We start from the raw sequence: 57671 nt of genomic DNA, 5'->3' as shown, positions 1-57671 counted from the left end.
CAGATCTGGTTGACCACCTACTATGAGTGATTTTTCATAAAGATCAAGAATCCCTCTTAGGTGAGGGTCCCACCATCCTCCAATTAGCAAGATAGGTTGTTGGAGCCAAGTTTTCAGCGGTTTATGAGTCTTCCAGATTGGGTTTGCTTTATTTGATTCTTCAAACCATTGATTTACCATTCCTCTTGAATCATATTTTTTAAGTAGATCAGGCCCCTCCTGTAAGTAACTTTTATCTTCAAGGCTATTTCTAATCTCTTTCCAGACTTTCTCGTCACCATTTCGCTTTGCTTTTTGAGCGGCTAATTGGAGTCCCCATGCAAGCCCTATATGCCACCAAAAAGCCCCCCCCATCAGAGCACCAGTGGTTGCATTCTTCCAGGCCAGTCATAGCAGGCGCAATGCAATCAGGAGGAGGAGACCCCTGATTGGCTAGTAACTGTGTAAGCCCTTGATATGAAAATCCATAGGTCCCAAGACGTCCATTGCACTCTGGAAGAGACCTTACCCAGGAGTGAGTTTGAGATGTGTCTGAAGGCTCCTGGCAGAAACCACCGAACTCACCTGAGGAATCTCCTTGCCCTCTAACGTCTTGAACGACTACTAAATAACCTTTGCTTGCCCACCATGTTGGATGTGCGTATGTGATTGTTGAAGCAATTTCTTTCCCATAAGGTTGGCGCATTAAAAGAGCTGGCCAGGGCCCTGAATTATTTGGATGCCAAAGTCTTGACCAAAGCACTTCACCATCGTTTAGAACTAGTTTTGACTCTTTATTAGTAATTGAAGCCACAGTTTTGAAATTTATCTCACATCTGGACAATGCATGCCAATTACATAAATAGAAAGTATCTCTGCGTCAGCTGGACTTAGTTTTCTTTCTCGACTTATCTCGGTGATTACTTCTTTTGAAGTTGCTTCAATTTCTTTTGAGTTGTAATCTCGAAATCTTCTGCATAATGCCTTGGCCTCTAAAGGGTTTCTCTTGACACTTTCTAGAAGAGTAGATTGAGCTCTTGCAATAAGCTGATAAGAGATGATGCTTGCAGGTATTAGCATTAGCAACGCAGTTTTGTTGCTCATTGCATTGACTCAGAATAACTATATTTATATTTGATTACTGAGCAAATGACAAACGACCGCTTAAAGAATCAGATTTATTCCAGCTTCTCTTTGGCCTTGTTAATTAATTTCTTTGCTTTTCTTAGATTTAGGACTGGCTCTCTATCAGTGTCAAGCATTCTTTCAAATCTACCTGTTTTTGTAATTATCTCTTGAGGGTTGAGGTTTGTTAAAGCTTCAATTGTTGAGATGCCAGAATGCATTAGCAGAGCAGCCTCATCTTGAGTAGCATTAAGCTCGCATATAAATAAAGCTATGCAGCGTAGTCGTCTTAAATTCCTATAGGTGCAGTATTTATCCTTAACTAGGCAAGAAATATACTCATCCGTTAAATTCATTATTGCTTCCCAATTATCAATGCCTATGGATGACAATACTTGTTCTTCTTTACGAAAGTTTTGAGCGATTTTCTTTTTATTAATTAATAGTTTCATCTTGGATTTCTATTGATATGTCGTTTTCAATTGGATTTTCCTTTGCTTCCACAAGAATTGTTGTACTTTTGTTGATATCTCTTATGGCTTCTCCAAGAATTATTGGATGACTAACACCGGATCTCACCGGTACTTGTTTCCTTATCTTTACATGTACCTTCGCTCCATTACGCCCACCTCCTTTTAAATTCCCTGCAATTTGTAGTAATGATGGCTCTGTGGCATCTTCGGGGAACCCATCAGGTGCTTGGGCTATAACAAGATCGTATCCATTGTCATAAACGACAGGCGCATAAATTGCTCCTTCAACAACGAATGGTGGGGTATAACTTTCTGCAAAGGCCCAACAACTGCCAGAAAGTAAAAGTGTGAAAATAGTTGCACCAACAAGTCTAAACTTTGCTCCCCATCTAGTTAGGAAGGCAATTAATGTTATTAAACCAAGCCCAAGAGCTGACCAAGCTAGCCAGATAGTTGCTTGATGTAGGAACTGAGAAATTGACATAACCTGGTTAACAATACATTCACTCCTTATAGTTCGTCTGCTCCTCCCCCTAAAAGGAATTTAAAACTTTATGGGAGTAAAAACAGGATCATCAACAATTAAGCAATTTTTTCTCGCTGGGGGATTGATTTTTCTTGGTGGTTCTTTTTCATATTATTTTATCGATAAAGCTTTAGATAAATTTGTAGATACTTATGCTTCCAAAATTGAAAAGCAATTATCTAGTCAGTTAGGTCATCCCTTAGAAATTGGATCATACAATGGGCTTAGGCCTTGGGGAATAGCTATTGGTCCTTCTAAGGTCCTAGTTGGATTAAAAGATAAATCTTCGGCGAGTGCTTCAGGAGTGACTATTCAATTAGCTCCTTTAGCAAGCTTAATAAATAGGCGACCGGTAGCTATTTTCACACCTAAACAAACAAAATTGAATTTAAAGGCTAATAACGAGAATTCATATTGGGTCTTTGGTAATTCAATTTCAAAACGAGTTCCTAATATTGATTTAGTGGTTCGACTACGTGAACCGGCAAAAATATCTCTTGATCAGTACTCACTGGAAATAGATGCAAAAACTCAGGCTACTTTTAACCCTCGAAAAAAGTATTTGAAAGGGCGCTTCTTCTTTGACCTTGGTGAGAATGGGGCTTTGCAGTTATCAGGAAATTCTAATTGGGAACGTTTTACATTCCAAGGTGATGCTCGAGCTAAACGTATTAGGCTCAAATCACTTCAAGATATCTTTCTAAATAAACTTAACTTATCTACTCAAGGAGTTGTTGATGGTAATTTCAGCCTATCTCTTGATAAAGAAAGCGTTAGTTGTAAAGGAAGGCTTAAAGTTGGAGATGTTAGGATTAAGCATCCTAATTACGAAAATAGTTTCCTTTCTGATCTTACATCTATAAATTGTAGTCATAGGGGGATTCAACTATCCTCTAAAGAATGGAAATATGGTCCAATGTCTGCGTCTGTTAAGGGTAAGCTGCCTATTAAGAAACCTCCAGACAACAGCTTTGCTATTTCCAGCATTATCAGTTTATCAAAAGATAATGACTCTCAAGTAAAATTGGATGCAAGTGTTCCTATAAGTTTTGACTCTAATGGTATAGGCATAGGAGAGTTGGCAGCTCAAATAAATACAGATTCGTTTAATTTAAATCTATTAGAGCCATTACTTGGTATCCCTATGGGAGGGAGCCTTACAGTTAATGGCTCATTTAAAAGCTTTTCAAATTCCCCGAATAGCAAACTCTCTATTGCAGTAAATAACCCTCGGTTTGGAGCAATTAGACTTCAAGAAAATTGGCAAGGGACTATTGCTGGATTACCTGGAGGTGGCACCAAGTTAAATATGACACCAACAGGAGCAGCACTAGCTGGCAGCCTTAAAGCTGAACTTAATTCAAATTGGCTCTTAAGAAAGTTAATGTTTGATCGATTGGATGGCCAAATCTCTGTCCAAAGAGATCGGGGAAAATATTTATGGAAAGCAGAGAAATTTAGATTAGACCGTTTAGAAATTATCAATCCTCTTAGGAAGGGATTTCAACGTGTCTTTGGCGAGTTGGTTGGTGAAGGGTCCTTTAAATTTGATCCATTGTTTGTAGATGGCAAGATTTCATATAGCTATTTACGTGCTCTCGGCATTAAATTAAAACAAGTAAACCTAAAAGGTAGTTATTTTGATAAACAGTATTCTTTAGATGGTGAACTCTTTCCAGATGCTGGCCAAGGTAAAATTTCTATAAATACCAAAGGACGTTTCGGCAAGAAAATATGGGCAAGAGCTGTAGCCGAAGAACTTAGTCCAATTTGGATTTCAGAGAATTTCCTGAAACTCTCTGACTTTAAAGCTAAGCAACCAATTGCAACTGGAAGTGCAGCTGACCTTAAGGGCCTATCTATTCAGTCTCCACCAGGAGCTCTTGATAATCAATTAAGGAACTGGGTCTTCGCTCTTTTGTCAGTCAAGGATACTCAAGACACCAAGATTGATGACAATATAATTAAGACTAGAAAATTAGATGGATATGTAAATGCTGTCGCCGTACTTGAAGGCCCTGAATTATCTCAACTCACTTTAGATTTGAATGCGTCAGGCAAAGTATGGATTAAGGGAAGTAATGTCAGTGTCCAAGAGATTAAACCATTTGCGGCATCTTTCAAGGGTCCCCTGAATGAGGATTTAGGAAACTTTTCGCTGATAAATATACCCTTCTCTCTCTTGTCATTATTTGTACAACCTCCAGCCTCTCTAGGCGGAATGTTTGGAATTAATGGTACCTATAGGCTTAAGAAAGGAGGCCCAGAGGTTACCGCTGACCTTGTCTTGACTGATGCCCGCCTAGCAGATCAAACTTTTGTTTTGGAACGAGGTAAGATTTTTATAGATAATTTCATTCTAAAAGTAGATATATTAATAAAAGCCGATTCGTCATCTGAGCCAATATCGCTTTTCGGCAATATACCCTTGAAGCCTTCTTTACCCTTTGACTTACGAGTAGAAACTCATGGAAAGATCTTAAGCTTTTTAGATGGTTTTTCGAATGGGGTTATTGTCTGGCAAAAAGGGAAAACTGATCTTAGATTGATCCTCACAGGGACACTAGAAGAACCAATAGCCAATGGCTTTCTAGTTTTTAGGGATGGTCAGTTTCTTTTGAGTAACAATCAAGTAAATAACTTTAATGGTGAAATTCTTTTTGATTTTAATCAACTTGATATCATGAGTCTCTCTGCAGATATAGGTACCAAAGGTAAAATTCGAAGTAGTGGATCTATTGGATTTTCTAATAATATAAAGCAGACATTAACCCCCCTTCGTCTAATCCTTAGCGACGTAGAATATAACTCTCTGGGAGCTAATTTCCAGCTCACATCTGAGATTGATATATTTGGATCATTAGTAAGTCCCATCATTGGTGGTGAAGTCAAAGTAGAACGAGGATCAATATCTCCTAAAGCTAATGCCAATCCTTCTGAAGGAAATTCAAGAAGTGGGACTGACGGAGGGTCATTTGGTTTATATAGAACGCGACAGCTCCCTGAACAACGATGGGATAGGAAGCAACCCCTTTCACTATTTATTCAAAACAATGAGGCGACTACAAATAAAATTCTAACTTCAGGTATTCCTGATGTTCTCACTAGAGTATCTTTTGACTCTTTACGTTTACGTTTAGGACCAAAGCTTAAGCTTGCATCTCCTTTATTTGTTTCTAGTGCTGTCGCCAGGGGAAGTTTCAATGTCGATGGAACTTTAACTTTAAACGGACCTTTGGATAATGATCTTTCTATTAGAGGAGTTGTTTTTATGAAAAATGGCCGTGCGACACTGTTTACAACGACTTTTCGTTTAGATAGAAATTATCCCAATGTTGCTATCTTCTCAAGTGGTATGGGTATTGTGCCTTTCCTTGATGTGAAGTTAAATACGCGTGTCCCAGATACTATTCAACAAGATTCTACAGATCCTTCAGCTGATTTAAACTTAAAAGGCCCTGGATCTAGAGGCATTGGAGGATCACGCTTTGTCAATATAGAATTAATAGCTACTGGACCGGCTGATCGTCTTGCAGATAACTATCAAGTGCGGAGCACCCCTCCAATGACAAAGAATCAATTGCTTCCACTCATGGGAGGAAATTCTTTAAGTACATTGATAGGTGGAGCTGCAAATACAGAATTAGTGAATTTATTAAATAGATCTTTTGTGTCTCCAGTCTTAGGAGATCTTACAGGGAACGTAAGTGAAAGACTCCAGTTCTCTGTTTATCCTGCATTTGTGAGTGACCCAGAAGTCTCAAATAAAGGAGCAAATAACAAATCAACCAATTCAGATGACTCGTCTCCAGAACAAGCCTGGGTTACTGAGTTTGGTATTGATTTAAGCGAAAGAATTAATCTGTCCATACAGGCAACTCCAAGTCGAGATGATATTCCTCCTCAAGGGACTCTTAAATATCAATTCAATCCTAATCTTGGTGTTTTAGGCTCTGTAGACAATAATGGTAACTGGCAGAGTGAGTTACAGATGTACCTAAGGTACTAATTTATGAAGAAACAAGGAGAACTTGTTTTTGGAGTTGATATCACTGAAACATATATCAGATCCGTACTCTTCGATTTAGATAGTGAAATCTTTATTAGAAAGAATACCGAGCCTCATTCGAGCCTAATGCCTGGAGCAGTTACTGTTGCATTGTCTCAATTGGTCGAATCGATGGACCCAGACAGTAAGTCTAATACCGTAGGAATCAGCTTGTCTCTCCCTGTAGATATTATTGGACGAATTGTAAAAGGATCACATGAATTACCTCAGTGGGTTGATGTCCCTTTCGTTGATTGGCTTGAGTTACGCCTTAATAAAAACATTCTCCTTGTTAACGCTAAAGGCTCTCTTCACCTAAATAGTGGATACAAATGTTTTAAACGCTTGATCTCTCATACAGAATTATCGCAAGAGTTAGCTGTAGCTTGCTTGGCTTTGGAACATTTCAGAATCTAATTGTATATTTGTTAGGGGATAAGTTAGTAGTAGTTGAGCAAACTAATGCAGGACTCCATGAACGTTCCAGAACCATCTACAGAGTTGGTTCAGCGCGCTATTTCCGTTAGGAGGGCAGCTACTTATTTGGGACAAAGCACAGATATACAAAGAAAAGAAGCTTTGGGTGCTATTGCTGATGCCTTGTCTTTGTGCCGGAAAGAAATAGTTTCTGCTAACCAGCAAGATCTCAAGAGATCTATAGAGAATGGTCTTTCAGAATCCCTTCTTTCTAGATTGAAACTTAATGAAAATAAACTTGATGCTGCTATTGAAGGAGTAAGGAAAGTTGCTTGTCTTCCTGATCCAATAGGCATACGACAATTACATCGGCAATTAGACGAGGGTCTCTACCTAGAACGCCTCACTGTCCCTTTAGGTGTGATTGGTGTGATTTTTGAAGCTAGACCAGATGCGCTTATACAAATTGCCTCTTTAGCACTTCGTTCTGGGAATGCTGCGATTTTAAAGGGTGGGAGTGAAGCAAAACTTACTAATGAGGCAATTGTCAAAGCGATTGATCATGGCCTTGGTAATTCAAGTATTAATTCTGACGCCATTTGCCTACTTACCACTAGACGGGAAAGCTTATCTTTACTTCGTTTAGATGGAATGGTTGATTTGATAATTCCTAGGGGGAGTAATGACTTGGTTAGATTCATTCAGGACAACACTCGTATTCCTGTCCTTGGCCATGCTGATGGTATTTGCCATTTATATATTGATAGTGCAGCAGATCTAGATAAAGCTCTCCGCATTGCAATTGATAGTAAATGCCAATATCCAGCAGCTTGTAATGCTATTGAGACTCTGCTTTTACATAAAGATATTGCACCCTCTTTTTTGGATAAAGCAATTCCATTTTTTAACGAATCGGGTGTTAAGCTTTTAGGTGATCAGGTTTGTAACTCGTTGGGTATAGAAAATAAGGCCGAGGAAAGTGACTGGTCAACTGAATACTTAGACTTAGTCCTATCGGTAAAAGTTGTTTCCAGCATTGACCAAGCACTTGATCATATAAGTCGTCATGGCTCACGTCATACTGATTCGATCGTTACGAATGACCCTAAAACTGCTAATAAGTTTCTTCACTCCGTTGATAGCTCTGGTGTCTTTTTAAATTGTTCTACAAGGTTTGCAGATGGATTCCGTTATGGCTTTGGTGCTGAAGTTGGGATAAGTACACAGACATTACCTCCTAGAGGTCCGGTGGGCTTAGAGGGTTTGGTTACCTATCGCTATTTTCTTAAGGGTGATGGACATGTTGTGTCTGAATTTGCTTCGGGTGCCAAGTCATTTTCACATAAAGACTTGGGGCTATGAAAGAACAACTACCTTTAGGAGTAATTGATGTCGAAGGTTTAAATCTTTGGTCACATGTAGGTGTTCTAGAAAGAGAACGCCTGATGGGACAATACTTTATTCTAGACTTTAGTGTCTGTGTCGATGTATCTTCAACTGTTGCTAAGGATGATCTGACATCTACTGTAGATTACAGCCTAGCCATTAAGGGATTGCAACAACTCTCTTTGGCTTGTAAATCTCAAACCATTGAATCTTTTAGTGAAAATATTCTAGACTTCCTGGAAGATTTATATGGCCTTGTTCCAATAAAAATAAAACTTAAAAAATGCCATCCTCCAATCTCTGGGTTTTCAGGTAGTGTCTCTATTTCAAGAACAAGAAACTTTAGCTCAAATTGACTTTGAAAGAACTAACCAGGCCAGTTGTTATGGTTCATGGTTTATGGGACAGTCCTGAGATCTTTAACCCACTAGTTAATAAATTGGATCAGCCCCCTTCTAAGATATTTCTACCATTTCTTCCACATAAACTCGGCAAAGTACCGATTCGTAATTTGGCATTTGAGCTTCACCAACAAATCTCTATACAATTTGCTTCAGATGTCTCAATAGACCTTCTTGGGTTTTCAATGGGTGGTCTTATAAGTCGAGTATGGATGCACGAGTTTGGTGGTTCTACACGAACAAAACGTTTCTTTAGTATTGGCAGTCCACAACAAGGTACTTTGACGGCCCAGTTAGTACCTTCTTCTGTCCTTGCTGGAATTGCTGATATGAAGCTAGGAAGTGAATTGATCAGATCTTTCGAAAAACATAAGCCTCTGTCAAGAACCGTAGAATGTATTAGCTTTTTTTGTTTCTCTGATTTAATGGTTTTCCCAGGGTGGCGAGCAGTTCTTCCCTATGGGAGGCACAAATCTGTTCCAGTTATTTCTCATAAATCTTTAATATCCCATAAAATATCATTGGATTTATTAGCAGACGAATTATTAACTGTGGATTAAAGGCCTGAATGTCTAATAAGTGCCTTTGTAGTCGCTGGTCTACCACGGAATAGCTTGTAAATTTCTGATGGATGCCTACTCCCCCCTTGACTTAGTACCGTCTCGCGGAATCGTTTGCCTATTCTTTTTATTTCATCTAGTTTATCTAAACCAACTTCCTCAAAGGCCGAAAAGGCATCTGCACTAAGAACTTCTGCCCATTTATATGAATAATACCCAGCAGCATATCCACCCGCAAAGATATGATTAAAGGCACATAAGAATTGATCTTCTGAAATTGGTGGCAAGACTGTTGTTGTTTTCGCTATTTCCCTTCTCATTTCATCTGGTGTTACGCCAATCTCTTTGTGCCATTGGCTATGCAATTTAATATCCGTAATTGAAAAGTGAATTTGTCTAAGTGTAGAAAGACCTGAATTGAATTTCTGATTAAGCTTCAACTTTTCAAACTCTTCTTCAGGAAGTGGAGCTCCTGTTTCCCAGTGTTTTGCAATTTCTTTAATCGTTGTTGGATCTAAACACCAATTCTCCATGAATTGACTAGGCAATTCAACCGCATCCCATTCGACGTTATTAATGCCTGCAGCCTGAGGATAGTCAACTGTTGTAAGCATATGTTGAAGTCCATGGCCAAATTCATGGAAAAGAGTCTTTACCTCTTCAAAACTCATAAGGCTTGGGGTGTCGCCTACAGGTGGTGTTTGATTACAAATTAAATAGGCTACTGGCAAGATAATATTTTTCTTATCGGATATATCTCTTGTTAAGCATTCATCCATCCACGCACCACCTCTCTTACTTTCAGGCCTTGAGTATGGATCTAAATAGAAGGATGCAATCTTTGCACCATTTGAATCTAAGACATCAAATAAACTTACATCTTCATGCCATCTTGGAAAATTTTCACTGGCGGGTTTAATTGAAATATCAAAAAGTCTTCCACAAAGTTTAAAAAGTCCATTGAGAACTTGTGGAAGGGGAAACCATGGCCTGATGAATTCTTGGTTTAGGTTGAATTGCTCTTGCTTTAGTTTCTCTGACCAATAGCTGATATCCCATGCAGCAAGGCTATTGCCCTCCTCAGCATTACTTCTTAAAGCAATGTCTTGAATTTGTTTGATTTCTTTCTTGGCTGCAACTATTGAGGCTGCTCGCAACTCTTCAAGAAGTGCCTGTATTTCTTCTACATTATTTGCCATTTTATTGTCGAGGCTTATCTCGGCCCAGTTTTTGTAGCCTAAAAGCCTTGCTTGATTGTTTCTTATTATGAGAATCTCTTCAATGATTCCTTTATTATTGCTTTCTCCACTGCTTGCTCTACTTACATAAGCCTTGTAAACCCTCTCACGAAGTGACCTGCTCTCTGCATAAGTAATAATAGATATATAGGTTGGCATGTCTAATCCAATTAGCCAAGGTCCTTCCTCAGCTGTAGGTTCATTCAGAGGGTCGTCGGGCATATCCTTTGAATCTTTTGCTGCCTTTGCTAAAGCCTCTAGGATTCGATGAGGTACTCCCTTTACTTCTGATTTATCAGTAATTAATAATGCCCATTTTTTGGTAGCGTCTAGAACATTGTTCCCAAATTTTGTAGATAACTCTGCTAACCGTTCACTGTTTATATTAAATTGTTCCCTTTGCTGTTTCTCCAGCCCAACACCTCTTTGCTTCATGCTGAGTATCTCTGTATGGATAATTCTCTGCTGAGTTTCATCTAATATGTCACCTTCATTAGATTCAAGTATTGAAATTGCTTTGAATAAGTTTTTGCTTTGGCCTATACGATTAGAGAACCGAACAATATCTGGTTGAAGTGAAGCGTATACATCTCGGTGTTCCTCAGAATTACACACAGCATTCAAATGAGCTACTACCCCCCAACTCCATCTAAGCTGTTCAGATATTTCTTGTAGTGGCCTCATCAGACTATCCCAACTCAAAATATCTTCTTGTTCAATTGATGTCTCAATTGTTCTTTCTAAGGATTCAAATCTTCTAGAGAGCTCTTTTAGTAGAGAAGGAATATATTTAAGTATTTGTTTTGGCGTTATCTCTTTGTAATTAGGTAATCCTTTGCCGACCAAGATTGCTGGAGTTTTCTTTGAATGGGACATATCAACTTATTTGAAGGGCTTGACTTATTGAAATTAGGGTTTGTGTCTCAAGGGTATTCGCAAGAGCATTTGTTGAGTTTTCAAATATGTCCGTCGCAATTCTTGGCCAGAATCCAATGATTAATGTTGGTAGCAATAAACTTAAACCTATTGAGAGTTCTCTTGCATTCATTTCTTTAACCATAGCCAATGCGGGGATCCTTGGGCCAAAGAATACTCGTCTACACATTGATAAAAGATAAATAGGAGTAAGTACAAGTCCAATAGCAGCTATCAATATTGTGATAGATCTAAAGATTGAAGTAAATCCTTCTTGGCTTGTTATACCAAGAAATACAGTTATCTCACTTACAAATCCACTCATACCTGGTAATGCTAGTGAGGCTAAAGAACTTATCAGAAAGAGAGCAAAAGTTATTGGCAGTACTTTTGCTAAGCCACCCATATTTGGGATTGACAGTGTATTAGTTCTTTCATAAAAAGAACCTGTCACAAAAAACATAGCAGCTGCTATAAGGCCATGACTTATCATTTGCAACATGGCACCACTTAGACCTAATGCATTAATTGCTCCAATGCCTAATAAAACAAACCCCATATGGCTAACTGAACTGCAAGCAATTCTTCGTTTTACATTGTCTTGAGCAAATGCATTTAATGCACCATAAATTACATTAACTATTCCAATTATTATAAGAGCAGGTGCAAGCTTTATATGAGTTTCAGGGAACATTTGCACATTAAATCTAATTAGTGCATATCCCCCCATTTTTAAGAGAATCCCTGCAAGTAGCATAGATACTGGTGCATTGGCTTCGCCATGAGCATCAGGTAGCCAAGTATGAAGAGGAAATATAGGTAGCTTTACTCCAAAGCCAACTAGAAAACCTAAATAACAAAAAATGGCAAATGTTCCAGAAGCTGATCTTGCCGTAAGCTCAGATAGGTTTAGTGTGAACTCTGAACCAGACAAAGCTAATGCAAGGCCACTTATAAGTATTAAAAGTGAGGCTAATGCTGTATAGAGAATAAATTTAGTAGCTGCATAAAGTCTCCTTTTACCTCCCCATATAGCGATTAAAAGATATACAGGAACAAGTTCTAATTCCCAAGCAAGAAAGAAAAGTAAGAAATCCTGAGATAAAAATACTAGAGCTTGGGCAGAAGCTTGTATTAGTATCAGTGAGAAATAAAGCTTGGGTTTATTTGTTATTTTCCAGCTTGCAATTGCAGCTAGAAGAGTTATTAAACCACTTAATATTACAAGTGGGGCTGATAGGCCATCTACTCCTAGTGACCATTCAAGCCCTATAGCAGGTAACCAGCTAATTCTTTCGATTAATTGTAGTTGACTAGTTTGCTTGTTAAATAAGAAACTAAAAACAATAACTATTAGTAAAAAATCTGCCGATAGAAAGCCTATCGCAATGTTTCTATGAATATTTGGTCTGGTATTTTCTTTATCATTAAACAATTGCATTATTAGAGCACCTAGTGCTGGTAATAACACTATTAAGGACAAGAAGTGATATGTGGAGTGGGACCCTGCTGTTATGAGCATGTTTGAGTCCATAGTTTGGGGTCGAACGTAAATGAACTTATCAGTCTTTGGGTATTTAGATAAGTAGAAGTACTCATAAGTCTTTGGAGGTCCATGAACTCCCTAGGGTTTGGAGGTTAAGCAGCGGGGCTCTACTGGCAACACCTTCTGCTTCCCAGGCTTTCACCATAGATTGACTAATAAGTTTTCCAGCCCCTTCTTTGTAGAGGGCTAATATGCTTGGTCCTGCGCCACTAATTGCACAGCCAAGAGCCCCTGCCTTTATTGCTGCCTCACGAACTGCAAGTCCTCCTTTGATTAATTTCCATCTATATGGTTCGTGTAAACGATCATGCATCCCTTCTGCAATCAGGTCTTCTTTACCAGTCCTTAGGCCATTTAGCAGAAGTGTTAGTAAGCCTAGATTCCTAACTGCATCTCCAATAGGAACTGTTTTCGGCATGACACGTCTTGCTTCGCTAGTACTCAATCTCAAAGAAGGTATTGCTACAACAGCTTTTATAGAACTATCCCATTCACATCTGACAATTCTCCATTGCCCTGAATTCCCTTTAGCAGTGAAGCAAAGACCACCTAGCAATGATGGAACAACATTGTCTGGGTGCCCTTCGATGTCAATAGCAAGTTCAAGAAGTTTCTCTTTGCTTAAAGGGCAATCAATTAAAGCATTAGCACCAACTAGTCCAGCCACTATTGCTGTGGCACTGCTGCCTAGTCCACGCGCTGGAGGAACTGCAAGTCTCACCCTAGCTTCCAGTGCGAATGGTTCTACCTCTGCTGTTTTCCAAACCCTGTGTGCTGCTCGATAAAAGAGGTTCTCTGGCCCACCACGTAGGTGGTTACCTTCTGTGCTTTCCATTATTAATTCAAATCTTTCGCCATCACCTTCAATCCTTTGAATGGTAAAAATGTTTTTTAGGTCTAATGCTGCACCTAAGCAATCAAACCCAGGACCAATATTGGCGGTGGTGGAGGGTACTTCCACATATACTTTTTTACCTATGACCGGCTGAACCATTTCTGTGTTTGTTATGTACCTAGTTTGACATTCGATTCGGCTATTAAATGAGCTTTGCATGCTGCGCAAAATAGGCCAACCTCTTTATCTGTTAATGCCATTATCGGAAGTTCATCAATAAATCTTGAAAACCTCCCTTTGTTTCTTATCGCAGATTTAAATGTATCCGAAGAGAATCCATCCAGATGCTTTGAAGCAGTTCCTCCACCAATCCATAAGCCTCCATAGCATAGTTCTTGTAAAGCTAGATCCCCAATTACTGATCCATAGGCGCTAAGCCAAATATTTAATACTTCATTCATTATGGGATCACTATTTTTGGCATATTTAGCTACTTCTTCTGGAAGATCATTATCTCCTTCAATTGGGTAATTCTCTGCTTTTATCCTTAAAGGGTGCGATTTTGAGTCTTGTTTCATAAGTCTCCATCGAGCTATATTTCCTAGTCCAGTTCCGCTAACTATTCTTTCTATAGAAACTCTATTTATTTTTAGGTCTTCTTTTAGCCAATTGGTTAGTTCCCATTCATTTTGAGTTCGCGGTGCAAATTCTTTATGACCTCCTTCACTTGGAAGTGATATGACACCTGTCGATGTTGTAATACCTCTTGCGATGCCAAGACCAGTTCCTGCTCCTATAACTGCAAAGTTTTTCTTCGAAAAACAATTTTGCTTTGTCCTGGGTAATTGGAGTTTTATATATTGAGTCTCTTTTAAGAATGGTATTCCATAAACTAAAACAGAGAAATCATTAATTAAGGACAATTGCTTAAGTAAAGCAATTTTGCATAAATTTTCATTATTTAATTTCCATGGCAGGTTGGTCATTCTGATTGACCCATCTATTTCCTGACCTGCAACAGCTATGCATCCATACTTTGGCTTCTCAATTCGTTCTGGAATATTAGCTATAAAATCTTTAAGTATTTGTTCGAAACTTTCCCAATGATTGGAATAATAATGTTTGTGAAATAATTTACAGACAGCTCCATCATTTTTATAAACACCTAGAAGTGTCTTTGTACCACCTATATCACCTGCTAAAAGATTCATTGCTTAAAATACATAATTACTTTAATACTTAGGTGGGTTGATAGCTTGCTTTAATCATAAGAAAAAATTAACAATATTAATCAAACCTCCCCTTAAGAGATATTGACTTGTTTAATATAACTAAAAACTCTTCTAGGCTGATAGAGCCCATATCATTACCCTCTCTAGTCCTTACAGCTATTTTACCTTCTTTTTCTTCCTTATCTCCTATTATTAGCAAGTATGGGATCCTATTTAATGTATGCTCGCGTATCTTAAAGCCTATTTTTTCATTTCTTAGATCTAATTTTACCCTATAACCTTTGTTTATTAATTTAGTAGTTAGACTTTCGCAACAAGAGGAATTCCTATCAGTAATGCCCATTACAATTATTTGAACTGGAGCCAACCAAACAGGAAAATTACCAGCGTAATTTTCTATTAATATGCCAATAAATCTTTCAAATGAACCTAGAATTGCTCTATGAAGCATTACAGGCTCTTTCTTCTCTCCCTTTTCATCAATATATTTTGCTTCTAGTCTTGATGGCATAGAGAAATCAACCTGAATGGTACCGCATTGCCATACTCTGTTTAGACAATCTTTCAATGAAAACTCTATTTTGGGGCCATAAAAAGCACCTTCTCCAGGCAGATATGACCAATCTAGACCTTTTGAATTAAGGGCTTCAGATAATGCCTTCTCTGATTTGTCCCAAATAAATTCACTTCCAACTCTTTTCTTTGGCCTTGTTGATAACTTTATTATTATCTCATTGAAGCCAAAAGACTTATATACTTCAAAAACTAAATCAATGAAGTTACTAACCTCAGATTGTACTTGAGCTTCAGTACAAAAAATATGCGCATCATCTTGCACAAAGTTTCTTACTCTCATTAGTCCATGGAGCGCACCTGAAGGTTCATTTCTGTGACATGATCCAAATTCAGCTAGTCTTATAGGAAGATCTCTATAACTTTTAAGTCCTTGATTAAAAATCTGTATATGGCATGGGCAGTTCATTGGTTTTATTGCATATTCTCGGTTCTCTGATGTTGTTGTAAACATATCATCTTTGAACTTATCCCAATGACCTGACTTTTCCCATAATGATCTGTCAACAGCTTGAGGAGTTTTAACTTCTTGGTAGTAATTATTATTTAGTACATCACGTATATATTTCTCTAAAACTTGATAAATAGACCATCCATTTGGGTGCCAGAACACCATGCCTGGTGCTTCTTCTTGGGTATGAAATAGGTCCATTTTTTTACCTATTTTTCTATGGTCTCTCTTTTCAGCTTCCTCAAGCCTATTTATATAGGCTTTGAGATCTTTTTTGTTTGCCCAAGCAGTTCCATATATCCTTTGTAGCATTTCATTATCTGAATCCCCTCGCCAATAAGCTCCTGAGACTCTCATAAGCTTGAATGAATTTAAATGTTTAGTATTAGGTACATGTGGGCCTCTGCACATATCAATATACTCTTGATGCTTGTATAGCTTTATTGTTTCACCTTCAGGTATATTATTAATTATTTCTACTTTGTATGGTTCGTTTCTATCTTTGAATGTGTTTAGTGCCTTATCTCTAGAAACAATTTCAACTACTACATCATAATTAAGCTTTATAAGGTCTTTAATCCTTTCTTCAATTCGGGCCAAATCCTCAGGGGTAAATGTTTTGCTGTAAGAGATATCATAATAAAAACCATCTTCAATAATAGGACCTATTGCCATTTTTGCGTCAGGGTATAATTGTTTAACAGCATGTCCTATAAGATGAGCAAAGGAATGACGTATAATTTCAACTCCCTCTTTATCTTTAGCGGTAATTATTTTTATCTCTGCATCATAATCTATTGGTATAGATATATCGACAAGATCTTGATTGACTTTGCCAGCGATTGCTGCGCTAGCAAGGCCAGGACCAATGTCACTAGCTATATCTGCAATAGTAATTGATCCTGAAAATTCTTTTTTTGTTCCATCTGGCAATGTTATTATTGGCATATTTTTAAATTGAAGTTAAGAATCCAAGAGCTTCTTTCACTCTTTTAATTGTTGCATTGGAAATTTCATCTGCTCTTTCCTTGCCTTGTTGAAGCATGTTATTTAACTCTTCGCGATCATTAATAAGTTCATAATAATTATTTTGTATTGGGCTGAGAGCATTAATTATGGCCTCTGTCAGAATTGGTTTGAATTTACCCCATCCCATATCTCCAAGCTCTTCTAGAGCTTTTTCTTTTCCTATCCCTCTTACCAAAGCATATATTCCTAGTAAATTATCTGCTTCTGGCCTATTTGTATTTCCTGCCTCTAAGCCTATCTGGGCATCAGTTTTTGCTCTCTTAATCTTCTTTGTAATAAGTTCTGCTGAATCTAACAGTGAAATTCTACTATTTTCATTTGGATCGCTCTTGCTCATTTTACTTTTACCATCACAAAGACTCATTATCTTTGCTCCCTCTTTCATTATTAAGGGCTGCGGAACTTTAAGTATTACTTGATCTCCTTTTGCAAAACGGGAATTTATTCTTTGCTGTGCAATATCTCTTGCCAACTCTAAATGTTGTTTCTGATCTTCTCCAACTGGAACTAGATCAGTGTCATAAAGCAGAATATCTGCAGCCATTAAAACTGGATAATCTAAAAGCCCAATTGATACATTGTCTCCTTGCTTTAAAGCTTTTTCTTTGAATTGAATCATTCTCTCCATCCAATTTAATGGTGTTACGCAATTCAATAGCCAACAAAGCTCAGAGTGTGCTTTTACATGGCTTTGGACAAATATTGAACAAATCTTTGGGTCCATTCCACAGGCGACATATAGTGCTGCGGTAGATAAAGTATTTTTGGCTAAGTCCTCGCGGTTATGAGGAACTGTTATTGCGTGTAAATCAACTACGCAGACAAGAGTTTCATGATCTTCCTGTAGGTCTACCCAGTTACGAATAGCTCCAAGCCAATTTCCAATATGAAGAGCCCCTGTTGGTTGAACCCCTGAAAGAACTCGTTTCTTTTTCACTGATAATTAACCCTTTGATTCAGAAGTTACACTTTCGTCGCTGATTACCTTGTCTTTAGTTGTTTCTTTCTTTGTTTCAAGTTCTGACTCTGTTTCGGGTGTTTCATTATCGGAATCTGTTTCTTTATTATTAAGAGCAATGCCTTCTTTGTCTTCAGTGAGGGGATTGTTATTTGTTGAGGCCTCTGGTGACGAGGGCTTTTCAGGTCTCGCGAAAGGGTTTGGCTTGTTATTGCTTCTATTTCCCCCTTGAAAATCTCTATTTTGTCCGGTCATCCCTGACTTACTGCTGTGACTGGTGTTTCTGTGACCTTGAGCATGTTGTTGGGTTATTAGGTCATTGAGTTTTCCTTCCTCAAGCATTTGACCAAGGGTTCTCAATGCAAAACCAAGAACAGCAACAGTTGAACGAAGGTTGAATGCTTCTTGAAGAGCTCTCGCTGCTTTCATCTCATTGTCACTTAGTCTGATCCTAAATCCTCCACCTTCACGAGGCCCAGAATTACGCCCTCCTCTAAAGCCTCCGTTTCTGGAATCAAAGTTTCTTTGGTTTTGTTGAGGATCTCCATAGGAATCGCTCATAAATTCAGTCCAATACCAAAATCAAGTTTGGCGCATCCGAGGCCTTCTTGAGAAGTTTTATTCGAACTCGTTTAGCAGATTCACACTTAGAGAAGATTCCAACCGAAATAATTTTGCTGAAAAATCAATTTATTGTTTATAAGGTTTGCCTTTGTAAAGGGAGGTTTTGACTTGCATTCTAGCAGTTTGGATTTGCCTTAATATTTTAAATGAGTTAATAAGAAGTCAGATTAGGTGAATCCGTGAACAAAAACACATCATTCCCTTTCCCCATCCCTTCTTTGCCAGTTAATAAGGTCGGGATAGTTCTTGGCTCGATGATTTTGGGAGAATGGGTCGTTAATGACCTTATTCATATCCCAGCTGGGGGGGTTGCTCTTATTACCGCCACAGCAGGAGCTTGGTTTTTGTCAAGATCCTCAAAGGGATCTTTTAAAGCACCAATGACAGTAAAAGGCTGGATAAGTCGATGCAATGAAGTGCTCGCTCAATTTCAAACACTTGAAGGAGAAGAAGAATATTCAATTAATAGTCAAAAGAGAGAAAATGATCTAGAGCAAATTACTCAGAGATCAAATCCTCAATCACTTGCACTGGTAAGCACATTAAGTAATGGCTTGCCAGAAATAAATACTTTTAAAGAAGCCATTGCAGGTCCTATTCCCGTAAAACTCTCATGGCTTCCTTCTTCCCTTCCAATACAAAACGATTTTTGGAAATACCCAACTAATCTTTTTGAAAAGGATTCAATTCTTTATTACCTACCTTTACCTTTAAGAGCGGTTGATCTTATTTGGCTTGAAAAAGTGCCTTTAGATCAACCTTCATGGATATTGGTTACTTGGGAAGATTCTTCTAGTTGGAATGAACACCATAAAGCCCTTCTATCCCAATTGCCTGATAGATGGAATAATCGCGTTTTACAGTGGAATGGCCAGAATGAGCAGATTAAAGATGTCTTAACTCCCGTTAGGCGTTACTTGGAGCAACCCGGCAAAAACTTAGATCTTACTCGGCAAAGATTGCTATCAAGACTTCATTCATCTTGGCAGTCGGACTTGGAGTTGTTGAGGAGAGAAAAATTTAGAGTTATTCAAAATCGCTCTCAATGGCTCGTGGCGGGAGCTGTATTTGCTTCCCCTGTTCCGACTACAGATCTTCTATCTGTTGCAGTAGTTAATGGCTTAATGATTCAAGAGATGGGTAAGCTTTGGGCTTGTAATATTGACCCTAATTTGTTAAAGGCAGTCGCTCGACAATTAGCCCTTGCAGCCCTTGCTCAAGGGGTTGTTGAGTGGAGTGGGCAAGCTCTTCTGGGTGTTGCCAAACTGCATGGAGGTACTTGGATCGCCGCTGGCTCTATGCAGGCTTTAAGTGCTGCATATTTAACTAGAGTTGTAGGTCGCTCTATGGCCGATTGGATGGCTTTGAATAACGGAGTTTCTCAACCTGACTTGGAATTATTGCATCATCAAGCTCCTGAGTTAGTTTCAAAAGCAGCAGCATCTGAAAAAGTTGATTGGAATTCCTTTATACAGCAGGCAAATGAATGGTTAAAAGACACTATTAATGACCCGAAACAACAACTTGGGCTTGGTTAATTCTTATCACTTATCTAAGTTGCTTCGATTATAAAGCCAATCTCACCTTTGGATCTGACTTTAGCTTATGTCTATACGTCTATCTAACCTGACTTACATTGCTACTTTTAGTAGGCGGCTCTCAATACCTGCTCTGATTGCTTTAGTCATAGGATTTCTTCTTTCTTGTAAGTCAAATACAAGTCAAATCCTTGAAGACAATAAATCTTCAAAACCTCTTGTATTAACAACATTTACTGTTTTAGCAGATATTTCAAGAAATATTGCTGGCGATAGATTGTTGGTTAGGTCTGTTACTAAGCAAGGTGTTGAGATACATGGATATAAACCCACTCCTAGTGACCTAGTTAAAGCCTCTAAGGCTGATTTGATTGTTGAGAATGGTCTTGGATTGGAACTTTGGGCGAAGGACTTTATAGCAGCAGCAGGCGATGTTCCTAAGGTCGTACTAACAGATGGGATGAAGCCAATACCCATCTCTGGAGATTTATATAATGGCAGGCCCAATCCACATGCTTGGATGTCTCCTAAAAGAGCTCAGCATTATGTAGATAAATTAGTACAAGCTTTTACTCTTATAGATCCTAATGGGAAAGAGATGTTCATTCTAAATGCTGAAAAATACAAATCAGAATTACAGAAATTAGATAATGAACTCATAGCCTCATTAGGCTCAATTCCCCCTGAAAAAAGATTACTGGTGAGTTGTGAAGGCGCATTTAGTTATTTGGCTGAAGATTATGGTATGGAAGAAGCATATTTATGGCCTGTCAATGCAGAAAGTCAGGTAACCCCTAAAAGAATGCTCAATCTTGTTCGCAAAATTAAAGAGAAGAAGATTCCCACCATTTTTTGTGAAAGTACCGTAAGCGATAAAGCTCAACGTGAAGTTGCTCGCATCAGTGGAACCACGTTTGGTGGTACGTTCTATGTTGACTCTCTTTCTCCCGCTAATGGCCCTGCATCCACCTTTCTTGACCTCCAGCGCCATAACGTTCAGTTGATTCGCCAAGGGCTGGCACAAAATTAAATTGCTCAATGACGGATTTATTTATTAACCAAAAAGAACGGGAATTCCTTCGAATAGAAGCTGAAGAGGTTTGTGTTGATTACAACGGTACGCTTGCTCTTTATGATGCAAGTCTCAAATTGAAGTCAGGGTGCATTTGTGGTCTCGTAGGAATGAATGGAGCTGGTAAGTCCACTCTCTTTAAGGCCCTAATGGGATTCATTCGTCCATCTAGAGGCAAAATTCGCATAAATGGACTTTCAGTTTTAAAAGCTCAAAAGGATCAGGCGGTGGCATATGTCCCTCAAAATGAGGGAATCGACTGTTCCTTCCCTGTGAGTGTATGGGATGTCGTGATGATGGGAAGATATGGCTCGATGAATTTTATGCGCATTCCTAGAGCATCTGATAGACAAGCTGTATGGCATGCAATTGAAAGAGTTGAACTGACTGATTTTTTGAATAAACCTATTGGAGCACTTTCTGGTGGGCAAAGGAAGAGAGCTTTCCTAGCTAGAGCAATAGCTCAGCGAGCTTCTGTTTTACTTCTTGATGAACCTTTTAGCGGAGTAGATATTAGGACTGAGAAGCTTATGGCTGAATTGTTTTTACAGTTTAAACAAGACGGCCGTACCATTTTGATTTCTACTCATGATTTAAGTCATGTTAGAGATTTTTGTGACCTTGTTGTTCTCATCAATAAGACTGTTTTAGCTTATGGGAATACTTCTGAAGTGTTCACATCAGAAAATCTTTCTATGACATTTGGCGGAATGCATCCCGACCCTATCTCTGGTGCCACGTCTGCAGGCGACTATGAACAATGAGTGAATTGTTTGTTTCTATTTCCCCTTCTTCTTTACTACTAGAACCACTGACCCATGAATTCATGAGGAAAGCTCTCATGGTTAGCGCTTTGGTTGGTGGTGTTTGCGGGCTACTTTCTTGCTATATGACTCTTAAAGGCTGGGCTTTAATGGGCGATGCTGTTTCTCATGCGGTAATGCCTGGAGTTGTTGTTGCTTATGCACTAGGCCTTCCGTTCTCTTTAGGTGCTTTCGTTTTTGGAGTAGGCTCTGTGGCTTTGATTGGCTTTGTTAAACAAAAGTCTAGAGTCAAGGAAGATACTGTTATTGGCCTTGTTTTTACAGGATTTTTTGCTTTAGGACTTGTTCTGGTCTCTAAGATAAAAAGTAATATTGACTTAATGCACATCCTGTTTGGTAGTCCCTTAGGTATATCTAACTCAGATGTGACTCAGACAATCATAATTTCATTTCTAGTTGTCGCTATATTATTAATATTTAGACGAGATTTAATGTTGTACTGTTTTGATGCAACTCATGCTAGATCTATTGGTATTAATACTGGTTTGCTACATTATTTATTGTTATCAGTTTTATCATTGGCTGCTGTTGCTGGACTCCAGACTGTTGGCATAATTTTAGTTGTTGCCATGCTAATTACTCCTGGTGCAACTGCATACTTGTTGACAGATAGGTTTGACCGCATGACACTTCTAGCTGTTATAAGTAGCTCAATATCTAGTATATTAGGAGTATATATAAGTTACTGGTCTGATATAGAAACGGGAGGGTCGATTGTACTTGTACAAACTTTGATATTCTTAATAGCTTTTTTATTTGCACCTAGGTATGGAATTATCAAATATAAGAATTTAAGCTCTAGATAGCAGTGTCAAAAACGTCAAATCATACTGTAAATAGACAGGAATTAAGTCGTCAGAAGTGGTATTGGTGGCCTCTATTCCCTCTTTACCCATATGGGATTCGAAAAACTGTATTTAAAGAATTAGTGCCTAATCAAATTTGGTCTTTTGAACAATTACAAGGACTCTATTATGTTGCCGTACCAGTTCGTTTGACGGTAATCAAAACATTAAACGGACTTATGTTAATTAACCCCTTGCCTCCTACAGATGAATTACTTGATATTTTGCATTCTCTAGAAGACAAGCATGGTCCTGTTGTTTCGATAGTTCTTCCAACAGCTTCAGGCTTAGAGCATAAAATTTCTATGCCAGCTATGGCAAGAGCTTTCCCAAAAGCACTTTTATGGGTTTGTCCTGGTCAATGGAGTTTTCCTTTGGCTATGCCTTTGGCTTTGCTTGGCTTCCCTGTGAACAGGACTAGAAGAATTTTTAATGATGGTTTACCTGAATCACAATCTTGCGAATGGATTTCTTTAGGACCTTTGGATATTGGTCTTGGAAGATTCCAAGAAATCTCCTGCTTTCATAAACCTACTGGATCGTTAATAGTTACTGATGCCTTGATTGGGATCCAGGATAAGCCCCCAGAATTATTTGATTACGACCCTACTCCAATTTTATTTCATGCTCGAGATTCTGGAGATCAGCCTCTAGTAGATACTCCTTTGCTTAGGAAAAAAGGATGGGCAAGGTTGGTTCTCTTCTCTTCATTTTTGAAGCCAGACAAACTTTCTATCCCACCGGTTGGAATAATCTTGAAGAATTCTTTTAGACCTGGTTTACGTAATTTAAAGGCTCATTTTGGCATCTATCCATTTGTCTGGGCTAAAGATTGGGAGACTTCAACTGCCAAATTAATAGGAAAAAACAGACCTCTTTTGCAAATTGCCCCTGTATTGGAAAGGCTTGTTTTCCCAAGAGCAAAAGATGAGTTTTTAAGATGGTTAGATACTCTTAGTAAACTTAAGGGAATGAGAAGGGTTATACCAGCTCATTTCTCAGCCCCAATAGATTTTAATTCTAGGATTTGTCGGGACTTTAGGAGAAAAATAAGTCTTTCTAATTGGGCTAAGTCAGATGGAAATTGGATTTTCCTTGATTCAGTTGATAAAAGTCTTCTAAAGAAAGGTGTTGTACCTCAGGATCCTTTAAGAGCTTTTAGAGATTAAGGTCATCTGTGTCTACTGCCATTTCTTGATCAGATATAAGCGATTCTTCAAGTTCTTTACGTTGCTCCATTTGTCTTAGGAAGTAGCCGGTCATCATGGCTGATGCTAAAAGATTAGCCAATTGATCCCTTGATGAGGTTACTTTTACTTCAAATTGCTCTCCAGGGAGCATGCCAAGAAGCCCCTGAACATTATGGCGGATTATGTCTTGAATATCTGTGCTTGCAGATTTGGCTACCCTTTGAAGAACATCTGGTGATTGGTCTTGAAGGTACTCAATAAGAGCATTACCTTCATGTCCATCATTGCTATCTGTAGTAAGAAACTCAGGATTGAACATTCCTTCAGCTCTCTATCTCAACATTGACCTTATCGCATTGTGGCATTAACTAACTACATTTGTTGAGGGAGAGAACCGAATAGATCCAATATTGTTAATAGGCCAATACCTTACAAGCGCAGTTCCAATTAGGTTTTCTTCTGGCAATTCACCCCAAAGATGTGAGTCAAGACTGTTGTTTCTGTTGTCTCCTAAAACCCAAAAGGAATGTGGTGGAACAATTATTTTTTTCATTTCATAACCTATAGGCTCAGATAACCATGTTTCTTTAACTGTCTCTCCATTCCTAATTAATTTTCCAGAATTAACCTCTATTTTATCTCCTGGAATTCCAACAATTCTTTTAATTAAGGCTGCATTGCTCTCGTAGCCTGCATCAATAAGTTGTTGAGGAGGATTGAAAACTACAATTGCGTTACGCATAGCTGATGGATTTTTAAACTTTTTGATCTTTGGACTTAGTTTTTCGACCAAAATACGATCTTGAATATTCAATGTGGGCAACATTGAACCAGACGGAATCCATCGTGGTTCAATTACTTGCCATCTCAGAAATATGGCGATCAAAATCCAGATAATTATCCCTGTCCAGCTATTTTTTTTCTGGTTAGGTTTTTTTTCCCTTGGAGAAGTCATTTAAAAATTTTTTTAGTTGTTTCATATTTGGAGTTTTTATCCGAGGATTGGATCAGCTACTCCATTTTCACTGTCTTTAGCACGCACCAACCTTTTCATAGCAATAAAGCTACTAAACGCTTTCCAAAGTTATGGGATGGAAAATCTAGTTCTTTGTTCTGGAAGTAGATCTGGACCATTGGCAATAGCTGCTGGAGGCTTGGCCGAGTCATTTGACCTGAAGCTTTATACAGCTGTTGATGAAAGATCTGCAAGTTTTATGGCTCTTGGCCTTAGTGCTGCAACTGGCAAGGGGGTAATTGTGATAACAACTTCAGGAAGTGCAGTTGGAAACCTTTTGCCTGCAGCTATCGAAGCAGATAGGTCCTGTCATCCGATTATTTTTATTACTGCAGATAGGCCTGAGCGATTAAAGAATTGCGGCGCCAATCAAAGTGTAAATCAAGAAGAGTTTCTTTTGGCTGTTTCTAGATCTGTTAAATCAGGCCCAACTCTTGGTATACATAAATTTACTTCTCAAACACTTAATGAACTTACTTCTAATGTTTGGGCCTTAGCTCATGATTTCCCTGGACCAGTTCACTTAAATCTTCCAATAGAAGAACCATTACTGGCTTCATTTGAAGACCAGAAGTCAGTATGGGATGGTTGGGTGCCTGATTCATTTAATTACACTCAATGTTCTATAACTGCCAGCAAATTAAAAGAACCACAAATTAATTCCAACTTTCCTCAGCTAGACCCTTATAAACCTGGAATCTTAATAATTGGTCCTTGGAGAGGAGCTCTTAAAGACTTAAATGATTTCCAAGAAACCGTTAAACTCTGGTCAGAATTAACTGGGTGGCCAGTATTTGCTGACCCACTTTCACTAGCAGCACTCAACTCTGATAGCTGTATTAAATATTGGGAGCATATTCTCTCTTCTGGGATCTCAATTCAAGAGAAAAATTTACAGATTCTTCGTTTAGGTCCTATGCCTTCAAGTCGAATACTTGAGAATTGGTTAAAGAATATTTCTTCATTGCAGGTTCTTATAACAGAAGGGGATACAAGACCTCTTGATCCTCTTAAGATTGCTTTTCAATATTCGAGAGGTTTTGTTAGCTGGTATAAGGAATTACTAAGGATTAATAAATTTAAAACGAAGATGCAGAGCAAACTTCTTACATCTTCGTTAAAAGCAATCAATAAGGATGATCAGATTATAGCGAATTGGTTAGGTGAAGAGTTCTTATTAGATGATGACATTACTGAACCATCATTGGCATATTGGTTGCCAAAATTATTACCTGAGGAAATTCCAATAATGCTTTCTGCTAGTAGTCCAATTAGAGATTGGATAACCTTCTCTGGTTGTGGTGGCTATGGTCCTAGATTTTTCTATGGTTTTAGAGGGGCTTCAGGAATTGATGGTACTTTATCTTTAGCTATGGGGCTTTCATTCGCTAAAGGTAGAATGATATTAATTACAGGAGATCTTGCATTGCTCCATGATATTAATGGTTGGTTATTCTCGCAAATCAAACCTTTGTCGTTAATTATAATATTGATTGATAACTGTGGTGGCGGCATATTTAAACAAATTCATAATAATCAAATTTATAAAGGTGATTTTAATGAGTTATTTATTATGCCTCAGCATGTAAATCATCTTGAACTTGCTTCAGCCTATAAAATTACATCAAGGCAGGTCAAGAATTTTAACGAATTAAAATTGGCTTTGGATTGGAGTTTAAATCTATCTGAGCCGGTCTTACTCAGAGTCACTACAAACTCATCAAGTGATAGCTCTTTAAGGAAAGATATATCCTATAGGCTGAAGGAATATGTAAATGAGTCTAAGAAAAACTCTACCTAATTATTTTCATCACAATGACTAAAAAAAATGGGTCTGATTATATGCCTAGACAAGTTTTGCCTGGCATTAGTTCAGTTGATTGGCAACCATGTGGCAACTTTACGGATATTTTTCTTGATAAAAGCAAAAATGGAATAGCTCGAATTGCAATTAATAGACCTTCTAAACGAAATGCTTTTCGACCACAAACTGTTTTGGAACTTTGTACTGCATTTGCCAATGTTCGTGATGATAAGAATATTGGAGTTGTTTTATTTACGGGAGTAGGACCCGCTGCAGATGGAGGTTATGCTTTTTGTTCCGGAGGGGACCAGGGTGTTCGAGGTGATGGAGGATATATGGATGAAGAAGGGGTGCCTCGATTAAATGTTCTAGATCTTCAAAGAATTATTAGAAGCATGCCCAAAGTAGTAATTGCTCTCGTTGCTGGCTATGCAATTGGGGGGGGGCAAGTGCTTCATCTTTTATGCGATTTAAGCTTGGCTTCTGATAACGCAATTTTTGGCCAGACCGGACCAAAAGTAGGAAGCTTTGACGGTGGTTTTGGTGCAGGTTATTTAACTAGAGTGGTAGGACAAAGAAAGGCACGTGAAATATGGTTTTTGTGTCGTAGATATAGCTCTGAAGAGGCATTAAGGATGGGACTCATTAATGCAATTGTTCCACTTCATGAGCTTGAAGCTGAAGGTGTTAAATGGGCAAAGGAAATACTAAAAAACAGTCCCACCGCAATTAGATGCTTGAAAGCAGCTTTCAATGCGGAGACAGATGGATTGGCAGGTATTCAAGAACTTGCTGGGCATGCAACTCACATGTTTTATAGGACAGAAGAATCTAAAGAAGGGCGCAATGCTTTCTTGGAGAAAAGGTCACCTGACTATTCAGAATTTGATTGGTTGCCTTAAAGGCTTATTATTTCGTGGTGGCTTATTCAAGTTATAAAGAATTTTAATGCGCGTTCTTTTCGCTGCTGCCGAATGCGCCCCGATGGTTAAGGTCGGCGGCATGGGAGATGTTGTCTCTTCTTTGCCACCAGCACTGGCAAAACTTGGCCATGATGTTCGATTGATTATCCCAGGCTATGGGAAGCTATGGAGCTTATTAGATATACCAAGCGAACCAATATTTCGAGCGCAAGCAATGGGCTCAGATTTTGCAGTTTATGAAACTAGACATCCTATTTCTTCACTCCCTTTATATCTTGTAGGTCATCCTGCTTTTGACCCAGAGAGAATTTATGGTGGAGATGACGAAGATTGGAGATTTACTTTCTTTGCAAGTGCCACTGCAGAATTTGCCTGGAATTCATGGAAACCTCAAGTTCTTCATTGTCATGATTGGCATACAGGCATGATCCCTGTGTGGATGCATCAAGACCCCGAGATAAGCACTGTATTTACGATACATAACCTTAAATATCAAGGTCCCTGGCGCTGGAAGTTGGAGAGAATGACTTGGTGCCCTTGGTATATGCAAGGAGACCACACAATGGCTGTCGCCATGCTTTATGCAGATAGAGTTAATGCAGTTTCTCCTACCTACGCAAAAGAAATTTGTACTTCAGAATATGGAGAGAAATTAGACGGTTTACTTAATTATATTTCTGGCAAATTAAGAGGCATTCTTAATGGAATTGATCTAGATGATTGGAACCCTGAAACTGATAAAGCTTTACCGGCTAATTTCAGCGCTTCGAATATTTTAGGTCGAAGGAAAAATAAAGCTGCCCTTCAATCCCAAATGGGACTTGATGTTAAACCGAATAGTTACTTGCTTGGTATGGTTGGCAGGCTTGTTGACCAGAAAGGTGTTGACTTACTTCTTCAGGTTGCCAGGAGATTACTTGCTTACACCGACTCACAGATAGTTGTTCTGGGGACTGGAGAATCCGCTTTGGAATCAGCCCTTTGGCAGCTTGCTACTGAATATCCAGGCCGATTCGCAGTTTTCTTAACATACGATGACTATCTGTCACGCCTGATTTATGCAGGGACAGATGCTTTCCTTATGCCCAGTAGGTTTGAGCCTTGTGGCATAAGTCAACTGTTGGCAATGCGGTATGGGTCGATTCCTGTAGTGAGAAATGTAGGTGGGTTAGTAGACACAGTTTCACCTCATGACCCTAGTAAACAGACTGGAACAGGGTTTTGCTTTGATCGGTTTGAGCCAATAGATTTTTATACTGCCTTAGTTAGATCTTGGGAGGCATATCGGCATCGTAGAAGTTGGCGTAGATTACAAATTAGAGCTATGACCCAAACTTACAGCTGGGACAGATCTGCTTATGAATATGAAAACATGTACAAAGATGTATGTGGTGTCAAGGAACCTTCCCCCGATGCAGAGGAGGTTGAGAAGTTTTCAGTAGGCCAAGATGCCGATCCTTCTCTAAAAAAAGCTGTAGTAAGTGATAGTGAGAAATAAATTTGTAAAACATCTCAGTTATCTAAGAACTTAGATAGCACTTATGGGAATTCAATTAAGTGAATTAATTAACCTTTGGGGTTATCCAGCAGAAGGGAAACTTTCTAACAATATTTTGGGACCTGTTTTTACTGATAGCCGTCAGGTACTGCCGGGTGGTTTTTTTGTCCCATTAAGAGGCCAGAACTTTGATGGTCATCAGTTCCTTAAAGAAGCATGCGATCGAGGAGCAAAAGCTGCGGTTGTTTCGAAGGATTCTACTGTTCAGATACCAGAGAATCTTATTTGTTGGAGAGTAGATGACACATTGCAGGCTTATCAACAATTAGCTTTATTACATAGACAAAGGCTTAGCATACCTGTTGTTGCTGTTACGGGTTCGGTTGGAAAGACTACTACACGAGAGTTAATAACTGCTTGCCTAACAACTCTTGGAGCTATTACCTCTACATCAGATAACAACAATAATGACATTGGAGTCCCACAAACTATTCTTCAGGCTGATTTCTCAGATGCCGCTCTCATACTAGAGATGGCAATGAGGGGATTAGGAGAAATACGCCGTCTTTCTTGTTGCTCAAATCCGGATATCGCTGTGATTACAAACATAGGAAATGCACATATTGGTCGCCTTGGTAGCCGTAAGAATATAGCTATTGCTAAGTGTGAAATAACTACATGCCTGAATCCTTCTGGAACAGTCATAATACCAGCAGGAGACCCATTGCTAGATAGTATACTTTCCGAAAAATGGCCAGGTAGGATAATACGAGTCGGCCTAATGCCCTTAGGCGAAGAACATACTTCTGCGTCTTATATAAAGAAAAATGCAGTTGACTTATTAGGAGTCTTAGATCTGAACAACAATTCACTCTCAGTTGACAAAGAAGCCCTCACCTTGCCTTTGGAAGGCATGCACAATGCGGTTAATTTTATGTTGGCAATAGCAGTTGCGTTAGAGCTAGGCATCTCTCTATCAAATATGAATAATCTCCATGTAAAGACTCCATGTGGTAGAAATAGTTGTTTTACATATGGCAATTTGACTGTTCTTGATGAGTCATATAACTCATCTCCTGAATCTGTTAAGGCATCTTTAGACCTCTTGGTAACCAAACCAGGTCGTCATTTTGCTGTTTTAGGAACCATGTTCGAATTAGGAGATGAAAGCATTAAATTTCATTCATTAATTATGCAACATGCTGTCGACCTCTCTTTAGATGGGGTTATTGTTGTTTCTGATGGAGAAGAGGCTGAAGCAATGGTAGCTGTTGGTAAACAGTTGCCAAATTTTTCGATTTTCTCTCAGCCTGAAGAGGCTCTACCTTATTTGCAATCAATATTAAAACCTGGTGACAACCTACTTTTAAAAGCGAGCAGAAAGATTGGACTGGAAAAGCTACTACCTTTTTTAGAAAATCTTATTGATTAGTTTCTTCTCGAGTCTTCCAATTCTCTTTGATATTTTGCTTTGACCTTTCAATAGCCAGTGAACCATCTGGAACATTTTTAGTCAGAGTTGACCCTGCACCTACGGTCACTCTGTTGCCTATATTAATTGGAGCAATTAATACGGAATTAGCACCTGTTTTAGTGTGATCTCCTATGACCGTTTCGTTTTTTCTAAATCCGTCAAAGTTTGCTGTTATAGTACCTGCTCCTATGTTCACATGGCATCCCACATGAGAGTCGCCTATATAACTTAGATGATTCACTTTTGTTCCTTGACCAAGCTCACTTTTTTTTATTTCTACAAAATTCCCTATTCGACAATTACTTGATACGTTAGTCTCTGGCCGTAAATGAGCAAATGGCCCTATCTTTACATGGCTAGCAACCTGGCAGTTATTTAATGTCGACTGCATTACGTTTACATTTTCGCCTAGCCTAGAATCTTCAATATATGTGCTTGGCCCTAGTCTACAATTGTTGCCTATAAAGCAATTGCCTCGCAAATGTGTTTGTGGCTCGATTACTATGTCTATTCCAAATTGGGATTCCTCGCTGATAGTGCAACTTTCTGGGTCTATAAAACTAACCCCTTTACTCATCCAGTGATTGCGTAAGCTTTGCTGTATTAAGTTTTCACAGTTAGCCAATTGTGCTCTGTCATTAACTCCGCTGACCTCATCTATATTATCTACTTCAAGGTGTATTGCTGTAGGTAATTGGGATATAGCATCAGTCAAATAAAGCTCACTCTGCTTATTCGTGCTAGATAATTTTGGCAATATATTCTTTAGTAAATCCCATTTAAATAGATATATACCAGCATTTGTCAGCTTGTTACTTTTCTCCTCCCTGCTACAATCAGCATCCTCAACAATCCGATCTACTTCATCTTGGTTATTTGAAAAGACGCGACCATATCCTTTGGGATTTGATAGACGAGCAGATAGAAATGTGACACTAGCTTTTGATGTTTTATGTTTAGCTATCAACTTTTGTAATGTTTCTGCCTTTAATAGTGGAACATCACCGTTAAGTACTAATAAATCACCAATGAAATTATCAAGTACTGGAAGGAGTTGCTGAATAGCGTGCCCTGTCCCTTTTTGAGGCACCTGGTTTATGTATTCAAGATGGGATAATTCTTTTAAATGGTCTTGTACTGCTTCTGCTTGGTGACCAACGATTACTAGAAATCGATCTGGTTTTAAGTCTTCGCAACTCTTTATCACACGCTTTATTAAACTTCTGCCTGCAAGTTGTTGGAGTACCTTTGGGTAGGAACTACGCATTCGAGTTCCTTTCCCAGCCGCTAGTATCGCAATTGCAAACATAATAAATTAGCCTTCGGGAGAAATCTAGTTCTCCTATCGCTATTTTGCATTCTTCCATTTCCTTTTCCAAGAACTTGTACTCTTACAAGTGCTTGATAGCTGATCTTTCATTCTTCGTCTTTTCATCTCTTGTGTAGTTGAATAACCACTGGGATCTCTATAAGGAATTCCTGCTCTTGTATTTAAATGCTCTTCTTCCATGTCGCTAAGGTGAGTGTATATCTTTAATTTTTCTCCTTCCGGTGCCATCTCCTTTCTCTTAATACCTATGGTCCCTGAGCTCCAGTCTTTAGGATTATTGATAGGTAAAAGAGACATGACTATTAGACCTGCATCTTTTAAGGATTTCCTTAATGATGCTGCAGAGCAGTAAGTAATTATCCTCCCATTATTGGCAAGCTTCTTGGTTAACATTTGAAGGAATTCCTGACTCCATAATTGTGGGCATTTTTTTGGAGAGAATGCATCAAGCATAATTATGTCAAAACATATCTCCTCAGGAATTTCCTTTAACTTTTGTCTTGCATCTCCCCAAATAACTTTCCCTTCACTCGAATTGTCCTTCCAATAGCCATTTACTTTTAATGAATTGAGTGCTTTCAATACACTTGCTGACCAAAGGGCTTTAAAATTAATATCGGAAAGAGCAATCTCTAATGGCCTTTTATCGATTTCTAACCCCCACCAGTTGAGTATTGCTTTACCCTTTTGTAGCTTTTCTATTATTAAGGCTGTGTTATACCCGAGGCCTAGGCAAACATCTAATACAGTGACAGTTTCTTTGGGGCTAAAACGATCTAATTCTGCAGGAATGAGAAACTTTTCTCGGCTTTCTTTAAGTGCACCATAATGACTATGAAATGATTCATTGTAGTGATTACTTTTAAGGCTAATGCTCCCATCTAACGTCTTGTAGAAACTAAGTTCATCATAGGGGGGGATGTTATCTATAAAATCAACCTCTTAGTCTCTCTAGATCATTCCAGAATTCTGGATATGAAACAGCTGCGGCATTGCTTCTTTCTATCGTCGAAGTTCCCTTGGCGACTATAGATGCAATGGCGAGACTCATTGCTACTCTATGATCTGTTTCGCTATCTAGATGGTTACCTTTTAAATGGTCGACCCCATGTATGGTTAGCCCATCAGGATGCTCTTCGATGTTTGCTCCCATTCTTAGGAGTTGCCTAGTCATAACTTTTAGCCGATCCGTTTCTTTGACACGAAGTTCGCTTGCTCCTGTGATTTTTGTCGTGCCATCGCAAAAACAAGCTGCCACGGATAGGATAGGAATCTCATCAACAAGACTGGGTACTAAGCTCGAATCGATTTTAAAAGGTTTTAGTTGGTCATTGTGAATTACTTTTATATCCCCTACAGGCTCGCCTGCAACGTCTCTGATATTAATTAATTCAATATTTGCTTCCATTTGTTCCATAACTTTTAATATCCCAGTTCGAGTTGGATTTAACCCTACATTTTCAATAGTCAACTCTGAATTTGGGATTATTGTTCCTGCTATCAACCAGAATGCTGCTGAACTTATATCACCAGGGACCACAATTGATTGACCTAATAGTTTGGATCCTGGCCATACACTTATATGCCGACCTCTTTCTCCACTTACTTCAAGATTGGCGCCAAAGGCCTTTAACATTCTCTCACTATGGTCTCTAGAACTCGTTGGCTCTATTACCTTTGTTGACCCTTCTGCTGTTAGTGCAGCAAGTAATATTGCAGACTTAACTTGGGCACTTGCCACTGGAGTGCCTATTACGGCTCCGTGAAGGTTACGACCAACAATAGATAATGGCGCTAGATCACCATCTGAACGACCATTAATTTCAGCTCCCATCAATTTCAGTGGTTGCCTAACTCTTTGCATTGGTCTTTTATTCAATGATTTGTCACCATTAAGCACAAAATGCCGACCTTTACGACCTACCAATAATCCAAGCAACAGACGCATTGTTGTTCCTGAATTTCCACAATTAAGCACTTCACTAGGCTCTTTTAGTCCATCTAATCCCACCCCTTGAATTGATACGACTTTGTCGCTTTCTATTGAGCTTATTTTTACCCCCATTGCCCTTAGGCAGTTTGCCGTACTTATAGGATCTTCAGCTGGCAGAAGACCTTTAATTATTGTTTCTCCTTCTGCTATTGACCCAAAAAGCAATGCTCGATGAGAAATAGATTTATCGCCAGGTACTTTAAGTTTTCCTATTAACTTGCCCCCAGGCTTGACTTCCCGCAATGATAATTTTTGTTGTTTTGGGATCAATTTGATCAATGGGCTTTATTAATGATGATTTTATTAGGAAGGAATACTTATCTAGGTTAATTTTGATTCCATTTATGAATTTGTGATTTCCTTTCTACTGATGAAGTAATCCATAACGTATCCGAACAATGTAGCGTCGGGATTGTTGCTAGTTATATCAGATAAACCTAGCTCTTTCCATCTTGAATCTACTCGCTTTTGGATTTCTTTGGAATGTTGCAGTTGCTCTCCCCATTGATGATTTATCTCTGCCCCAATTTTAGTTGTTGCATCAATAGCCATTCTTCCTCCAAGACCTATCTTTTCACTGGCGAAATCAAGAGAATCGAAAGGTGTGTTTTCAATTATTAAGAGATCTCTTTGTGGGTCCACCATGCTTGATATTGCCCAGACTACTTGTCGTGGATCTCTTACATTGATACTTGAATCAACTACAACAATAAACTTCGTATAAGTAAATTGTGGGAGAGCACTCCAAAATGCCATTGATGCTCTTTTCGCTTGCCCAGGATATGCTTTGTCAATAGAAATAATAGCTAATTTATAACTTAGTGCTTCCATCGGAAGAAAGAAATCGACGATCTCTGGTACTTGTCTACGTAGAATTGGTGTATAAATTCTATTTAGAGCAATTGCTAGCATGGCTTCCTCTTTGGGTGGCTTCCCGCTAAAGGTTGTATGAAATATTGGATTCTTTCTTTTGGTAATACAGTGAAAGCGAATGAGAGGCGAACTTTCTATGCCTCCGTAAAACCCCATGTGGTCTCCAAAAGGACCGTCTGACATTTCTTCGCCAGGTGTTATTGTTCCTTCTAATACTATTTCTGCACTACTTGGGATCTCAAGATCTAGTGTTTTGCAACGAGTAAGTCTTACTCCTTTACCAGAATAAAGTCCTGCGAATAACCATTCGCTTAATTGAATAGGTATCGGAGTGGCTGCCGCCATAATAATAAGTGGGTGTACTCCTATTGCGATTGCAACTTCTAGTTTTTGACCTAAAGCAGCAGCTTTTCTAAGATGACCAGCTCCTCCTCTAACGCTAAGCCAGTGGACAGTCATTGTGTTACAGGATTGCTTTTGTAGTCGGTAAATACCTACATTTGGTACTTTTGTTTCTGGATCTTTTGTAATTACTAGCCCGAAAGTAATTACGCTACCGGCGTCATTCGGCCATGGTCTAGTCAAAGGTAGTTGATCTAAGTCAACTGCCTCGTTGTTAAGAATTGTCTGATGACATGCAGGAGTCAAATCATAGTCTGGACGAGCTTTAATCAAGTTCCATAGCAATCCTCCTAGCTCGAAGGTTTCCTTGGCATCTCTTGGTGGTTTTGGTTGTTGTAAAAGGGCAAGTTTTTCTCCTATAGCTTCAAGCTCCTCCACTTTTTCTAGCCCCATACTCCAAGCAACTCTGTCGATTGTGCCAAGGACATTTGTGACTACAGGAATTGATGATCCAATGACATTTTCGAAAAGTAATGCAGGACCTCCCATGCTGAGAACACGATCACTTATTGCTGTAAGTTCAAGATCAGGGCTTACAGGTTCATGTATTCTTTTTAATTGACCTTTTTTTTCTAGGAAAGAGAGAAAATCTCTCATGTCTTGGGAACCTGGTCCTTTATTAAAAGGATTCATTTTGGTAAGGACTAGAGGTTGTTATTTAGTTACTCTGACGCAGCTAGCGACTATTTGTAATGATGAAGCTTTTTTATTTTCATGTTGCCAAAGATGTTCCGACTGGATACAACCCTAAGGCGGCTGTTGTAATCGATGTTCTTAGAGCAACAACCACAATTGCTAGCGCCTTAAATAATGGTGCTGAGGCTGTACAAACATTTTCAGATATAGATGAACTGAAGAGTAAATCGTCAGAATGGCCAGCTTCCTCAAGAATTCTATTAGGCGAAAGAGGAGGCGAAAAGATAAATGGATTTGATTTGGGCAATTCTCCAGTTGATGTGACATCTGATGTGGTCCGTGGTAAACGACTTTTTATGATTACTACTAACGGAACACGCGCTTTGTCGCGTTTACAAGATGCAGAAAGTTTATACGCGATGTCATTAATTAATCGCAGTGCTGTCGGAGATAGGTTGTTAGTTGATCATCCAGATGAAGTTTTTATCCTAGGTAGTGGTTGGGAAGGTTCTTATTCATTAGAAGATTCATTGGCAGCAGGATCACTTGTTTCATACTTATTGGAAAAAAAACCAGGATCTATTCAAGTTGTTAATGATGAATTGAACTCAGCAATGGCTCTGTGGCACTTTTGGAAGGATGACCTAGTAGGTTGTTTACGTAAAGCAACTCATGGTAAAAGGCTTGAGGGGCTTGGAAATCATGATGATGATTTTGTTTGTTGTTCAGCGCTCGATAAACTGAGTGTTGTCCCTATTCAGAAAGAACTTGGTGTTCTACGTTCATTCTGAGGATCCAACTATTTGGTTTTAACATTTTGACGGACTTTTTGTCGGCTGCATTGCAATTAACTAGCACCTCAAATGTTGAGGCAAATTTATCTGCTGCAGAGGAGCAAATAGAGATTGCGGCTCGAAGAGGAGCAGATTTAGTTGGTTTGCCAGAGAATTTTGCCTTTATTGGAAATGATGAAGACCGTCTTGAAATGGCATCAGAGTTAGCTGAAAAGAGCAGTCGTTTTTTGGTAACCATGGCGAGGAGATATCAAATTGTTCTTTTAGGAGGTGGATACCCTGTCCCTGCAGAAGATGGCAAGAGGACTCTGAACAGATCTGAGCTTGTTGGTCGGGATGGTCAACTACTTGGTAGATATGACAAGATTCATCTATTTGATGTTGATCTTCCAGATGGGAATAAATACAGGGAATCAGAAACTATTGTTTCTGGTAACCTACTTCCATCAGTTATAGATGTTCCTGGTTTATGCCGAGTAGGTTTATCTATTTGCTATGACGTTAGATTCCCAGAATTGTACAGACACCTTGTTGATAATGGTGCTGAACTATTAATGATTCCAGCAGCATTTACAGCATTTACTGGAAAAGATCATTGGCAAGTATTACTTCAGGCAAGGGCTATAGAGAATACAGCTTATGTCGTAGCACCAGCCCAAACTGGTGAACATTATCGGCGCAGACAAAGTCATGGTCACGCTATGATTATTGATCCTTGGGGAACAGTCCTTGCAGATGCTGGAGTACAGGAAGGAGCTGCTATTGCGCCTGTAGATAATTCAAGAGTTAAAAGTATTCGTGAACAAATGCCTAGTATCAAGCACAGGAAGCAAGAATTATTTAGTTGATGAATCTTCAGTATTCAAAGCCACTTAATTTTCTTGTTTTTACTGGAGTCTTTGTTAGCTCTATTTTCCTTTCGCTTCCATCCAATGCTGCAAGTGCATTGGCAGCATGGCTTATAAGAGATGAAGGTGTTTTGTTATTCCGTACGTCCAAAAACGCCAAGTTAAAAGCTTTTTTTCAATCCTCAAGTAACGGAAGAGGAGAAAGGGTTTGGGTAGATTTTCCAGGAGAATTATTACGACCTAGAACACTCCTAGGAAGTGGACCAATTAAGGAGATAAGACTTGGTAAACCAATGGATGGAATTACGAGGTTCGTTGTTGAATTTAACCCTTATGTTGATCTGAATCCTTATCAATTAAGACTAAAAGGCATCGCTCCTGACAAATGGGAGATGCGATTACCAGGTTTACCTACTAGAGGTCTTAAAAATATTGGCGAGGGAAGCATTCATAGGACTGCTGTTAATGAACCTAGAAAGTATCCTGCAAATTCCTCTTATAAAAATATACATTTTTCCAATCTTCCCACTGTTCCTAAGAATCGTTTTTTAGTGGTCATTGATCCGGGCCATGGCGGACCTGATTCTGGAGCAATAGGGATTGGTGGCCTTAGGGAGTCAGAAGTTGTTTTAGAAGTTTCTCATCATGTTGCAAGTTTTCTTACCAAGAGAGGAGTCAAGGTCGTTTTAACTAGGAAAAGAGATATTGATCTGGATCTTCCACCACGTGTAAACATGGCAAATAGATTAAGAGCAGATGCATTTGTAAGTATTCATGCCAATGCTTCTAGAGGTTTTAAAAAGCATATAAATGGCCTTGAAACATACTATTTTTCTGGATCTAGAGGCTTTAGTCTTGCTAAAAACATTCAGAATGAGATTCTTAAAGCTGCTCCACGGTCACCTGACCGAGGAGTTAGAAAGGGTAGGTTTTTTGTAATTAGACGTACAAATATGCCTGCTGCTTTGGTTGAGATTGGTTTTGTTACTGGAAGAGCAGATTCACAAAGCCTTTCGCAAGCAGATCATCGCAAAAAGGTTGCTTTTGCTATATCCAAAGGCATACTCAATTATCTGAAGGAGGATTAGTGAAACCGCTATTGGGAATTTTTGATAGCGGTGTTGGTGGCCTTACCGTTTTGAAAAATGTCTTGTACCGTCATGGAGATTTATCTGCTGTTTATCTAGCAGATACAGCAAGAATTCCTTATGGAGTTAAGAGTCCGCTAGAAATCCAAACGATTGCTCTTGGGCTTGTGGAATGGTTGAATATGCAAAATATTTCGGTTCTAGCTGTAGCTTGTAATACCACCGATTCTTTGGCTATTAAAATTGTTAAGCAATACTCTTCAGTTCCAGTTGTTGGTCTTATAGATTCTGTTGGAGATCTCGTTTTTGAGTCACGAATTGGCGTATTAGCTACTCCTTCTACTACGGAGTCAAGGGCTTATACCAAAGTTATCATGGCTTCAAATCCTAATGCTTTTGTCATAGAACAAGCTTGCCCAGCATTTGTCCCTCTTATTGAGACTGGTCAAATTAACAGTAATGAATTTCAGATAGTTGCGAAGAACTATCTGAAACCTCTAATTGACTCCAATGTCGAAGCAATAATACTTGGATGTAGTCACTATCCTTTGCTGAAAAGTAGATTGCAGGAATTATTGCCCAAGCACGTGAGATTAATAGATCCCTCTATTGGGTTATCCCAGAAACTAGATGATTTGATTGGATATCAATCTTTTGTTGAGAAATCGATCCCAACCTTTTGTAATGTCCGTTTCTGTGCAACATCTGACTCTGAAGGTTTTGCATCGAGAATATCCCGCTGGTTGGGTATCCACCCTCAAGTTGAATTGGTTTCTGTACGAAAAAACGCGTGCGTCTTCTAATATCTTTATAGCGAGGATTTATATGGCCACTGTAACTGAACTCCTTCAACCTGTTGAAATAGACCTAGAGCATCTGCTCACAGATCTACGTAGCCTGATAGGTGCTGGCCATCCGATTCTTCAGGCTGCAGCGGAACATTTATTTAGTGCGGGTGGTAAACGTATAAGACCCGGGATTGTCCTATTACTCTCTCGCGCTTTGTCAGTCGATGGAGAACTTTCTTCTAGGCACCGCAGATTGGCCGAAATAACAGAAATGATACATACAGCCTCTTTAGTTCATGATGATGTTGTTGATGAAGCTTCAACACGACGTGGAGTACCTACTGTCCACAGCCGGTTTAATCATCGTGTTGCTGTTCTGGCTGGAGATTTCCTATTTGCGCAAGCCAGTTGGCATTTGGCAAATCTAAATAATCTGGATGTTGTCAAATTGCTTAGTAGAGTAATTATGGATCTAGCTGATGGAGAAATCAAACAAGGACTTTATAGATTTGATGCTGGCCAATCCTTCTCTACTTATCTTGAGAAAAGTTATTGTAAAACAGCTTCTTTAATAGCCAATAGCTCTCAGGCTGTTGGTGTATTAAATGATCTACCTAAAGAAAAATTGAATTCTTTATATCATTTTGGGAAACAATTAGGACTAGCCTTTCAGGTTGTTGATGATATTTTAGACTTTACTGGCAATGATAAACAACTAGGGAAACCAGCCGCCAGTGATATGGCAAGTGGGTATATAACTGCGCCCGTTTTTTATGCTATAGAAGAAAACCCATCGCTTGAAGCACTTATTGTTAGGGAATTTTCTTCTCAAGGCGACCTTGAAAATGCATTAGAAATTGTTAGAAATTCTAAAGCAATTGCAAGATCTAGACATTTAGCAGAGAGCTTAGCCAAAGAATCTCATGAGGCACTTAATTGGCTACCTGATTCACCTTCTCAACAAGCTCTATTAGAATTGCCAAATTTTGTTTTAAGTCGACTGTATTAATTTAGACTTTGTTTTTGTTCTGTAATTAGAAGTACTATATTTATTTTGTAGCGAGATTTTAACTTGAGAATATTTAAAAGTTAGACTTAAAACTATTACATAGGATATTTGGAATTCTTTTAATAACCGTATCACTAGCTTTTCTAATAACCCTTGAGTGGCTTGAATGCAAGTAATCAGTCTTTTTTGTTATGTCTTCCGATCCGTCCGAATCAATTGAGTCGGTCCTTAATGAAGAGAGAGTATTTGACCCATCACCTGACGTTGCAGATGAGGCAAGAATAAGCAGTTTGTCTCAGTACAAGATGATGGTAGATCAAGCTAGAGAAGACCCTGAAAAATTTTGGGGGGAAGCTGCTCGTAAGGAGTTGCATTGGTTCGAACCATTTAATCAAGTCCTTGATTGGTCTAATCCACCTTTTGCAAAATGGTTTTCTGGTGGCAAAACAAATATTTCTTTTAATTGCTTAGATCGTCAGATTCAGAATGGTAATGGAGATAAAGAAGCGATTATTTGGGAGGGAGAGCCTGGAGAAATAAGACGCTTTACTTATAAACAACTACATCAAGAGGTTTGTCGAGCCGCAAATGCATTAAAAGATCTTGGTTTAGGGAAAGGAGACTTGGTTGCTCTTTATATGCCAATGGTTCCTGAAGCGGCTATCGCTATGTTGGCTTGTGCTCGTATTGGAGCACCTCACTCAGTTGTTTTTGGTGGATTTTCTTCTGAAGCATTACGTGATCGCTTGATTGATGGTGAAGCTAAAGCTGTCATTACAGCAGATGGGGGATACAGAAAAGACAAGGTTATCGAGCTTAAATCTGCTGTTGATTTGGCCTTAGCTAATAACGCATGCCCAAGTGTTAAATCTGTTTTAGTCGTTCAACGTACGAATGAATCAATAGACATGCAAACGGGAAGAGATCATTGGTGGCATGATCTTGTACCTTCCCAAAGCGATTTTTGCTCTGCGGAACATATGGATAGTGAAGATAGGCTTTTTGTTTTATATACATCAGGATCAACGGGAAAACCTAAAGGAGTTGTTCATACCACAGCTGGCTATAACTTATGGGCTCACCTTACTTTTCAATGGATCTTTGATATACGAGATGATGATATTTATTGGTGTACAGCAGACGTTGGTTGGATAACAGGCCATAGCTATATCGTTTATGGACCACTTTCCAATGGGGCTACAAGTGTTATGTATGAGGGTGTTCCACGTCCTTCAAATCCTGGAGCATTTTGGGAAGTAATAGAAAAACATAAGGTTTCGATCTTTTATACAGCTCCAACTGCTATTAGAGCATTTATGAAGAATGGGCGTTCTCTTCCTGATAAGTACAATATGAATAGTTTGAGGTTGTTAGGAACTGTAGGCGAACCTATTAACCCTGAAGCTTGGATGTGGTATCGCGAAGTTATTGGAGGTAACCGTTGCCCGGTTATAGATACTTGGTGGCAAACGGAAACTGGAGGTGTAATGATAAGTCCTTTGCCTGGAGCCACCCCTACAAAGCCAGGCTCAGCAACTTTTCCATTACCTGGTATCGAAGCAGATGTTGTTAATGCAAATGGTGAGACTGTTCCAACCGGAGAGGGAGGATATTTAGTAATAAGAAAGCCTTGGCCTGGAATGATGAGAACAGTTCACGGAAATGAAAAACGATTTAGAGAAAGTTATTGGGAATATTTAAGACCTACCGGCGGCAATCTCATCTACTTTGCAGGCGATGGAGCGAGAAGGGATTCGGATGGATATTTTTGGGTAATGGGAAGAGTTGATGATGTAATAAATGTTTCTGGGCATAGGCTTGGAACTATGGAAATAGAATCTGCTTTGGTTAGTCACCCAGCTGTTTCTGAAGCTGCTGTTGTTGGAAGGCCGGATGATCTTAAGGGGGAGTCCGTTGTGGCTTTTGTTACTCTTGAGGGTACTTCTTCTGCAAGTGACCATCTCATTAATGACTTGCGGAATCATGTAGGCAATGAAATTGGAGCTATAGCTAAACCTGATGAAATTCGTTTTAGTGACGCCTTACCAAAGACTAGAAGCGGTAAAATTATGAGACGAATACTTAGATCTTTAGCAGCAGGCAATGACATTAGTGGTGATACTAGTACTCTTGAAGACCGAAGTGTTCTAGATAAATTAAGGAACTAAATCTTTATCAAATATATCTAGAATAACTCTGAATTATGTTTTTTCTGCCACCCAGACTCTTGTCATAAAGTGTGACTTACCTTCGATATTAGTAAAGCCAGATGATGTAAGCCTTTCCTCTATATCGTCTTTTACATAATCTAAATAATATGGCTCATGGAAAAATGTTCTGAAATTTTCCATTACGGGTATAAATTGAGGAGAATCACTCATTTGAATAGAGTCTGCTATAACAAACTTTCCTCCTGGTTTTAATATTCTAAAACATTCATTTATAACATTCTGCCTAGCAACTCTAGGGAGTTCATGGAATAGAAATACACATGATATTGCATTAAACTTATTATCTTCAAATGACATATTTTCTGCATTTCCTTTAACTAATTGAACCATCTCACCGTTCCTATTATTTAAATACTTGCTGGCTTTTTTGAGGTAAGCTCCAGATAGATCTAGTCCGTAAAAATCAACATTTGGTAAGGCAACTCTTAATTGCTGAATAGTCCTTCCTGTCCCTGTTGCTACATCAAGCACTTTTAAATTCCTGTCTCCCTGATTCATAAATCTGGCCAGACTTCTTTTTATTGGCGATACGACTCTCCTCCTCATTGAATCGGCTGTTCCATTGAAGAGAATCTCAACTTGAATATCATAGATCTCAGCTGAATGATCACTTAAATAGCCATCGGTTTGGTGATGAAAATTCTGTAAGTAATAATCTGGATAAATTTCTTCTTTTATATTTTTAGGTAAGTCTCTGATTTTTCTTTCTCTTCTCCTTTCCCAAATAGAAGGCATGTCTAGCCATACCAGTGGGTATTTGGTAAACCATTCAATCCATGGGGCTTCAAATAGTAGCGATTTTGGATATATTCCAGCTTCAGCTTCTTGCCAGTCAATTTGTTCTAACTCCATCATTGAGGTACGAAGGTCCTCTAGGAGCTCTTTGCCAATATCTGAACCTCTTGGGAGTGCTTCTGGAGCGAATAACTCCATAAGCTTTGTGCTTAGGCCTTTATGGGCTAAGCCAGCAATGCTTTTGCCTTGTTGGAGGGTCTGGTATGCAAGCTTTGTAAGGTTTTGCTCTGCCATGAATTGGTTATAATGCACTTATCCACTCAGATGTTTCTTTTCTGAGGGAATGGACTTTGTGTTTTAGCAGAAGTTGACAATTCTTGTAAATTGCATAACTCAACTTTTACAAAATTTCCTTGGGATAACCTCTAGCAGGTTTTGTATTTCCTTCCAATCGTAGTAAGGCTCTTTCTTTTTAAAAACGAGATAATTTTCTTTGATCAAATAACTAGCCTTAACTGCTTCTTTGCAGGTATTAGGCCAGTCTTCAGTTTCTATATAGTTTTCAATTTTTTCTAGAGATAGATTAAATTCTATAAACCTATCCATTACTTCTCTTTCTATAATATTTTCTTTTCTAATTCTAATTAGATTAGTTGATATAAAAAATAATGGTATTATTATTAATGTAAATTTTAAAAGTAAACTAAACTTATTAACCCTTTTATTGAATTTGTTCATAGACTCTATCTTTGTAGCTTCTCTTAAATAATAAATAAAGGGTTTATAGATTAATATCTATAAACCCTCCGTTTAATTTAAAGCCTTTACACATCTTTTAAATTATTCTTCAATTATTATGCATCATAATACATAAAGAACTCATGTGGATGAGGCCTTTGTCTTAATTGCTGGACTTCTTCGTACTTTAATTCGATGAAATTATCTATAAAGTCTGAATCAAATACGCCTCCTTCTGTTAGGTAACTATTATCTGCCTTGAGGGCATCAAGAGCGTCGTTTAACGAAGATGGAACTGTTGATATTTTTGAAAGTTGCTCTGAAGGTAGTTCAAAAAGGTCAACGTCTACTCCATCGCCTGGATCTATTTGATTTTTTATACCATCTATACCAGCCATCATCATTGCACTAAATGCTAAATAAGGATTAGCAAGAGCATCTCCAGACCTGAATTCAAGCCTTTTTGCTTTTGGACTTGGACCAGTTAGGGGAATACGAACAGCTGCCGATCTATTCCCTTGGGAGTAAACCAAATTCACTGGTGCTTCGAATCCTGGGACTAACCTCTTGTAACTATTAGTAGTTGGGTTTGTAAAGGCTAAAAATGAAGGAGCATGTTTAAGTATCCCCCCTATATACCATTTTGCAGTTTGAGATAAATTTGCATATGTCCCCTCACCATAAAATAGAGGCTGACCATTTTTCCATAAACTTTGATGCACATGCATTCCAGTACCATTGTCATTCCAAACTGGCTTAGGCATAAAAGTCGCAGTCTTTCCATACTTCTTTGCTACGTTTCTTACAACATATTTATAGGTCATTACGTTGTCAGCAGCATTTATTAGCGAAGCAAATTTCATGCCCAACTCATGTTGTCCAGGCCCAGCAACTTCATGGTGATGTTTTTCAATTGGAATTCCAAGTTGACCCATCAATAGAAGCATCTCAGACCTTATATCTTGAGCCGTATCATTAGGAGATACTGGGAAGTACCCTTCTTTATATTGGATTTTGTAAGCTAAGTTGCCTCCTTCTTCTTCTCTAGCTGTATTCCAAGGAGCTTCAATCGTATCTACGCTATAGAAAGAATTACCTTCGCTGGAGTTATAACGAACATCATCAAAGAGGAAAAATTCAATTTCTGGTCCGAAGAACGCCGCATCAGCCAAGCCAGTTGATGACAAATATGAAAGTGCTTTTTGTGCCAATGCTCTAGGGCATCTGGCATAAGGTTCTCCACTTCTGGGCTCTTGTATAGAACATATGAGACTAAGTGTTTTGTGACGATAAAAAGGGTCTATCCAAGCAGTGCTTGCATCAGGCACCATTGCCATATCCGATTCATTGATTGCTTTCCAGCCCCTGATTGAGGAACCATCAAAAGCAAGTCCACTTTTAAATGCTTCTTCATCCACCATGTCAGCTGTTACTGTCAAATGCTGCCATTTGCCATGTATGTCAGTGAATTTGAGGTCAATTAGTTCAATGCCTTCGTCTTTGATCTGACTGAGAACTTCTCTGGGTTTTTTGCTCATGGAACGTTTTTAGGCTTATAAATATGAAATTAATTAGCGTTTGGATCTGTTTTTGTATCAACAAGTACTTTTTAAGACACTCTCCCTATAAAAGTTCTTCTAGCCTCAAGTTTTTTTTGTTTTACGGCCTTTTTAGCCCTCTAATAATTTATCTCCATTGCAATACCTAAAAGAAATTTCACGACCTTACCTTTAGGTGTTTAGGCTCATATATTAAATAAGCTGTTTTGGTCTTGACGACTGCAAAAGCCATTCCTTCAGTAGATAATTCTCTTGCCTCTTCTGTAGCACAAATCAATGTGCCTGAAAGGCTTCTGCTTGGACCAGGCCCATCAAATTCAAATCCTTCCGTTCTCAAGGCCATTTCCCTTCAGCCTGTAGGACATTTAGATCCTTTTTACATCAACCTAATGGCTGAGGTTCAGTCATTACTGAGGTATTGCTGGCAAACAAAGAATCGTTTAACACTTCCAATGAGTGGTACCGGGAGTGCAGCTATGGAAGCAACAATAGCTAATGTCGTTGAGGAGGGCGACACCGTCTTAATTGGCATTAAGGGATATTTTGGTAATAGATTGGCTGATATGGCAGGTAGGTATAGAGCAAATGTCAAAACAATAGAGAAGGATTGGGGGGAGGCATTTACTCTTGATGAAATAGAAGCTGCATTGATCGAGCACAGGCCTTCTGTTTTTGCCTTGGTTCATGCAGAAACTTCTACAGGTGTTTGCCAGCCTATGGAAGGTATTGGAGACCTTTGTAGAAAGTATGACTGCCTACTCCTTTTAGATACTGTTACTTCCTTAGGCGGCGTTCCACTATTCCTTGACGAGTGGAAAGTTGATTTAGCTTATAGCTGTAGTCAGAAAGGTTTAAGTTGCCCTCCAGGACTAGGACCTTTTACTATTAATGAAAGGGCCGAGGCTAAGTTGAATAGGCGATCAGACAAGGTCCCAAACTGGTATTTAGATATTTCTCTTTTGAATAAATATTGGGGTAGTGACAGGGTCTATCACCACACAGCTCCTGTGAATATGAATTTTGGTATGCGTGAAGCTCTAAGATTAATTCATGAAGAAGGTTTAGAAAATTCATGGGCTAGGCATAGAACTAATGCAGAATCTCTTTGGAATGGATTAGAGGACTTAGGTTTAGAATTACATGTCGACAAAGATATTCGTCTAGCAACTCTCACAACAGTTCGTATTCCATCAGGAGTAGATGGCAAAGCCTTTACGAGTCACCTTTTAAATAATTTTGGCATTGAAATTGGAGGTGGCTTAGGTAGCTTGGCTGGCAATGTATGGCGAATAGGTTTAATGGGATACAACTCTAAGGTTGAAAATGTAGAAAAAATTCTTGAAATTTTTGATTCTGAATTACCAAAATTTAAGTCTTAACCATACCGTTTTCTACGTCTTTGACTAAACCACTTACGTATTAGTTCTTGTGCTTCGTATTTCATTACCCCACCATGAACAATCATTTTGTGATGAGCACTTTTGTGAATTGATAGATCTATGCTCCCTCCCAAACCTCCTCTTTTAGTATCTGGCGCTCCAAAGATAACCTTTCCCATCCTTGCCTGTATAAGTGCCCCAGCGCACATTTGACATGGCTCAAGGGTGACAATAATTGTGCAATCATTAAATCTCCAATCCTTTTTCAGCCATTTTGCTTGGCGAAGAGCAACTAATTCAGCGTGCCCCAATGGGTCACGCTCAGTGTTTCGTGTGTTTCTTCCATGACCTATACAATGTCCTTTGTTGTCGAGGATCATTGCTATTACCGGCACTTCGTCTTCCTTACCTAGTTCATTTGCCCTGTTTAAAAGCCTTCTCATCCATTCTCTTGTTTTTATTTCGTTTAGTTCAATAGGTTTAGCTATTCGCATAATTAGTAAACATACATTGCTTATAACCACTTGGGATGGAGAATGGACATTTGAACTTGTTTAACTCTTGATCGGTAAAAGGGATATAAGTCAAGATCCAACCTTGGAGCTTTTTCCATCTCCAGATCAATTTGATGATAATTTTCAGGCATTCCTTGAGGAGGCTTGTTTAAAACTTTGCGATTGGTTTTCCAAGGCAGAAGAAACTGGTCCTTTGCCTTCAATCAATGATTTGCCCGAAGTAGGTCCTAAATTCGCTGGTTTATCCAGGAAGGATTTGTTGAAAGACCTGGATTTAATCATGAATGGCTCTTTTCAGCCTTCCCACCCAGGCTCATTAGCTCATCTTGACCCGCCTCCTTTAAGTGCATCAATTGTAGGAGACTTAATTTGCGCCGGTCTAAATAATAACCTTTTAGCAGAAGAGCTATCCCCCAGTCTTTCTAGATTAGAAAATAATTTGTGTAGATGGATTGCCCAAAAAATTGGTATGAAGACTGGTTCAGGAGGAGTGGCAGCAAGTGGTGGAAGTTTAAGCAATCTTATGGCGCTTGTGTTGGCTCGCCATCATTCTGGCCTCTCAACAGATCCAAATGCAGTAATTCTTGTTAGCGAAGAAGCGCATGTATCTATTTACAGGGCAATTAAAATCATGGGCCTGCCTGCTGAAGCGATTTATAAAGTTTCTGCTGATAATTCTGGGCGACTTTCCATTAATTCTTTGAACGAGCAGATTGCAAAATTAAAGTTTCTTGGCCATAAATGCTTTTGTGTTGTAGCTACTGCCGGAACCACCATACGTGGTGCCGTTGATCCTATTGATGATATTTCAGACTTTTGCTTTTCTGAAGGATTGTGGCTTCACGTTGATGCCTCAATTGGAGGAGTCTTCTCTCTAGCTGAGGAAACAAAGTCTGTTGTTCCAGGTTTGTCACGTGCAGACTCAATAACTATGAATCCTCAGAAACTTCTTGGGATTACGAAAACATCCTCTTTGTTACTTGTAGCCAATACTAATCACCTTTCTTCCTGCTTCTCAATAGGGTTTCCTTACATTGAACCATCTTGGGGATCGACTATGAATGGAGGAGAAATGGGAATGCAAGGAACAAGACCTGCTGAGATCCTGAAGTTATGGCTTGGTTTGCGTCAACTAGGACACTCTGGTATTCAAGCACTCCTAGTGAATTCCATTGAAAGAAAAACGTATTTCAAAAACAGAATCAACTCGGATATCTTTGAGATTATTACTGGCCCATTGCACTTAATTGCATTAACACCTAGTGCAATCACAAAAGAACAAGCAGCTGAATGGGCTTTGAGTACCAGGCAATTATTGATGGATAATAAATTTATGCTCTCACGACCACTATTAAATGATCGATATTATCTAAAAGCTGTTATGGGCAACCCTCATACACAAAATAGTCACTTAGACCAGTTGTCTAATCTTTTAAATCAGTCGATATAGTATTTCCTATGGATGATCAAGATCAGCGAGGTAAAATTGTTGCAATGATCACTGGCATTGTCTCAATATCATTAGGTATACTTTATTTGATACTTATAACAATACTCGACCTTAGAGGTCCTCTACTTCCTCCTCCTCCCGAAGCTTTAGGTGTGGAGGGAGCTCTCTTCTGCGCTCCTCTTTCAATGGTTCGACTACTCTATCTAGTGCTGTCTGTATAAAACTTTTTAGGCTAGATTCCCTCCTATATAAATTATAATGGCGTTGGACAACTTCTTGTATGCCACCATCTCCCCAGTCTTGATCTTGACTGAAGTAGGTAATAAAGCTCTCGCCAGCTACTTTTGTGAGCCAAGCAGCAGTAATACCCTGAACGACCTTCCCAATAACTATTGTTGGAAGGGTTAGGCTTAGCGAATTACTTATTATGGACATCCCACCTTTTACTATTCCTAGCCCTGCAAGAGTTCTGCCAACTGAAAGTGCTAGTTCTTGAGACCTTTTTCGGGTTAGCTTAAGCCCATAGTTTCGCGCTATTTCCATAACCATTTGACCATTAACAGCAGCGGCCCCAATCATGTCAACACCCGGTAGAGGTGTTATTGCAACAACTCCACTGCTTATCCATGCATAGCGTTCTACACAATTTTTCGCTGCTATCTTGCGTTGATTTGTTAGAAGTTTTCTCCCAGAATCCCCAAGATTTTTACATTGCAAAAGTATATTACTGGCGATAAGCTCCTCTCCTTCTTCATGGAGAATCCTTGCCACTTGCCTAATTAATCCATCAATCTCGGGGAGTGGTTGTAGAGGGTAACCACCTGGAACTGGTATCGACTGTGGAGATGCTGAAGTGGCTATTACATCTTCAGGATTGATCAAGTCTTTTGTATGTCTTCTTAGAGTTAATAAAAGTCTACGAATTTCTTCTTCACCACGAAGGTCGCATTTGTTCAGTACGAGCAATAACCTTTTTCCCCCTTTAGCAAGTGTGGCTATAAGCTTCATTTCGATGGATCTTAGGTCAGTATCCACAACAACGATTATTAGATCAGCACGGCTTGCTTTTAAAAAAGATTCTTTTTCTCTTTTATTACCTTCTTCGCCAGTTTCAAGAATGCCTGGTGTATCTATTATCTGAATACCTCTTTCAAGCCCCTTTAGTCGCAATCTATATGTATGACTTGTTTTTGTTGTCCCCATAGTTGCTGATACCTCCCCAACAATTTCTTTAAGGAGTGCTCTTATGAGAGTAGTTTTTCCACTAGAGCCAGTTCCAAATAGAACCACTGTGATGTCTCCTCTTACTAATTCTTGCTCTACAGAGGCTCTACGTTGTTTTAATGCTTCTGCCGAAACATTGTTATGAATGCGATCAATTAGTCGATCAATACTTTCAAGGCTTCGTCTTGCAGCTTGCCTACTGCTTTTCGGAGAGAAACGGCGATAATTATTTTTATAATGAATTAAAATTCTTTTAAGAAAGAAACGCCTTAACCAATTCCAACGTTTTTGATAGATGAAATAGCATAATATTAATAATGTAAGAAGTATTGCTGGAATATTAATTAAGCGAACAAGAGCAGCTATTAGTCCTGAGAAAATCAAGATTAAACATATTGCTGCTATCAAAATTAGAGGCTGTTTACTGTGGTTATGCATATCCCATGAAATTATTTTGGTTAGCGTTAGTAATATTAGTCTGGTTAACCTTCATAGTAGTTAGGGATGAAACTTAGGCTTGGAATGATTGCTAAGGATTATACAGATTACTCCTATATTAATTGAGATGTCTGCAAAGTTGAAAACTGGAAATTGGATGAATAATAATTCAAGAAAGTCATTTACATAACCTAGTATCCATCTGTCTAAGCCATTGCCTAATGTTCCTCCTAAAAGGAATGCTAAACCTATCCCTTGAAATCTTTTAATAGTCGGTTTAATAATTACATAACTAATTATTAATAGAGAGACTATAAGGCTTACAAATGCTAGGAATGTTGATTGGTTGTTAAATAGACTGAATGCTGCTCCATAGTTTCTTATGAGATTTAGTTGTAAAAACCCCGGAATTAAAACTATAGGATCACTCTTTTGCATAAAATCTAGCACTATATACTTAGATATCTGATCTATAAAAATAATTATTAGGCTTACTATAATAATAGTATATTTTCTTCTATTTAATGACCTTTTCATTTGGTTAATAATACAAGCCTGAGAAACTTAGAGATAATTGCAACACCTGGGCAAAGGAGAAGTTGTGATGGCAGCGTTGCAATAGTATAGATATAAATTAGTTCTATAAAATCTGTAGTCCATCTAGAACTTAATGCACCTAGTAAGATGTTGCTGATGCCTATTAAGTGGATGATTAGTAATCCAATAATGGCATAGAGCGTTAAATAAACAACCGAGCTTTTACCCTTTGTCTCACTGAGGACACCAATTACCCATACTGCTGGTACGAAGCCTAGTAGATATCCCATGTCAGGTGTAAGCAAATACCCAGTACTACCACCACCATGAAATATAGGAAAATAAAAAAGACCGATAGTTAAATATGCAACTGCTGAGACTAGTCCTGCTTTTGGCCCGGTTACCAATGCGCATATTAGTAGGGCCGGTACTTGCCAAGTGCTAGGAAGCTCATGAACCTTTGGAGGAAGCTCTATCCTTGGAAGTAATATTGCAGAAGGAGTCAACGTAGCAATTATTATTGTCATTAGACTTGCTAATGTAGCAATCAATGTATTCAGCTCTTTCACGTTTAGCTCCTATGTAATTATATCCTGCACTAGTTAACGCCTCTTCGCTAGTAATATCATTCTACTTAATTAGACTTTTTTGAAGGCTACTATTTGGATTATTTCTGGTTAATATTGTTTGAGCCCCTTGTCGAGTCGAGTAGTATTTTTTTATGAATATCTCCATTGGCGATAAGGTCTTTTTAAGAGTTCCTTTGCCATACCTTAAAACAACTGACCCTATGCCGATGCTTAGACCGGCCGACTTGGTAGGAGTAGATGAACTTGGAGAAGTTGTTGGCGTAAGACCGCTTGATTATTTTGAAGTAAGGTTTAGGCGAGGTACTTTTTTAATTGCTAGTGATAACCTTTCTCGCCGATCAGTAAGTGAATAACTTTTCTCTAACACCAATGACTTGCCAATATGTCAAGTGTTTTCTTTGGTCCGCATAAGCTTAACAATGGATTACTGAGATATCTTATTGCAGTGGTTTGTATCTCTTCTGCAGAAATTGTATCAACTCTTTTGAAGCATTCATTGTCATAGTTATCGCTCATACCAAAACTTAACAGCTGGGCTTTCCTTTCGGCTCTTTGACTAACTGTCTGCAAGTTATGGGCAACATTACCTTTAAACTTTGCTCTGGCTAAGAATAACTCTTCTTCTGATATCTTTTGTTCCAATTGTATTTCCCAGCATTTTTTGAGGAGACGTAAAGAATGCAATGCCTTCTCTTGAGTAGTTGCCACATGAATTGCAAAAGGTGCTTCATATTCTCTAATTGGATGGTAAACCCCAGTTTCGTATGCCAATGCATATTGCTCTCTAAACTTTTTAAATAGTAGACTGGACATACCAGAACCCAAATGACAACTCAGTAGTCTTAAGACCAAGTCATCTTGATGAGAGTGGCTAATAGTCTTTTGCCCTAAAATTAATATTACCTGGCTTGTCTCTTGGTGTCGAAGTATCAGCCTTTGCTTATGATTGTCAACCTTAAATTCTTTACTTCCTTCTGAAGTAATATTCACGTCACTATCTTTCAGGCTAGAGGAAGTAAACGAGAACAAGCTTTTAATATCTGATTCAATTTTCTTAGGGAAGCTACCAGAGATTACTAATACCTGTTCTCTTATAGACAATTTAGTTGATAAGTTTTTTAGATCATCCTCCCCAATAGCAGCAATACCAGCAAGGGTTCCTAATGGATCATGTTCATAAGGGGACTTGCGATAAATAATTCTCCTCCAACAATCAAAGGCTACATGAAAGGCGCTTTCTTTTTGTCTTTGTAGTAGTTGTATAGATAGCTCACGTTCTAAACTCATTTGATCTGATGCTATATGTGGCGCTGTAACCATCCACACAAATAATGGTAATAGCTTTGATTGATCTCTTTCTGTACATTTAAGACTGAGCAATATACCATCTTCAAAGGTGTCGCAACGTAAGGCAGCTCCGCACCCCTCTATTAGATCAGCAATCTCTATTCGGTTGTAGGGGCCACAACCCCTACTAAGAAGTGAACCTAAAAGATAATGAAGACCCTGCTTGTTTTTAGGGTCTGCTCTACTACCTTCTTTAATCCATAATTTTGCCGACATTATACCCGCTGTATCCCTGGGATCTAGAACTATTCTTAGCTTTTGCATTATCAACTACTAAGAGGTTTTGCAATTAAAGTGAAGCATTGGCTTGGCTGCAAACAACTAAATATTTCTTCTTGGATCATAGAACTTGACCAGCCATCTATATCCTTTAAAGGTTCAAGCAGTGGCTGATGACGGTTCCAAAGTGTTTGTGTACCTGTAATTGCTGCAACCTGTGCTGGATGTTCAAGGCTGAAGCAAAATCCATTTCTAACTAATTCTTTGGCACGTTTTGTTTCTCGTTCGCTAGGAGGACTATTAATACTTTCTATGAGAATTTGATTAATCGAATCTTCTACTTTGTTGAGATTTTTTTCTATGCAACACGCTTCTAGCAATACAAGGCCTCCCTGTTCAAGTGCAGTTAGGTCCATTTCAATTGATTCGACTATTTGTTGTTCCTCTCGCAAATTATTAACAAGTCTACTACGTCTACCTTCTCCTAGAAGAGTAGTCGCTATGTCATACCCCATTATTATGAACTGTTCAGAAGCAGGAGGTACTGGCCATGCCATAACTAATCTCGCTGACTCAAGTCTTTTAACCTCTACTATCTTTCGACCAATATTAAAGTTGAGTTTTTTTGAGTTTGGTTTTGAATTGTTGGGATTTGATTTATCAACTTGTTTGCCAAGTTCACCTTCGCTCAATATTTTTAATAAATTTCTCGGGGACTTCCCAGCGATTGATAGGACACAATTCTCTGGTTTATATAGCCTTTGATGGAACAACTTCATTCGATTCGGAGTCGATGCGTTAAGGCTTGATGCATTGCCTAGAATTGATTTCCCATATGGATGGTTGCTCCAACAACCTTCCAGAACCATCTGAAACACTTTCTCGTCAGGTTGATCACTTTGTTGAGCTATTTCTTCGAGTACAACTTCACGCTCCAATGAATATGCATTTTTCATAATGCTTGGACATAGGACAAGTTCGATTAATAACTTAATTGCTTGCTCGACACCTTCTGAAGGTACTAATACATAAAAATGTACGTCATCAAAACCTGTCGCAGCATTACTGCTGCCGCCAAGGGCTTCAATCTTTAAATCAAATTCACCTTCTCGTAACTTGCTGCTTCCTTTGAAAATCATATGTTCAAGAAAATGAGCCATTCCTTTCTCGTCACTGTCTTCAAAGGAACTTCCGGCCTTGCACCAAAGGTCAATGCAGGTAAGTGCAGATTCTGGCATTGATGTTGAAATACATTCCGCACCACTTCTAAGTGCCAATCGATTTATCTTCAGGTCTTGCAATCGAGCTCTCCAGTGTTTCTCTTCTAAGTTCCATTCTGAACCTTTTTCGCATATTGTTGTTTACTTGTTTATATACCTTTTTTGCTCTGGACCCTCTTTTGGAGTCAGTGAGAGATCGAATCAGGCATCGTAGGAAGTGCCTGGTCGGTTTAAGAACTTTGGATTTAGATCCAAAATTACAGAATATCTATGGAACACTTGCTGGAGATGACCTTTTTATAGTTAATGAATTTCATCAATCTAGAGGTTTTAGGAAGATTCATTTAGAGATTGCGATGTTAGGGTCATCTTTGGAAATCCTTCATTGTGTTTTCTTCCCAGACCCTACCTTTGACTTGCCAATTTTTGGCGTAGATATCGTTGCTGGCATGGAAGGAGTGACAGCTGCCATTGTTGATTTATCTCCTGTTGGTAAGGCCCTTCCGACTGCAATAGATCTTAAATTAAGAGAATTAAGAATTCCTTCTTTCACGAATCCAAGAAAATTGCCTGAATGGGGGAATATATTCTCTTCATATGTTCAGTTTATAAAGCCAAATGCTAGGTCTGAAGACTCCTTGTTCTTAGATTTAGTTGATGGCTTTTTAAACGTTCTTATTACGTGTTCTATATCTTCTACCCCAGATTCGCTTGATTCACCTCTTACGATTGAAAGATATGAGAGGCAGCAATTCTATTGTCTTCAACAAAAACGCAACGACAAAACTCGGCAAGTTCTAGCGAAGACGTTCAGTCCTCATTGGGCAGACGAATATATAGACATGGTTCTGTTCAATTGTCCCGACGACTACCTAAATTAGTAAAATCGAAATGGGTACTTTTCTCTAGCATAGGAATCATATCCCTAACGGGCTTACTGTTTATTAGTAAAAAGGCTGACTCACCTATAAATGACATTCCATTGGCTGAAGCAGAAAGACCCATAGAAGGAGTAGCTGCTTTAGGCCAACTCGTACCATTTGGTGATTCACGAGTACTCGCTGCGCCTGTAAGTGGTTTTGGTGGTACTCCCAGGATTTCTAAATTGCTTATCAATGAGGGAGATCAGATTGACAAAGGCCAAGTACTAGCAATTTTTGATAATCGACCACGATTGGAAGCTGATCTTGAAGTTAGTAAAGCGCGTTTACAAACTCTACTGAGTAACATCTCCTTTCAGAAAAGAGAAGTTGATAGATATAAGGAAACTTCTCGTGAAGGAGCTTCTGCATTTTCTATTTTTGAAGAAAAGCTAGACCAACTTAATATTTTAGAAGGCAAACGGAATGAGATTATTGCAGAAATAAAAGGCCTAGAAATTGACCTTGGCTATACACAACTGAAAAGTCCTATAGATGGGGTTGTCCTGAGAATTAATGCCCGACCAGGAGAACGGCCAGGGAATGAAGGGGTACTTGAAGTTGCATCTAATCACCTGATGGAAGCTCTTATTGAGGTTTATGAGTCGGATATTAATAGGGTGAGGCTTGGTCAGAATGTATCAATAATTAGTGAGAATGGAGGTTTTGATGGAACACTTTTGGGGAAAGTTACCCATATCAGTCCTCAGGTACGTCAACGTATGGTTTTGTCAACGGATCCAACTGGTGATGCTGATGCAAGAGTTATAGAAGTAAGAATTAGTCTTCAACCTACATCTTCTGACCAAGTAACTCGTTTTACTGGAATGAAGGTTATTGCAAGATTTATCCCATAGTGAAATTTAGATTCTTACAAAAACGTCGTATACCCTTGGCATGGTTACTTCTTACTCGGCAACCAATTCGATTATTAGTTGCCTTAGCAGGAATATGTTTTGCTGGCATTCTTATGTTTATGCAACTAGGGTTTCGTGATGGATTGTTTGATGCAAGTGTCACTGTTCACAGATTGTTTGATGCAGATTTAGTCCTAATGAGTCCTAGGTCAATGAGTTCGATAAGTATGAGTGGTTTCCCCCGCAGACGACTTATACAATCAATGGCTCATAAAGACGTTATTGGTACAACTCCCGTTAATTGGAACTTTCTTCTTTGGCGTAATCCAGAAACTTTATCTACAAGATCTATTTTAGCTTTAGGTTTCGAACCAAATGATCCGCTTCTTTTAGATTCTGGCTTCTCTTCGAAAGCACCATTGCTAAATAGCAAAGGAAGAGTTTTGTTTGATGTCCTTTCTAGGAATGAATTTGGACCTATATCTAAGTGGTTTTTAGAAGGAAAAAAAATTGAAACAGAAGTTGCTGGTAAGAGAGTTCGTGTAGCTGGTTTGGTTAGCCTTGGGCCTTCATTTGGTGCCGATGGCAATTTAATTACCAGCAGAGAGACTTTCTTACATTTGTTACCGAGTACCCCTTCTGGAAGTATAGAAATAGGTTTAATTCGTCTTAGGCCTGGAGCCGCCCAAGAAATGGTAGTCAGATCCTTAACAGCTAGCTTGCCTAAGGATGTTCGTGTTCTCACTAAAAATGATTTTATCGAATTTGAGAAGAATTATTGGCGAACAAGTACTTCAATTGGATTTATTTTTACCCTAGGCGCAGCTATGGGATTTGTTGTTGGATGTGTAATTGTTTATCAAATTCTCTATAGCGATGTAAGTGATCATTTGCCTGAATATGCAACGTTAATGGCAATGGGTTATCGATTAAAAACTCTTTTGGGGGTTGTCGCTCGGGAAGGAATGTTACTTGCTGTTATGGGTTATGTACCAGCTTATATTTCTGGGCAATGTTTGTATGCATTGGTAAGAACCTCTACAAAACTTCCAGTAGCTATGGACTCTCAAAGAGCATTAACTGTATTTATCTTGATCCTGCTCATGTGTATGTCCTCCGCAATGTTGGCAATGCGTCGCTTAGTAGATGCAGACCCTGCAGAGATCTTTTAAATTCTTTGGTCTTCTAGCATTGGCTCAACTAAAACATAAATCAGCGATTCCTTTAACTGTACAAATAAAAGATTTGTCCCATTGGTTCGGTAATGGATCGATGAAAAAGCAAGTTTTGCACTCAATCTCTCTCGAAATATCACCTGGTGAAGTTGTTCTACTCACAGGTCCCTCAGGCTGTGGAAAGACAACCCTTCTTACTCTTATTGGAGCCTTAAGAAATATTCAGCATGGTGACTTGAAGGTTCTAGGTCATCAGCTGCGTAATTCCTCTAGGAAA

Annotated in this window: 54 protein-coding genes (2 of these 54 running past the window's edge); 27 read left to right on the top strand and 27 right to left on the bottom strand. The window is 38.8% G+C overall.

What is annotated here, in order from left to right:
- The 5 genes from P9211_RS05200 to P9211_RS05185 form a co-directional block, all read right to left on the bottom strand.
- Nucleotides 1-354, bottom strand: the start of a protein-coding gene (locus tag P9211_RS05200) for a CocE/NonD family hydrolase (RefSeq protein WP_012195619.1). Its footprint begins 789 nt before the window's first position; the window shows 354 of its 1143 coding nt (coding positions 1-354); the start codon lies at nt 352-354; its stop codon lies off the left edge, out of view.
- Entirely contained in the window at nt 275-793 is a 519-nt protein-coding gene (locus tag P9211_RS10015) for a CocE/NonD family hydrolase (RefSeq protein WP_012195618.1), read from the bottom strand. Before P9211_RS10015 ends, P9211_RS05200 begins: the two co-directional genes overlap by 80 nt.
- Nucleotides 794-804: 11 nt before the next feature.
- Nucleotides 805-1083: a hypothetical protein gene (locus P9211_RS05195; RefSeq protein ID WP_012195617.1), complete on the bottom strand. Its 279-nt coding sequence runs from the start codon at nt 1081-1083 to the stop codon at nt 805-807.
- A gap of 74 nt (nt 1084-1157) precedes the next feature.
- Nucleotides 1158-1556, bottom strand: coding sequence for a DUF4332 domain-containing protein (locus P9211_RS05190; protein WP_012195616.1), 399 nt, complete (start codon nt 1554-1556; stop codon nt 1158-1160).
- Nucleotides 1540-2061, bottom strand: coding sequence for a Ycf51 family protein (locus P9211_RS05185; RefSeq protein WP_012195615.1), 522 nt, complete (start codon nt 2059-2061; stop codon nt 1540-1542). The genes P9211_RS05190 and P9211_RS05185 overlap by 17 nt, the downstream gene beginning before the upstream one ends.
- A gap of 70 nt (nt 2062-2131) precedes the next feature.
- Here P9211_RS05185 and P9211_RS05180 point away from each other — a divergent pair, with 70 nt between their 5' ends.
- From P9211_RS05180 to P9211_RS05160, 5 genes are read left to right on the top strand one after another with little or no spacing between them, the layout of a single operon-like run.
- Nucleotides 2132-6112, top strand: a complete 3981-nt coding sequence (locus P9211_RS05180; protein ID WP_012195614.1) for a translocation/assembly module TamB domain-containing protein — start codon at nt 2132-2134, stop codon at nt 6110-6112.
- Nucleotides 6113-6115: 3 nt separating this feature from the next.
- On the top strand, nt 6116-6568 hold the full coding sequence (locus tag P9211_RS05175; protein WP_012195613.1) for an ROK family protein: 453 nt from the start codon (nt 6116-6118) through the stop codon (nt 6566-6568).
- Nucleotides 6569-6613: 45 nt separating this feature from the next.
- Nucleotides 6614-7930, top strand: coding sequence for a glutamate-5-semialdehyde dehydrogenase (locus tag P9211_RS05170; protein ID WP_041391139.1), 1317 nt, complete (start codon nt 6614-6616; stop codon nt 7928-7930).
- Nucleotides 7927-8310: a dihydroneopterin aldolase gene (locus P9211_RS05165; protein ID WP_012195611.1), complete on the top strand. Its 384-nt coding sequence runs from the start codon at nt 7927-7929 to the stop codon at nt 8308-8310. The genes P9211_RS05170 and P9211_RS05165 overlap by 4 nt, the downstream gene beginning before the upstream one ends.
- The gene (locus P9211_RS05160) at nt 8307-8915 is read left to right on the top strand and encodes an esterase/lipase family protein (protein ID WP_343205485.1); all 609 of its coding nucleotides are present in this window, start codon (nt 8307-8309) and stop codon (nt 8913-8915) included. The genes P9211_RS05165 and P9211_RS05160 overlap by 4 nt, the downstream gene beginning before the upstream one ends.
- On the opposite strand, the gene P9211_RS05155 is transcribed toward P9211_RS05160, so the two are convergent.
- The 7 genes from P9211_RS05155 to P9211_RS09650 form a co-directional block, all read right to left on the bottom strand.
- Complete coding sequence (locus P9211_RS05155) at nt 8912-11029, bottom strand: M3 family metallopeptidase (protein ID WP_012195609.1); 2118 nt, start codon at nt 11027-11029, stop codon at nt 8912-8914. The two genes, P9211_RS05160 and P9211_RS05155, sit on opposite strands and share 4 nt — an antisense overlap.
- 1 nt (nt 11030) lies before the next feature.
- Nucleotides 11031-12602, bottom strand: coding sequence for an NAD(P)H-quinone oxidoreductase subunit 4 (locus P9211_RS05150; protein ID WP_012195608.1), 1572 nt, complete (start codon nt 12600-12602; stop codon nt 11031-11033).
- A 61-nt stretch (nt 12603-12663) separates the two neighbouring features.
- Nucleotides 12664-13608, bottom strand: coding sequence for a homoserine kinase (gene thrB / locus P9211_RS05145; protein WP_041391137.1), 945 nt, complete (start codon nt 13606-13608; stop codon nt 12664-12666).
- 11 nt (nt 13609-13619) lie between these two features.
- Entirely contained in the window at nt 13620-14660 is a 1041-nt protein-coding gene (locus P9211_RS05140; protein ID WP_012195606.1) for a glucokinase, read from the bottom strand.
- 76 nt (nt 14661-14736) lie between these two features.
- Nucleotides 14737-16653: a threonine--tRNA ligase gene (gene thrS / locus P9211_RS05135; RefSeq protein WP_012195605.1), complete on the bottom strand. Its 1917-nt coding sequence runs from the start codon at nt 16651-16653 to the stop codon at nt 14737-14739.
- Nucleotides 16654-16657: 4 nt separating this feature from the next.
- Nucleotides 16658-17671, bottom strand: coding sequence for a tryptophan--tRNA ligase (gene trpS, locus P9211_RS05130; RefSeq protein WP_012195604.1), 1014 nt, complete (start codon nt 17669-17671; stop codon nt 16658-16660).
- Nucleotides 17672-17677: 6 nt separating this feature from the next.
- Nucleotides 17678-18253: a hypothetical protein gene (locus P9211_RS09650; protein WP_012195603.1), complete on the bottom strand. Its 576-nt coding sequence runs from the start codon at nt 18251-18253 to the stop codon at nt 17678-17680.
- Nucleotides 18254-18495: 242 nt separating this feature from the next.
- Between P9211_RS09650 and P9211_RS05120 the strand changes: the two genes are divergently transcribed.
- The 5 genes from P9211_RS05120 to P9211_RS05100 all read left to right on the top strand — a co-directional run bounded on the left by P9211_RS05120 (nt 18496) and on the right by P9211_RS05100 (nt 23764).
- On the top strand, nt 18496-19854 hold the full coding sequence (locus P9211_RS05120) for a YcjF family protein (RefSeq protein WP_012195602.1): 1359 nt from the start codon (nt 18496-18498) through the stop codon (nt 19852-19854).
- A gap of 67 nt (nt 19855-19921) precedes the next feature.
- A complete protein-coding gene (locus P9211_RS05115) occupies nt 19922-20884 on the top strand; it encodes a metal ABC transporter substrate-binding protein (RefSeq protein ID WP_012195601.1) in 963 nt (320 codons plus the stop codon).
- A gap of 8 nt (nt 20885-20892) precedes the next feature.
- The gene (locus P9211_RS05110) at nt 20893-21690 is read left to right on the top strand and encodes a metal ABC transporter ATP-binding protein (protein WP_012195600.1); all 798 of its coding nucleotides are present in this window, start codon (nt 20893-20895) and stop codon (nt 21688-21690) included.
- Nucleotides 21687-22556 (top strand): metal ABC transporter permease, encoded by an 870-nt coding sequence (locus P9211_RS05105; RefSeq protein WP_012195599.1) that lies wholly within the window; start codon nt 21687-21689, stop codon nt 22554-22556. Before P9211_RS05110 ends, P9211_RS05105 begins: the two co-directional genes overlap by 4 nt.
- 2 nt (nt 22557-22558) lie before the next feature.
- On the top strand, nt 22559-23764 hold the full coding sequence (locus tag P9211_RS05100; protein ID WP_012195598.1) for a DUF4336 domain-containing protein: 1206 nt from the start codon (nt 22559-22561) through the stop codon (nt 23762-23764).
- Here P9211_RS05100 and P9211_RS05095 read toward each other — a convergent pair.
- Nucleotides 23754-24104, bottom strand: coding sequence for a DUF760 domain-containing protein (locus P9211_RS05095; RefSeq protein WP_012195597.1), 351 nt, complete (start codon nt 24102-24104; stop codon nt 23754-23756). The two genes, P9211_RS05100 and P9211_RS05095, sit on opposite strands and share 11 nt — an antisense overlap.
- 45 nt (nt 24105-24149) lie before the next feature.
- On the bottom strand, nt 24150-24740 hold the full coding sequence (lepB, locus tag P9211_RS05090; RefSeq protein WP_012195596.1) for a signal peptidase I: 591 nt from the start codon (nt 24738-24740) through the stop codon (nt 24150-24152).
- Nucleotides 24741-24786: 46 nt separating this feature from the next.
- Here lepB and menD point away from each other — a divergent pair, with 46 nt between their 5' ends.
- Genes menD through P9211_RS05070 form a run of 4 tightly spaced genes read left to right on the top strand, consistent with a single transcriptional unit; the run spans nt 24787 to nt 30457 of the window.
- Nucleotides 24787-26601, top strand: coding sequence for a 2-succinyl-5-enolpyruvyl-6-hydroxy-3-cyclohexene-1-carboxylic-acid synthase (menD, locus tag P9211_RS05085; protein ID WP_041391539.1), 1815 nt, complete (start codon nt 24787-24789; stop codon nt 26599-26601).
- A gap of 14 nt (nt 26602-26615) precedes the next feature.
- Complete coding sequence (gene menB / locus P9211_RS05080) at nt 26616-27506, top strand: 1,4-dihydroxy-2-naphthoyl-CoA synthase (RefSeq protein WP_049750866.1); 891 nt, start codon at nt 26616-26618, stop codon at nt 27504-27506.
- Between the two features lie 46 nt (nt 27507-27552).
- On the top strand, nt 27553-29025 hold the full coding sequence (glgA, locus tag P9211_RS05075) for a glycogen synthase GlgA (RefSeq protein ID WP_012195593.1): 1473 nt from the start codon (nt 27553-27555) through the stop codon (nt 29023-29025).
- A gap of 43 nt (nt 29026-29068) precedes the next feature.
- Nucleotides 29069-30457, top strand: a complete 1389-nt coding sequence (locus P9211_RS05070) for a UDP-N-acetylmuramoyl-tripeptide--D-alanyl-D-alanine ligase (RefSeq protein ID WP_012195592.1) — start codon at nt 29069-29071, stop codon at nt 30455-30457.
- On the opposite strand, the gene glmU is transcribed toward P9211_RS05070, so the two are convergent.
- The 4 genes from glmU to P9211_RS05050 all read right to left on the bottom strand — a co-directional run bounded on the left by glmU (nt 30447) and on the right by P9211_RS05050 (nt 35730).
- The gene (gene glmU / locus P9211_RS05065) at nt 30447-31808 is read right to left on the bottom strand and encodes a bifunctional UDP-N-acetylglucosamine diphosphorylase/glucosamine-1-phosphate N-acetyltransferase GlmU (RefSeq protein WP_012195591.1); all 1362 of its coding nucleotides are present in this window, start codon (nt 31806-31808) and stop codon (nt 30447-30449) included. The genes P9211_RS05070 and glmU overlap by 11 nt on opposite strands.
- Nucleotides 31809-31847: 39 nt before the next feature.
- Nucleotides 31848-32411 (bottom strand): MnmC family methyltransferase, encoded by a 564-nt coding sequence (locus P9211_RS09860; RefSeq protein WP_012195590.1) that lies wholly within the window; start codon nt 32409-32411, stop codon nt 31848-31850.
- Nucleotides 32412-32763: 352 nt separating this feature from the next.
- Nucleotides 32764-34101, bottom strand: a complete 1338-nt coding sequence (gene aroA / locus P9211_RS05055) for a 3-phosphoshikimate 1-carboxyvinyltransferase (protein WP_012195589.1) — start codon at nt 34099-34101, stop codon at nt 32764-32766.
- A 63-nt stretch (nt 34102-34164) separates the two neighbouring features.
- The gene (locus P9211_RS05050; protein WP_041391131.1) at nt 34165-35730 is read right to left on the bottom strand and encodes a UbiD family decarboxylase; all 1566 of its coding nucleotides are present in this window, start codon (nt 35728-35730) and stop codon (nt 34165-34167) included.
- Nucleotides 35731-35792: 62 nt separating this feature from the next.
- Here P9211_RS05050 and P9211_RS05045 point away from each other — a divergent pair, with 62 nt between their 5' ends.
- The 6 genes from P9211_RS05045 (at nt 35793) to acs (ending at nt 42428) form a co-directional block, all read left to right on the top strand.
- Entirely contained in the window at nt 35793-36524 is a 732-nt protein-coding gene (locus P9211_RS05045) for a 2-phosphosulfolactate phosphatase family protein (RefSeq protein ID WP_041391130.1), read from the top strand.
- 26 nt (nt 36525-36550) lie between these two features.
- On the top strand, nt 36551-37375 hold the full coding sequence (locus tag P9211_RS05040; protein WP_012195586.1) for a carbon-nitrogen hydrolase family protein: 825 nt from the start codon (nt 36551-36553) through the stop codon (nt 37373-37375).
- Nucleotides 37375-38463 carry an N-acetylmuramoyl-L-alanine amidase gene (locus P9211_RS05035; RefSeq protein WP_012195585.1) on the top strand — a complete coding sequence of 363 codons (1089 nt, stop codon included), beginning with the start codon at nt 37375-37377 and terminating at the stop codon, nt 38461-38463. Before P9211_RS05040 ends, P9211_RS05035 begins: the two co-directional genes overlap by 1 nt.
- A complete protein-coding gene (gene murI, locus P9211_RS05030) occupies nt 38463-39266 on the top strand; it encodes a glutamate racemase (protein ID WP_012195584.1) in 804 nt (267 codons plus the stop codon). Before P9211_RS05035 ends, murI begins: the two co-directional genes overlap by 1 nt.
- 22 nt (nt 39267-39288) lie before the next feature.
- Nucleotides 39289-40260 carry a solanesyl diphosphate synthase gene (gene sds / locus P9211_RS05025; protein WP_012195583.1) on the top strand — a complete coding sequence of 324 codons (972 nt, stop codon included), beginning with the start codon at nt 39289-39291 and terminating at the stop codon, nt 40258-40260.
- A 191-nt stretch (nt 40261-40451) separates the two neighbouring features.
- On the top strand, nt 40452-42428 hold the full coding sequence (gene acs / locus P9211_RS05020; protein WP_012195582.1) for an acetate--CoA ligase: 1977 nt from the start codon (nt 40452-40454) through the stop codon (nt 42426-42428).
- 33 nt (nt 42429-42461) lie between these two features.
- Here the strand turns inward: acs and P9211_RS05015 are convergent, their stop codons facing one another.
- The 3 genes from P9211_RS05015 to glnA all read right to left on the bottom strand — a co-directional run bounded on the left by P9211_RS05015 (nt 42462) and on the right by glnA (nt 45502).
- Nucleotides 42462-43520: a class I SAM-dependent methyltransferase gene (locus P9211_RS05015; RefSeq protein WP_012195581.1), complete on the bottom strand. Its 1059-nt coding sequence runs from the start codon at nt 43518-43520 to the stop codon at nt 42462-42464.
- A 99-nt stretch (nt 43521-43619) separates the two neighbouring features.
- Entirely contained in the window at nt 43620-43964 is a 345-nt protein-coding gene (locus P9211_RS05010) for a hypothetical protein (protein ID WP_012195580.1), read from the bottom strand.
- A gap of 116 nt (nt 43965-44080) precedes the next feature.
- Nucleotides 44081-45502 carry a type I glutamate--ammonia ligase gene (gene glnA / locus P9211_RS05005; RefSeq protein ID WP_012195579.1) on the bottom strand — a complete coding sequence of 474 codons (1422 nt, stop codon included), beginning with the start codon at nt 45500-45502 and terminating at the stop codon, nt 44081-44083.
- 233 nt (nt 45503-45735) lie between these two features.
- Between glnA and P9211_RS05000 the strand changes: the two genes are divergently transcribed.
- Nucleotides 45736-46902: a pyridoxal-phosphate-dependent aminotransferase family protein gene (locus tag P9211_RS05000; RefSeq protein WP_041391128.1), complete on the top strand. Its 1167-nt coding sequence runs from the start codon at nt 45736-45738 to the stop codon at nt 46900-46902.
- Here the strand turns inward: P9211_RS05000 and P9211_RS04995 are convergent.
- Complete coding sequence (locus P9211_RS04995; RefSeq protein ID WP_012195576.1) at nt 46899-47396, bottom strand: nucleoside deaminase; 498 nt, start codon at nt 47394-47396, stop codon at nt 46899-46901. The genes P9211_RS05000 and P9211_RS04995 overlap by 4 nt on opposite strands.
- A 67-nt stretch (nt 47397-47463) precedes the next feature.
- Here P9211_RS04995 and P9211_RS04990 point away from each other — a divergent pair, with 67 nt between their 5' ends.
- The gene (locus P9211_RS04990) at nt 47464-48867 is read left to right on the top strand and encodes a pyridoxal phosphate-dependent decarboxylase family protein (protein WP_225866189.1); all 1404 of its coding nucleotides are present in this window, start codon (nt 47464-47466) and stop codon (nt 48865-48867) included.
- A 111-nt stretch (nt 48868-48978) separates the two neighbouring features.
- Here P9211_RS04990 and P9211_RS04985 read toward each other — a convergent pair whose 3' ends face one another.
- Genes P9211_RS04985 through P9211_RS04975 form a run of 3 tightly spaced genes read right to left on the bottom strand, consistent with a single transcriptional unit; the run spans nt 48979 to nt 51635 of the window.
- The gene (locus tag P9211_RS04985) at nt 48979-50529 is read right to left on the bottom strand and encodes a YcjF family protein (protein WP_012195574.1); all 1551 of its coding nucleotides are present in this window, start codon (nt 50527-50529) and stop codon (nt 48979-48981) included.
- Nucleotides 50530-50589: 60 nt separating this feature from the next.
- The gene (gene lspA, locus P9211_RS04980) at nt 50590-51066 is read right to left on the bottom strand and encodes a signal peptidase II (RefSeq protein ID WP_012195573.1); all 477 of its coding nucleotides are present in this window, start codon (nt 51064-51066) and stop codon (nt 50590-50592) included.
- A complete protein-coding gene (locus P9211_RS04975) occupies nt 51063-51635 on the bottom strand; it encodes a biotin transporter BioY (protein ID WP_012195572.1) in 573 nt (190 codons plus the stop codon). The genes lspA and P9211_RS04975 overlap by 4 nt, the downstream gene beginning before the upstream one ends.
- 152 nt (nt 51636-51787) lie before the next feature.
- Between P9211_RS04975 and P9211_RS04970 the strand changes: the two genes are divergently transcribed.
- Complete coding sequence (locus tag P9211_RS04970) at nt 51788-52009, top strand: NAD(P)H dehydrogenase assembly family protein (RefSeq protein WP_012195571.1); 222 nt, start codon at nt 51788-51790, stop codon at nt 52007-52009.
- 7 nt (nt 52010-52016) lie between these two features.
- Here P9211_RS04970 and P9211_RS04965 read toward each other — a convergent pair whose 3' ends face one another.
- Complete coding sequence (locus P9211_RS04965) at nt 52017-53267, bottom strand: M16 family metallopeptidase (protein WP_012195570.1); 1251 nt, start codon at nt 53265-53267, stop codon at nt 52017-52019.
- A gap of 2 nt (nt 53268-53269) precedes the next feature.
- Complete coding sequence (locus P9211_RS04960) at nt 53270-54523, bottom strand: M16 family metallopeptidase (RefSeq protein WP_012195569.1); 1254 nt, start codon at nt 54521-54523, stop codon at nt 53270-53272.
- Between P9211_RS04960 and P9211_RS04955 the strand changes: the two genes are divergently transcribed.
- The 4 genes in view from P9211_RS04955 to P9211_RS04940 are tightly spaced (each overlapping or abutting the next) and all read left to right on the top strand, a layout consistent with a single transcriptional unit that may run on beyond the window.
- A complete protein-coding gene (locus P9211_RS04955; RefSeq protein ID WP_041391536.1) occupies nt 54523-55323 on the top strand; it encodes a phycocyanobilin:ferredoxin oxidoreductase in 801 nt (266 codons plus the stop codon). The two genes, P9211_RS04960 and P9211_RS04955, sit on opposite strands and share 1 nt — an antisense overlap.
- Complete coding sequence (locus P9211_RS04950; RefSeq protein ID WP_049750863.1) at nt 55299-56219, top strand: HlyD family efflux transporter periplasmic adaptor subunit; 921 nt, start codon at nt 55299-55301, stop codon at nt 56217-56219. Before P9211_RS04955 ends, P9211_RS04950 begins: the two co-directional genes overlap by 25 nt.
- Nucleotides 56219-57391, top strand: a complete 1173-nt coding sequence (gene devC, locus P9211_RS04945) for an ABC transporter permease DevC (protein WP_012195566.1) — start codon at nt 56219-56221, stop codon at nt 57389-57391. Before P9211_RS04950 ends, devC begins: the two co-directional genes overlap by 1 nt.
- Nucleotides 57366-57671, top strand: the beginning of a protein-coding gene (locus P9211_RS04940) for a DevA family ABC transporter ATP-binding protein (protein WP_012195565.1). 450 nt of this gene lie beyond the right edge of the window; the window shows 306 of its 756 coding nt (coding positions 1-306); it begins with the start codon at nt 57366-57368; the stop codon falls past the right edge of the window. The genes devC and P9211_RS04940 overlap by 26 nt, the downstream gene beginning before the upstream one ends.

Origin of the sequence: Prochlorococcus marinus str. MIT 9211 (assembly GCF_000018585.1) — a bacterium.
GTDB lineage: Bacteria > Cyanobacteriota > Cyanobacteriia > PCC-6307 > Cyanobiaceae > Prochlorococcus_D > Prochlorococcus_D marinus_B.
This window is presented reverse-complemented; position numbering and strand designations above follow the sequence as displayed.

Bases quoted from the DNA above. Each gene is read 5' to 3' on its own strand.
- P9211_RS05185 (WP_012195615.1), bottom strand. From the start codon at position 2,061: ATGTCAATTTCTCAGTTCCTACATCAAGCAACTATCTGGCTAGCTTGG.
- P9211_RS05170 (WP_041391139.1), top strand. From the start codon at position 6,614: ATGCAGGACTCCATGAACGTTCCAGAACCATCTACAGAGTTGGTTCAG.
- P9211_RS05140 (WP_012195606.1), bottom strand. From the start codon at position 14,660: ATGAATCTTTTAGCAGGTGATATAGGTGGTACAAAGACACTTCTAGGT.
- lepB (WP_012195596.1), bottom strand. From the start codon at position 24,740: ATGACTTCTCCAAGGGAAAAAAAACCTAACCAGAAAAAAAATAGCTGG.
- lspA (WP_012195573.1), bottom strand. From the start codon at position 51,066: ATGAAAAGGTCATTAAATAGAAGAAAATATACTATTATTATAGTAAGC.
- P9211_RS05115 (WP_012195601.1), top strand. From the start codon at position 19,922: ATGTCTATACGTCTATCTAACCTGACTTACATTGCTACTTTTAGTAGG.
- P9211_RS04995 (WP_012195576.1), bottom strand. From the start codon at position 47,396: ATGCGAATAGCTAAACCTATTGAACTAAACGAAATAAAAACAAGAGAA.
- sds (WP_012195583.1), top strand. From the start codon at position 39,289: ATGGCCACTGTAACTGAACTCCTTCAACCTGTTGAAATAGACCTAGAG.
- P9211_RS05095 (WP_012195597.1), bottom strand. From the start codon at position 24,104: ATGTTCAATCCTGAGTTTCTTACTACAGATAGCAATGATGGACATGAA.
- thrS (WP_012195605.1), bottom strand. From the start codon at position 16,653: ATGCCAATAATAACATTGCCAGATGGAACAAAAAAAGAATTTTCAGGA.
- P9211_RS05175 (WP_012195613.1), top strand. From the start codon at position 6,116: ATGAAGAAACAAGGAGAACTTGTTTTTGGAGTTGATATCACTGAAACA.
- acs (WP_012195582.1), top strand. From the start codon at position 40,452: ATGTCTTCCGATCCGTCCGAATCAATTGAGTCGGTCCTTAATGAAGAG.
- P9211_RS04970 (WP_012195571.1), top strand. From the start codon at position 51,788: ATGAATATCTCCATTGGCGATAAGGTCTTTTTAAGAGTTCCTTTGCCA.
- P9211_RS05165 (WP_012195611.1), top strand. From the start codon at position 7,927: ATGAAAGAACAACTACCTTTAGGAGTAATTGATGTCGAAGGTTTAAAT.
- P9211_RS05050 (WP_041391131.1), bottom strand. From the start codon at position 35,730: ATGAATCCTTTTAATAAAGGACCAGGTTCCCAAGACATGAGAGATTTT.
- P9211_RS05015 (WP_012195581.1), bottom strand. From the start codon at position 43,520: ATGGCAGAGCAAAACCTTACAAAGCTTGCATACCAGACCCTCCAACAA.
- thrB (WP_041391137.1), bottom strand. From the start codon at position 13,608: ATGGTTCAGCCGGTCATAGGTAAAAAAGTATATGTGGAAGTACCCTCC.
- glmU (WP_012195591.1), bottom strand. From the start codon at position 31,808: ATGTTTGCAATTGCGATACTAGCGGCTGGGAAAGGAACTCGAATGCGT.
- P9211_RS05010 (WP_012195580.1), bottom strand. From the start codon at position 43,964: ATGAACAAATTCAATAAAAGGGTTAATAAGTTTAGTTTACTTTTAAAA.
- P9211_RS05180 (WP_012195614.1), top strand. From the start codon at position 2,132: ATGGGAGTAAAAACAGGATCATCAACAATTAAGCAATTTTTTCTCGCT.
- menB (WP_049750866.1), top strand. From the start codon at position 26,616: ATGACTAAAAAAAATGGGTCTGATTATATGCCTAGACAAGTTTTGCCT.
- P9211_RS05035 (WP_012195585.1), top strand. From the start codon at position 37,375: ATGAATCTTCAGTATTCAAAGCCACTTAATTTTCTTGTTTTTACTGGA.
- P9211_RS05155 (WP_012195609.1), bottom strand. From the start codon at position 11,029: ATGTCCCATTCAAAGAAAACTCCAGCAATCTTGGTCGGCAAAGGATTA.
- glnA (WP_012195579.1), bottom strand. From the start codon at position 45,502: ATGAGCAAAAAACCCAGAGAAGTTCTCAGTCAGATCAAAGACGAAGGC.
- glgA (WP_012195593.1), top strand. From the start codon at position 27,553: ATGCGCGTTCTTTTCGCTGCTGCCGAATGCGCCCCGATGGTTAAGGTC.
- P9211_RS05110 (WP_012195600.1), top strand. From the start codon at position 20,893: ATGACGGATTTATTTATTAACCAAAAAGAACGGGAATTCCTTCGAATA.
- P9211_RS04965 (WP_012195570.1), bottom strand. From the start codon at position 53,267: ATGCAAAAGCTAAGAATAGTTCTAGATCCCAGGGATACAGCGGGTATA.
- P9211_RS05150 (WP_012195608.1), bottom strand. From the start codon at position 12,602: ATGGACTCAAACATGCTCATAACAGCAGGGTCCCACTCCACATATCAC.
- P9211_RS09650 (WP_012195603.1), bottom strand. From the start codon at position 18,253: ATGAGCGATTCCTATGGAGATCCTCAACAAAACCAAAGAAACTTTGAT.
- P9211_RS05195 (WP_012195617.1), bottom strand. From the start codon at position 1,083: ATGAGCAACAAAACTGCGTTGCTAATGCTAATACCTGCAAGCATCATC.
- P9211_RS04985 (WP_012195574.1), bottom strand. From the start codon at position 50,529: ATGCATAACCACAGTAAACAGCCTCTAATTTTGATAGCAGCAATATGT.
- P9211_RS05190 (WP_012195616.1), bottom strand. From the start codon at position 1,556: ATGAAACTATTAATTAATAAAAAGAAAATCGCTCAAAACTTTCGTAAA.
- P9211_RS05105 (WP_012195599.1), top strand. From the start codon at position 21,687: ATGAGTGAATTGTTTGTTTCTATTTCCCCTTCTTCTTTACTACTAGAA.
- P9211_RS05070 (WP_012195592.1), top strand. From the start codon at position 29,069: ATGGGAATTCAATTAAGTGAATTAATTAACCTTTGGGGTTATCCAGCA.
- P9211_RS05045 (WP_041391130.1), top strand. From the start codon at position 35,793: ATGAAGCTTTTTTATTTTCATGTTGCCAAAGATGTTCCGACTGGATAC.